Origin of the sequence: Pseudomonas sp. OTU5201 (assembly GCF_038440135.1) — a bacterium.
In the GTDB taxonomy this organism is placed as follows: domain Bacteria; phylum Pseudomonadota; class Gammaproteobacteria; order Pseudomonadales; family Pseudomonadaceae; genus Metapseudomonas; species Metapseudomonas resinovorans.
The window spans coordinates 1-57,671 of record NZ_JASATC010000013.1 but is presented as its reverse complement, the minus strand read 5'-3'; the positions used below and the strand labels follow the sequence as shown (position 1 = coordinate 57,671).

Below are 57,671 nucleotides of genomic sequence, written 5' to 3'. Positions count from 1 at the left end.
GCCGCGCCCTTTCTGCTTTCGCTGCTGTTGCAGTCGGGCCTCGGGGTCTCGCCATCGACTACCGGCGTACTCATCGTCATGATCGCCATCGGTTCGTTGCTCACCAAACCCTTCACCTATCGCTGGGTCGATCTCTATGGCGGCCGCTGCGTGATGGCACTCGGAACTGTTGGTGCCGTTCTATCGTTCATCTGTTGCGCCTACCTCTCCCCCACCTCCTCGCCACTGCTGATCGGCGCGTTACTGCTCGCGTTCGGTTTCTTCCGCTCCCTGGTGGCGAGTACCACCGCAGTAATGATCTTCCATGGGATCGCGCCCGAGGACACCGGAGCCGCCACGACGCTCGCGGCGATCGGACAGCAGAGCTTCCAGGTCCTTGGCCTGACGGGGGTGACCGTGATGATGCAGCTCAGCGGTGGAGACCACCCGGACACAGCTTCGATTTCCCAGGCGATAGTCGCGAGTGGTGTGATCACGCTCTCGTCGCTGTATTTCATTTACAGGATAGGGCCAGTAAAGGCCCGACCATGACCCGCTCCAGGATGAGCTTTACCAGCAGAAGGGAACAACAATGACGACCCGCACACGATTTCCTGTATGGCTGATCATGGTGGCCCTGGCCATCGCCGAGATCACCAGCACCTTTGAAGTCAGCATGGCATTCGTGGCACTGCCGACCCTCAATCGCGTCTTCGGTGACCCGGCGGCTGTCAGTTGGGTGCTCTCCAGTTTCTTCATCGTCGCAGCGGGAAGCGTCGCCCTGTTCGCGCGACTGGGCGACATCTACGGCCGACGCAGAATGCTGATGATCGTGCTGGCCATCGCGACATGCGGCTCGCTGATCAGTGCGGTCTCGACCGATCTGTATGGCGTCATTCTCGGCCGTACCCTCCAAGGCGTGACAGGCGCCGTCCTGCCCCTGTGCCTGGGCCTCATGCGAGAAAACATGGAGCCCAGGGCCCTGTCATTCAACATCGGTGTCATGGGCGGGGTCATGGGCGTCAGCTCCGGCCTGGCGTTCCTGGTGGCCGGAGCCATCATCGACCAATTCGATTGGCATGCCATGTTCTACTTCAGCGCCCTGCTGGCCGCTATCGGCTTCTTGGCAGTGTGGACCTACGTGCCGGCGTCCGTAGCGCAGACCGAGAAGGAGCCGCTGGACGTGTTGGGTGGAGTCCTCTTCGTGCCCGCCATCTCCGGGTTGATGCTGTCGTTGACCCTGGCCAAGTCCGGATGGCTACAGCTGAAAAGTGGCGGGCTGCTGCTCGCCAGCCTGGTCCTACTGGCCCTGTGGATTCGCCATGAGCTGCGTCACTCCCACCCATTGATCAATGTGCGCCTCTTTACCGAGCGAAGGATTCTGCTGGCCAACCTGGTGTTCGCTGCGATCGGGCTTGGTCCAATGATCGGAGCCTCGGTGATCCTTGGCCTCGCTCAGCAACCCGAATGGACCGGTGCCGGACTTGGCCTGAGCGCTACGGCGGCCTCGTTGCTCAAGCAGCCCGCCACCTTCATGGGCTTTTTTGCTGGGCCCGTCGCCGGGCTGCTCGCCGCCAGATATGGCGCGCGTACCGCGATGCTTGTCGGCAGCGCCATGGTTCTGCTGGCCTGGCTGCCCCCCCTGGTGACCTTGAATTCGATGTCCGTGCTGTTGGCCACCGTCATCGTTTTCAGCTTCGGTATCACCGTACTGTTCAGCGCGGCAAGCAACCAGGTCGTCATTGCCACGCCGGCGAACCGCACCAGCGAGGCCATGGGCCTGGCCCAAGTCTGCCGGAGCACGACCGCAGCACTGGGCAGCCAGATACTGGCCATGCTCCTGGCCAGTTCCATGGTGAGCCCGCCGGGCGAAGGAGTACCGCTGCCGAGTGCCGATGCCTACCGCCTGGCGTTCCTGTTTCTGGTGGGATGTAGCTTGATAGCCCTGGTCGCTGCCTTGCTGTTGCCCCGCCCCGCCAAGACGCCGGAAAACCACGTGGCAGAGCTCCAAGCAGGTCAGCACTGAGTCAGAGATCGGCCAACAGACGGTCGATCCGCGCCCGTACGCGCGCTTCCGAGCCGGGGTTGGTGAAGAGATAGAGCTGACGCTTCTGAATGGCGTCCATCACCTGCTCTGCCACCTCCTCCGGCTCGAGGTGCCCAGCTCCACTGGCTCGCTCTGCAGCCTCAGGCACCTGGACCGGCTTACCCGTCTGCTCCGGGCGATTACGCGCAGCCTCCCGAATGCGCGTGCGCACCAGGCCGCAGCACAGGGCTGTCACGCCCACCTGGCTACCGGCCGCTCGCAAATCTGCATCCAGTGTTTCCGTCAGCGAAATTGCTGCGTGCTTGGTCGCGTTGTAAGCAGCATTGCCCGCAATCGTCGAAACCCCGGCCATCGAAGCGGTCGTCACGACGTACCCGCTGTCCTGCGCAACCAGCAGAGGCGTGAAGACGCTCAAGCCATTGAATACGCCTCGCAGGTTCACGCCGAGGATCCACTCCCAGTCAGCCACATCGATCTCCCATAGAGGGCCGAAAGGCACTACGACGCCCGCATTGTTGCAGAGGATATCGACCCGGCCGAACCGTTCCAGCACCCTTTCTCGCGCCTTCTCCAGCGCGTCGCGGTCGCTCACGTCGCACACCAGCGGCAGCGTTTCCGCTTCCAGACCCAGCGTCTCCGCAGCTCGTTGCAGAGCCTCCCGCTCGACATCCAGCATTGCAACGCGCACCCCGCGCCGCGCAAAGGCCTCCGACAATGCCAAGCCGATCCCGGAAGCCGCTCCGGTCACCACCGCCACCTGTCCCGCTTTTATCTCCATACAGCCCTCTTGGCTTGTCGGCCATTGATCAGCACACAACATGTATAATATAGATTACCTAGATATCTATGTCTAAAGAGAGGAATTGGCCATGTCTCTACTAATCGATCAGGTCGTGCTGCTCTCCGGCGTGGGTGAAGGCCTGGGGCGTGACGCCGCCTTGCTGTTCGCCGAGCACGGCGCTGATCTCGTCATCACGGCGCGCCGATCGGAGCACGTCGAACGCATCGCGGAGGAGGTCCGAGCCAAGGGTCGCCAGTGCTTACCGCTGGTGTGCGACATCGCTTTGCTCGAGGATTGCGAACGCACGGTTGCCGCGGCCATCGGGCATTTCGGCCGAATCGACACCCTGATCAACATCGCCTACCGAGGCGACTGGCCCCAGCGAGTCACCTTGCTGGATTCGCAGCCCGACTTGTCCAACTATCGCGACTGCTTCGAGATCAATGTCTTCGCCACCCTGCAGATGACCCGGTCGGTGGCGCGCCATATGGTGGAGCGGCGCAGTGGCCGGGTCGTGATGATCAATACCATGACGGCGGAGAGAGTCCTGCCGGGCAGCGAGGCCTATGCCGGCTCGAAAATCGCGCTCCAGCGCATGACCCGCGCCATTGCCATGGAGCTCGGTGAGTACGGCATCCGGGTCAACTCGATGCACCCGGGATTCATGTGGGGGCCGCAGGTCAAGAAGGTCATGGAGACCCGCGCCGAGCAGAACGGCACCACTCCAGAACATGAATTGCGCCTGGTCAGCGAGCAGGCGGCGCTTCGCTACATCCCGTCCACGGAAGAATACGCCCGTACCCTCCTGTTCTTCGCCTCCCCACTGTCCGACGCGGTGACGGGCCAGTCATTGCACGTAAATGGCGGGCTTTACATGCACTAGCCCTCCTGGTCCTTCACACAGCCGTTCACCGCTCAGGCTCGCACCGCCGTCTACCGACACGCACAAGAACAACAAGAGAACGCCATGGAAACGCTGATAAATCCCGCCATTCGCCTGATGAACCGCTTGAGTTTCGGTATGAAGTTCAGCCTGATCAGTGCGTTGTTCACCACTGCCCTGCTCGCGACCAGCGGTTCTCTGGTGCTCACGGCATACGAACAATTCACCGCGACCCGAACGGAACGCAACAGCCTAGCTCTGCTCAAGGACAGCCTGCAGATTCGCAGGTCCCTGATGGACCTGGAGAGCTTGATGGCGATCAGAGCCAAGGCTCCGCTGACCATGCAGAACAGCGATATCAACCAGCGGATCACGGATCTCGAGGGTCGAATCGTCAGCGCGCTGCAGGCCCTGACCGGAGCAGGGTACGTAGCACTGGAGGGGTTCGGCCTGGCGGACCTGCACAAGGGAATCCTTACCTCACTCGAATCTCTAAAAGCCGATGGCCTGCACGCGGCCGAGCGTGACACGGTGCAGAAGCAGCTGGCCAACATGCAACTGCTGATCGAATCAATCGCGGCCAGCAGCAACCTGAGTATCGATGAGCAATCAATGGTTCGGGACCTCACCGGGATCATGACGGTGATGGGTGGCGAAATTGACGCATCGCTGAGCCTGGTTCGTGCCCAGGCTTCGTCCGCGCTGGCCGTAGGCATGCTGAGTTCCGCCGACAGCGACCTCGTTCAGGGGCAATTGAGCCAACTGGACAAACTGGAAGGTAACTTCTCGACGAAACTGGCCCGGCTGCTCGAAGAACACGAGGACGCCCGATCCTCGCTCGAGGGACCCATGGCTGATACCCGGTCTTCGATCAGCGGCGTGATCGCCTTGGTAGAGAACAAGGTGCTGTTTGCGGGTGACTTCGCAACGAGCTGGCAGGACCTGTTCCAATCGATCGGGGAAGAGATGGACAAGGGGCAGCGATTCAATCTGGCCTCCTTCGGCTACCTGGAAGAGCGGCTAGATGCACGCCTGGCAAAGGATCGCCAGAAGATGGTCATGCTGCTGAGCGCGCTGGTGATCACCTTGCTGATCATCATTTACCTCTCGAGCGGATTCTATGCCTCCATTCGCAGGACCTTACGCGGCCTGAGCGATGTAATGGACGACGTCGCCGCAGGTGACATGACCGTCAGCGTACCCACCGTCAGCCGGGACGAGCTGGGTGATTTGAGCCGGGTGTTCAACGTATCTATCGCCAAGGTGCATGACCTGATCGAGCGCGTCGGCCAGACCATCGTGGCGGTTGAGCACCAGGCCGGTCAGGTCGCCAATGTTTCCAGCCATAGCAACCAGGAGGTGTCGGCGCAGCGTGACCAGATCGAGCAGGTTGCCACGGCCATGAACCAAATGGCCGCCACTGTGCAGGAGGTCGCTCGCAGCGCCGCGGCAGCCGTAAGTAACGCGCAAGATGTGAATCGAGAAACCGTGGGTGGGAAAGAACTGCTCAATGTACAGGTGGACAGCATCCGGGCCCTGGCCACCGAAATCGACCACTCGGTACGCGTGATCAATCAGTTGGCCAGCGACAGCCAGGCAATCAGCCAGGTCCTGGAAGTCATTCGTGGAATCGCCGAGCAGACCAACTTGCTGGCGCTCAATGCGGCGATCGAGGCTGCCCGGGCCGGAGAGCAAGGCCGCGGGTTCGCGGTGGTCGCCGATGAAGTGCGGAGCCTGGCCAAGCGCACCCGGCAATCCACCGAAGAGATCGAGCAGATGATCGCCAAGGTCCAGGGTGGCGTAGGCGAAGCGGTCAGCGCCATGAACAGCAGTAACACCATGGCGGAAACGACGGTGACCCATTCGGACCAGATGCAGCATGCCCTGGCCCACATCCTCGATCTGGTGAACAACATCGTCGATCAGAACCAGCAGATCTCCGCGGCGGCAGAACAGCAAACCGCTGTCGCACACGAAATCGATCGCAGCATCGTGCAAATCAATGCCTCGGGTGAGCGTACGGCGGAAGGGGCCAATCGAACGGAACAGGCGAGCCAGCAACTCAATCTGCAAGTGTCGCAACTCAAGTCACTCATTGGCGAGTTCCAGGTCTGAGCCTTGTGCACAAAAAAAGCCCCGGGAGCATAGGCTCCCGGGGCTTTTTCACATCTCGAGTTCAGCGCATCAGGATGTGTCGATGCTGGAAGAGCCAGCTACCGTCGACGTTGACCAAGCGATCCTCGTAGCGCGAGGTCATCCTGATTTTCCATTCGTCACCAACCTGCTTCAGCAGCAGGAGATCGAGGCTGCAGCGCGCAGAATCGGCAGACTCGATGACGATATGGATGTTGGTCATCAGGTGGCGCAGCGCGCCCTGCGTCAAGGTAGTGGGCAGCCATTCCTGGATCGCCTGACGGCCAACAAGTTGGTGTCCACCAATTTCCAGCGTGCCGTCAGGGCTGAATAGCAGGGCAAAACCTACCGCATCCCCGTCATCCGCCTTGTGCGCGTACTCGGCAATCAGGTTGCGAATCTCGCTTTCTGCGGCCAGCTTGAGCAAAGTATCCATTGAGTCGTTTCCTATCGATTAGTCCTTTGGCCCGCCCCTCAGCACGCCAGTCCATCAGGCATGTCGAACCGACAGGGCATGCTCGCGATGACGCTTCCAGGTCCGACGCTGATCCCCTTGGCATTCTCCGACCAGATTCTGATCTCGATCAGCCCACGACCACCTTCGCGCCATGTCCGAATGACCTCGCCCTTCACCGTGACGGTATCGCCGACCAGGTTGAAGCTGCTCATACGAAAGCCTTTCATGCCGAGCAACTGTCCGTTCAGACCAATGAAATCGCGTACTGCGCGCTCCCACATACCCTGCAGGAACAGGGTATTGGCATACATTTCTGGAGCGCCTGTGGCCTTGGCGTACTCGCTATTGTGGTGGATGGCGTTGAAATCACGATTCGCTCCGGCCGCCACTACCAGCCGAGCGACCGAAAGCGGAAAAGCGAGAGGCGTCAGAGCATCACCCTGAGCGACGTCTTCCCAAAATTGAGGACTCATTGGCTCACTCTGAATTGGCGGTTGAGGGGTTGTAGAAGAACAACGACGTACGCATACGTGCGACGGGTTCCAACTGGCGATTGACCAATTCAGATTCGAAGGTCACGAAGGCCCCTCGTCCGACCCGGGTTTCTTTCAGCTTGCACCCCACCAGCTTGCGCCCCCGTTTACCCAGGTGCTCACCCACCATAACCGGCCGCAGGTAGTCCATCTCGATGTCCGTTGCAAAGTAGCCGGAACAGGCCGGGGCCTGTTCCGGTAGGGGCGGGCGAATGGCGGGACCTACCGGCTGCGCATCTCTTTCCTGGCTGACGAACACCGCCTGGCCAGGAGACCAGAGCGGGGGCATGGCAAAGGACAGCAGGCTGGAGTATGGCGCAACCAAATTGTCATACCCCAGCGTTTCAGCGACCTCTGGGTCTGAATGCAATGGGCAATCGAACTCCAGGGGTTCGAGAAAGCGGCGTACAGCACCGGCCTCGATGGGGTCCGCCCCCCATTCCACTTCGTTGCCACCGAAGGACTCACCCACCATAGCCACCAGCGGCAACCACTCCTCTTTCCAACTCTCGCTCATAGGTGGCCTCCTAGATGAACACGCCTATTTCATCCAGAGCGTCGATACGCTCGCTCGAGTACCCAAGCAAGTGTTCGAGCACCTGGCGATTGTCGCGGCGGTAATGTGGTGCGGCGGTCTCGAACACCGCGGGAGTCATCGACAGCTCATAGCAGGCGTTCTCGATGATCGTGGTGCCCATTAGCTCGTGAGGCAGTTCGATGAAATGCCGGCGATGCTGGAGCTGCGGGTCTTCGAGCAGGTCCGCGGAAGAAGCCACATTATGGGCGGCAATACGAAGGCCTTGAAGTATTGCCTCGACCTCGAACGCCTCACGGGTCGAGGTCCATTGGGCAACCAAGTGCTCCAACTCGTCCTCGTGTTGCTGGCGTGCCTGCAGCGTCGTGAATCGCCCATCCTCACAAAGCGACGCGCCTCCCATGCACTCGGCCAACCTTAGCCATTGATCGTCATCCGTAACGGCAATCGCCACCCAGGATTCGGCGTCATCCTCCGCGTTCCTGCAGGGGAACACACCGTGCGGGGACGAACGCTGGTCCCGGTTCCCTTTGAGCTCTACGACCCTGCCGGTGGCAGCGCAATCCGCAATTTGCGGAGCTAGGAACTGAATGCCAGCTTCGCACTGGGAAACGTCCAGGTGACACCCCTCTCCTGTACGACGGCGATGATCCAGGGCCGCGAGGAGCGTGAGCAACGCAAAACGTGGGGCCACGAAATCGGTGTAGGGGCCGTAGGGACCGGCAGGCAGGGCTTCAGGCCAACCCACGATTGCCTGATAGCCCGAGATCGCCGCGCCCACATTGCCGAATCCGGCGAAGCTCGACCACGGACCCGATTGCCCCATCAGCGACGTGCTGAGCATGATTAGATCAGGCTTGATCGCGCGAAGCTCGTCGAACCCCAGGCCCCAGCTGTTCATCTGCCCGGGCGAGAATGACTCTACGACTACGTCCGCCCAGGCCACCAGGTCCCGTATCACTTCACGGGCCTCTTCCCTGGACATGTCCAACGTCAGGCCAAGCTTGCCGACGTTGCAATTCTCGAAAAGTGCCGAACGTTCCGGATTAGCTACGCCATCCGGGAACGGCCCCATCATCCTTGCGGTATCCACACGCTTGGAGGACTCGACGCGCACGACCGTTGCGCCGCCACTTGCCAGTGCACGCCCAATCAGAGGGCCGGCCACAACCCAGGCCAGGTCCAGCACGCGAAGTTCGTCGAAGGTAGCGAGTGTCATGCAATGACTCCTTGCGAGCGAAGCTGATTGATGGCCTCGCCCTCAAGCCCCAGCCACTCGGTCAGGATCTCATCGGTGTGTTCTCCGATGGAGGGAGCGGGTCGGATCGGCGCAAATCCACCGTCCGCTCCGTGGGCAAACTTGCCCGGCAGCTTGCGCTCATGGCCGGAACGCTCGACCACGGTAGAGAAGAAATTGCGGGACTCGAGCTGGCGGCTGTCCAGAAGATCCTGGGTATTGGCGATAGGTGCGCAGAGGAAGCGATGCTGGAGTGCCTTCTCGAGCATTTCCTCCTTGCTGAAACGCTTGAAGAACTGGGCCACGCAGGTACGGGCATGCTCCAGATCGTCATCGGTTACTTTGTCATCAATGATCCGCTGCGGCAGCTTCACCCAATCCCATTCGCCCATTTCAACAGTGCAGGCGCCCTCTTCCAGCATCCACTTGAACAGGTTATTGGTGAAGCGACCGCTCCCGGGTCCAATGCCCAGATGCATTTCGACCAGCCCGTCACGTACCTGCCACTTCGAGCGACGAGTACGGGCACCGCTTCCGCTCAGATCCAGCTGCTTCTTGTTCGACTTGACGCCACTCGCGGCGCCGAGGGTGAAGCCCTCGTGCCGATAGGCAGCTGACAACGAAGCGGCCAATGTGCACAGTGTCGCGCTCTGCTGGGCGGAAACGTCTACATGCTGTCCGAGTCCGCTCTGAACTCGAGCGAAGTGGGCAATCAACGCGGCATTGGCGGCGTCCGCGGCTGCATTTAGGAAGGTCTGCGCCACGCTGAAGCGCATCGGCGGCCGGTCGCCGTCCCGGGTCAGCCGCATCGGCCCGCCCGCAGCCCACACAGTTAGGTCGGTCGCCGCATATCCGGCCTTGGGCCCTTCGGAACCAAAAGCAGTGATAGACACATGGATCAGTGCCGGGTTGATTGCGCGGACTTGCTCGACGCCCAACCCAAGCGTGCTCATCACGCCCGGATCGGCCGAGTCGATCAGGAAGTCAGCCTTGGACAGCAGCCGTCTCACCAGCGCCCTGCCCTCCTCACTCGCCAGGTCGCAGGCAAGCCCTTGCTTGCCGGCCGCGTAGGCCGACCAGAAGAAGGAATTATCAGGCGCCGTGACTCCCGGATCGAATGGACCCACTCGGCGAGCGGAAGAGCCCTTCAACGGTTCCAGCTGAACCACTTCGGCGCCTAGCCGGGCCAGCATGGCACCGGCCAGCAGGCCTCGCTCGTCGCTCAGGTCCAATACGCGATAGGGCACTAAAAAGCCCGGCATGGTTGATCCCCTTTTTCTTGTTGTGGGAAATTGGCACGTTGCCGGCTCTCCCGTGCCCTCTTCAGCGTGGCGATGGGCTCAGCAGCTGCGCAGGCTCTCGGTAGTCAGGGTCGGCGGATTCCTGCATGGCCGCCAACATGTCGTCGTAATCGGCGGCGATGAATGGGCGGTAGTCGACGTGCGGGAAAATGTAAAACTGCCTTTCGCGCAGGCCGGCGATGGCCGCCCGACCGACGTGCTCCGGGGCCATGCCAAACTGGGCGGACAGAGTGCTAGAAACCCCAGCCTCCTCCCGCAAGGCGTCCGGCCTCGCCTGGATGGCATTGGCACGGATCTGGGTGGCGACTATTCCCGGGCAAAGCACCGAGACGCCGATGGGGCTGCCCTCCAGCTCCAGCTCCAGAACCTTGGCGAAATTGAGTAACGCCGCCTTGCTACTGGTATAGGCACCCTGGGTAGCGAAAGGATGCAGGGCCGTAATGGACGCCACCAGCAGCACATGCCCTTCCTGGCCACGGGCTTTCATGCGTGGCAGGAAGGTCTGCACGGCACGCAGCGAAGCGAACAGGTTGACTTCGTATACCCAGCGCCAGGCTTCCGAACTTATCTCGTCGAGCGTGCCCGTGAAGGAGACCCCCGCATTGCTGCAGAGAATATCGCAGGGCCCGAGCGCCGCTTCTGCAGCGTCCCGGGCACTGGCCCAACTGTTCGAATCGGTCACATCCAGCTCGACCGCGATGACCTGGTCGGCACTTCCGAGCTCCGCGGCAACCTCTTTGGCCCTTTCCAGGTCGATATCGCCCAAGGCGACCAGAGCACCGGCCTGCAACAGTTCTCGGGCCATGGCGCTACCGATACCGCCTGCACCACCACTGATGAATGCCACTTTTCCCTTCAGATCCAACATTGCGAAACTCCTCATAGGCAGCGGATCGATCCGAACGAAGATGGTCAGGAAAGCTTCGCCAGCAGTTCCTTCACCGCCGGGCGACTGATCTTGTCCGAGACGGTGCGTGGAAGGCTCGGCACCACGTGGATGCGCACGGGCACTTCGTAGGGCGAGAGGTTGTCTTTCGCAAACAACTTGATCGCAGACACGTCGAGATCGGCCCCCGGATACGCCTCGACCACTGCCACCGGCACCTCACCCAGCCGCTCATCCGCAACGCCCAGGACAATGGCATCGAAGACTCCCGGATAGAGCTTGATTACATCGGCCACCTTGCCAGCCATGACCTTGAAGCCACCGCGAATGATGGCGTCGTCCGCGCGCCCGGCGATGTAGAGGAAGCCATCGGCATCCAGCCTCGCCAGATCAGTGGTGGGAATCCACTCCTTGCCGCCATCGATCCGGTCCAGCTTGGCCTCGAGAATGCCCTGCTCGCCCCGGGCTACTTCTTCGCGAGTGGCGGGATCGACTATGCGCAATTGCACGCCTTTGGAAACCCGCCCTACGCTGCCGCGCTTGCTATGGGCAAAGTTCTGGTGGTCTTCCAGCGTCCAGCTGGTCACCACCCCCATGAACTCAGTCGCGCCGTACGTGGTCAGCACGGGCACACCGAACTTCTCCTCGAATGCCTGCTGCAACTCCACAGACAACGGAGCCGTGCCTGCACGAACGGCGCGCACGCTGGCGAAGTCTTCTCGGGTGGCATCGCTGTCCACCATCATCTTGATGGCGGTGGGCGGCAGAGGCGCGAACTTCGGACGGTACTTCACCAGCGCCTGGCGGTAGCGTTCGGCATCAAACTTCTCGAACAGCACGATCGGCCGGACCTCGAACACCGACATCAGGGTGTTGAAGGTGCCGCTGGTATGCACCAGGGGGCTGAACATCAGGGTCGGCGAGGATTGCGGCTTCAGCTCGAAGTTCTCCACCGTGCCCTTGGCGCTGCGCACGCCATCGCGCAGCGAGGCACTGATGGTCCGCTCGGACACAGGGATACGCTTGGGAGCACCGGTGGTGCCGCTGGTCTGTATCTCGATGAGGGTGTTGGCTTCGCGCAGGCGGAAGGTGCTGGCGCGCAGCGGCATCAGTTGCTCGAAGACAACACGGCCAGCGCGGACCTCTACCGCCAGTACCAGAGTGCCGGAGGCCTGACCGGCGGACACCACGTGTTCGGCCAGGTCTGCCCGACTGCCGATCAGGCAGCCAAGTCCCAGGCCCGCCACTTCTTCCGCCACCATATGGGCGGGACGAATGGCGTTGATCAGCAACAAGCCGCGATCCGACCCCAGAATTGAGATGAAGCTAACCAGCTGCTCCGGCCTATTGCGGCCCAATAGGCCGATCACGGCATCCTTTCCGATGCCCGCCTCTGCGAGGAGTACATCCAGTTCAGCAATGGCATCGGCCAGGGCCCGCCAGCTGATGGACTGCCCCTCGAAATCGATGGCGACCAGCGAGCCGCCGGCTTCGGTGGCGCGAATGATGTGTTCGGCGATTCCAGACATTCAGCGAACCTCGTAACCTTTGCGCTTGCCGCTCTGCAGCATGTTTTCCACCTGCGGAATGCCCAGAGGATTGCCCAACTGCGTGTAGCTCAAGCCGCGTGCCATGGCTTGAGTGCGGCCCGCATCCAGGGATTCCCAGATGGCCCGGACGGTGCCCTGGGTGGAAACCGAAGGCTTGGAGGCGATGATCGCCGCCACCTTGTGGGCACGGGCCCACAACTCTTCGTGAGGCACTAGTTCGCTGACCAGGCCTATCTGATGGGCGCGCTGCGCGCTCATGCGCTCCTCCACGCCCATGAGCGAGACCCGCAGGATCTCGCCCAGCGGCATGCGGCGAGCCATGCTGATGGGCTCCAGCGCAGCTACCAGGCCGAAGTCCACGTGGGGGTCGAAGAAGGTTGCATCCTCGGAGGCGATCACCACATCCGAGCCGCCGACGATGTAGAACGCACCACCGGCGCACATGCCGCTGACCGCGCAGATCACCGGCTTCCAGACCTTGTGATGCTTGGGATCGAGGCTCTCACCCGGGTCCGGTTTGTTCCAGATGTTGTCCGGATACTGGAAGCCCTGGACACGGTCCAGGCCGGTGGAGAAGGCGCGATTGCCCTCGGCACGAAACACCACGGCGTGAATATGATCCTCGTCGCGCACCAGGTTCCACAGACGCTTGATCTCAACCATCATGTCGGCGTTGATGGCATTCATCTTGTCCGCGCGATTGAGGGTGATGGTGGCGACGTGATCGTCACCCACTTCGAATTGAACGAGCTCGGTCATGGTCAAGTCCTCAACGTTGGGGCGGCGTGATGAAATCACCGCTGGCGTCACCCAGCTTCATGCCGCCGTCGCAATCCAGAATGGTCCCGGTGATGTAGCTGCCGTTGTTGGACGACAAGAAGATCGCCGCCTGGGCGATGTCACTCGGCGTACCGAAGCGGCGCAGCGCGGTGTGAGCGCTCCACTTTGTCTTGTCTTCCTCGGTCGGAGCCATGCGTTCGACCCCCTCGGTACCGCGAATGGGGCCGGGGGAAATGGCATTGACGCGAATGCCAGCCTGGCCCCACTCCATCGCCAGTACCTTGACCACCATGTTCACCCCCGCCTTGGCGGCACAGACGTGAACCTGCTGAGGGAGCGGTTGCACCGCCTGCGGAGCGGTGATGGCGATCAGCGACGCGCCAGGTTTGACGACGAAGTCGTAGGCCGCGCGGAAGACGTTGTAAGTGCCCAGCAGGTCGATATCGACCACCGTCTTGAAGCCATTCGCGGAGATGCCCACGGCAGGCGACATGAAGTTACCGGCCGCGCCGGCAATGACCACAGTGGGGGCGCCCAGGGCTTCAGTGGCCTGCTCGAACAGCGAGCGGATGGCCGCCATGTCCCGCACATCGGCGCTACCGGCCATGGCAACGCCACCGGTTTCCTCGTGGATCTCCCTCGCGGCGGCTTCCGCCTTGGCTGGATCGCGGCCGAATACCAGCACCTTGTCGCCCTGTGCGGCAAAGCCCTTGGCGATGCCCAGGTTGATGCCACTGGTACCGCCGGAAATGAATACGGTCTTGCCTGTCATGTGAAACCCCTTTTACCAACCGGACATGGTGGCGATACGCGCACGATGTGACTGGGGCATGCCCAGATAGGCCTGATCGAACAGGGCGCGCTTGAGCCAGACGTGCGCGCCGTACTCCCAGGTGTAACCAATGCCACCATGGGCCTCGATCATGCGGCGGGTGATCTTCGGGTACACCTCGGTGAGATGGGCCTTCGCCAGCGCCGCCGCTTCATGAGCTGAAACGGGTGCGGTGTCGAACATATGGGCGGCGTACCAGTAGAGACCAATGCAGGGCTCCACCATCAGGGCCATGTCAGCCAATTGATGCTTGACCGCCTGGAAGGCGCCGATTGCCTGACCAAACTGCTCGCGCTCCTTGGAATACTCCACGGCCAGGTGCACGGAATGGGAAGCACCACCGAAGGCATCGGCAGCCAGCAGAATCAGGCCGGCATCTACTACGCTCTCGCCGGCGGCCAGTGCCAGGCGCTCGAACTTCACCTGACTGAATGTCACGTGCGCCAAGGTGCGTCCGGCGTCGGTGGAGGGGACAGGGATGAGTTCGATACCGGCAGCATCCCCCTCCACGACCCCCAGGGCTCCGCCCTTCAGGCCGACCAGGATCAGGTCGGCACCTTCGGCATGCAGCACGTACTGCTTGCGTCCGGACAGTTCACCGTCGCCATCGAGGCTCCATGAATCGGCGGTCCATTCTCCCTTCGCTTCAGCAAAAGCCACCGTGGCGCGCAGCTCGCCAGTGACCAGCGCAGGCAGCCATCTGGCCTTCTGCTCATCGGTACCCGCGATGGTGATTGCCAGGGTTGCGAGGGCGTGTTCGAAGAACGGGCCAGGCATCGCGTAGCGACCGACCGGCTCGGCCACTACGGCCAGATCCAGCAAGCCCAATCCGAGACCGCCGTACTCTTCCGGCACCACCATTCCACCGATGCCCAAGTCCATCAGACCGCGCCAGAGCGCGAAATCAGCCTTGCCACTCTCGTGCGGCTCCAAAGCCCGGTTCATCGGGCACTCGGCACGCAGATAGTCCACTACCGCGTCCTGGAAGGCCCGCTGCTGTTCGTCTAGATCGAACCTCATTCTTGACTGCTCTCCCGCGGCAAGCCGAGGCCACGCTCGGCGATGATGTTGCGCTGGATATTCGAAGTGCCGCCGGCAATCGCCGCCGCCAGGGAGTTCATGTACTGATTCACCCAGCGTTCGTTGCCCGGACGGCGGTTGTCGATGGGGGAAATCAGTCCCTCGTCCTCGATAATGGCATTCGCCACCTCGGCTACAGCCGCGGCGTAGTTGGACTGGGCAAGCTTGTTCATCATCTGCAGAAGGCCACCGCCCTCCCCGGCCAGCTCACGACTCATCTGGATGTAACTGGAGCAACGCTGTACCTCCAGCTCAGCCTTGAGGGCGGCGAGACGATCACGGACCCAGGGGTCCTTGATTGCCGGTGCACCGCTCTTCACCGTCCGCTTCGCCAGGCCAAGCAGACTGTCGAACAGCGACTCGGAGCGATCGATCCCACCAAGCATGTTGCGCTCGTGCTTGAGCAGGGATTTGGAAACGCTCCAGCCTTCGCCGCGCTCGCCGACGATCCAGTCCTCCGGGGTCACGGCATCGGTGAAGAAGACTTCGTTGAAGTCGTTGCCCCCGTTGATCTGTTTCATCGGCCGGATGTCGATACCCGGCTGGTCGAGGTCGAGCAGCAGATAGGAAATTCCCTTGTGCTTGCTCGCCTCCGGTTCGGTGCGAATCAACGCGAACATGTACTGGCAGTCCTTGGCATAGGACGTCCAGACCTTCTGCCCGTTGATCACCCACTGTCCATCCCGCAGCTCGCCACGAGTGCGAAGGCTGGCCAGGTCGCTACCAGAGCCCGGCTCGCTGAAGCCCTGCGCCCAACGGTATTCACCGGTCAGGGTCTTGGCGATGAAGCGCTCCTTCTGCCATTCGGCGCCGCGCTCCAGCAGGGTGGGCACCAGCATCTGCACACCGTTGCCCTTGATCTCGCCAGGCGCCTTGGCCGTCGCGAATTCCTCGGCGATGATCCGTGCGCGAATCACATCCGAGGGCTGCTCTGAGCCGCCGAAACGCTTGGGAATGCCCCGGTACAGGTACCCTGCATCGATGGCCTTCTGACGAAACTCGGCGACATTGGCGCCCTCCTTCCACTCACTGCGGAGGAAGTCGCGAACCTGCTCGCGGTACTCGTCGTGTTCTGGTCCGTAGTTCAGTTCCATGGTGTCGATCCGCCTCAGTCGAAGCCCAGGTCATCCCAGACCTTGTTGAGGTTCTGCATCGCCTGGCGTCCACCCACTCGGTCGCGTTCTTTAAGGAAGTTGATCTCGTCCTCGCGCCACACCACGTTGGAGAACAGCGGGTGACCCACGGTCGCGAAATTGAGGAAGGCGCCAACACCCAGGCCATGGAAGTACTGCTGCAGGGCGCGCTTGCCGAGCATCAGGTTGTCGGTACTGTGAGCAGCCACGGCGCGGGCGTAGCGGAGGGCTTCATCCTCGAGCTTCTCGCGGGGCACCACCGAGTTGGCCACGCCCCATTCCTTCAGTTCCTGTGCACTCATCTTGCGGCCGGTCAGAAGGATTTCCATGCCGCGGTTCAGACCGAGGCGGAGCATGGTCATCGGCAATTGGGTCTCGAATCCGGCAAATCCGATGCGACTCTGGCGACGCGCCACATAGGCGTCTTCGGAGAGGATCAGGATGTCAGCGGTCATGGCAAAGGAGAAACCCTGGCCAAGCACGGCACCCTGGGCGGCCAGAATCACCACCTTGTCGCCCCAGACGGTGCCGGTCAGGGTGCTGTCGAGCAGCTTGCGAATTCCGCGCATGCGTTTGGACTGACCCAGGCGCCCACCCTTCTTCAGGCCGAAGGCTTCCACCGGCATCTTCTTGGTGTCTTCGCCCGAGCAGAAATCGCTGCCGTTACCCGCGAGGATGATGACCTTGATTTCGTCATCGTCCTGAGCCCTGGTAAAGGCCTCCGAAAGCATGTCGTTCATGTCCGGCGTCAGGATGGCGTTCTTGCGGTGTGGTCGGTTCAGCGTGATACGGGCGATGTGACCATCGATGACCTCATACAGGATGCTCTGGGAGAGATCTTCCTCGGTGTTATCTGTCATGGTGTTCATGGCGTTCTACTTCTCTTGAGCATTGATGAAGTCGTCGATGCGACGGTGGTAATGGCGTATGCGGGCTTCCTGGTACTTGGCCAGCACCAGGCCTTTCTTCACGGTCGACTGCAGTCCGACCCAGACCCCTTCGATGTTCTCGTAGTCCTGGTCGAAGATCGGTGCCAGACGCCCCAGGGCCGGGCAATCAACGAAGGGTTTGTCTTCTGGCAGCCACATCACTTCCGGTGTCTTCGGCATAGGCTCCGACAAGGAGCGCGGAGTCATCACGTAGACTTCCATGATGCAGCTGTCGTGGCGGTCGCGATTGGGCCGGAAGCGATAGACGATCGGCAGGCCCATGCCGTACCACGGCATGAAGTTCGGGAAGAGGAAGTACTCAATAGCGTCGAGCAACTCGACATCGTTCAGGTGGTCCAGAGACTTGCCCATAGCCGCCGCGGCGGCTTGGCGGCGCTGGTCGGCCAGCGCGCTGCGATAGGTCATTCCCTCTGGTACCTGGATCGGCTCCCGACCAGTGCCCTTGGCTGCGTAGTCGGCGAACTCCTGCTGCGACATCTTCCTGGTGATGCCCGAAGCTTGCGCAACCGAAACGGTCGCCAGGCGACTGACGTTGCGGTCGAAGATGTCGTATTGGGTCTCGGCGTATTCGGAAACCGGCACCGACTGGGGATGGGTCGGCATCACGTGGTAGGACTCGATGAAGGCCTCCATTGCCACTTTCCAGTTGCCGGGCACGACGCGCGCCACGTGCACCGCCACCCGGAAGTCTTCCAGCGGCAGCCTGCTGAAGTGATCCGGCAGCACGCCGATCCAGTCTTCGAACGGCTCCGCGTTCTCCGCATCCGGGTTGATGAAGACGAAGCCACCCCAGGTTCCGACCTTGGCTTCCGGCAGGTTCATGTTGCGTTCGCAGGTCTGCGGAAAGTCCCAGTCCTCGGTGATCCGACGATTACAGCCGTCCAACTCCCAGGACCAGCCATGGAACGGACAGGTGAAGGCCCCCGCCTTGCCTTGCCCTTTGACCAGGCGCATGGCGCGGTGCAGGCAGGCATTGGGATAGGACTTGATCTCGTCGGCAGCGGTGCGAACCACGATGAACGAGCGATTGCCGATCTCGTAGGTGATGTAGTCACCCACTTCCGGGATGTCGCCTTCATGGCAGGCCATCTGCCAGACCCGGGACCAAAGCCCCTGCATCTCGCGCTCATGGAATTGGCGCGAGGTATAGCGCTCCACCGGCAGGTCATCGGTGCCCATGTCAAATATGGAGCGGGTGGCGAACGCTCCATCAACTGGGCGCCCCGAATCTTCCGCCATGCGCATGCCGAGCGTGGGTTCTTTTGCTTGTTCTTTGCTGGACATTTCCCCTCCTGATTTTCGCATCGCTCACCAGGGTCGATCGCGATCTGAACGCCTCAGTGACGCACATCGCCAATATAGTTAACTAGGTTAGTCAGCACAAGCCATTTGATCCTCGCCTCTGACACCCAATGGAAAAGTGCAGGCGAAGCGAAGCACGCCCGGAATCCAAGATAGATAAATTAGGTATACAAGTTAAATCGGTGAGGGTATTTTACTCGCCAGAGGGTTCGGACCTGCCCTAGTGCAGGCACTCGAGAAACGAACCAAAACGAGCCGCCACCGACAGGAGAAGAACGCGTGTCGACGCCAATCAATAAAGAAAAATCCCCTCTCGCGGCAGCCGAGATGAAGGCTGTCTACCGACGTGTCGCTCTGATTCGTGCCGCCGAACAGGCCATCGCCAAACAGCTGCGCGCAGGCAAGATCTCCTTCAGCTTCTATCCGGTAACCGGCCAGGAACTGGCACCTTCGGTTCTGGCGCAGTGCCTGGGTAGCGAAGACCAGATGGTCACTATCTATCGGGGCCTGGCGGATACCCTCGCGCGCGGCCTGCCGCTGCGCGAGCTGCTTGCCGAATGCATTGGCCACTCCGCCGGGGTCTGCGGCGGCAAGGGTGGTGGCATGGGCGTGGCCCGCGAGGATCTCGGTTTGATGATGACCACCGGCATCGTGGGTTCCAGTGCGCCGGTCGGCGTCGGTCTCGCCCTGGCCTCCCAGCTGCAGAAGACCGGAAAAGTGGTCACCGTCAGCTTTGGCGACGGCGCCACTAGCATTGGTGCAGTTCACGAAGCGATGCTGTTCGCCTCCCTCTGGAAGCTGCCGATCATCTTCGTCTGCCATAACAACGGGTGGGCCGAGTCCACTCCGCTGTCCGAGTATTCGGTGCTTGAGAAGCTGGCGGAGCGGGCGAACGGCTACCGTATGCCGGGAGTGACCGTAAGCGGTCGCGATCCGCAAGCCCTGGCGAACGTATTCAACGACGCGATCGAACGGGCTCGCAGTGGCAACGGCCCGACCTTTGTTGAATCCGTCACCTACCGCCTGAGCGGCCACTACTTCGCCGACGCCGGCGCCTACATGAACCAGGAAGAGCTGGCGGCCGAGAAGGCCCGCGATCCGATCCTGGCGCTGCGCGCCCAGTTGATTGCCGAGGGCCATGCCAGCGAGGCCGAAGTACAAGCCCTGGAAGCAGGCGTGGCTGAAGAAGTCGCGCGGGATATTTCAACCGTCCTGGAAACCCCGGTTGCCCCGTTCGGCGAAGCTGATGTGGTCAGCGACGTCTACCAGGACCCGACCTTCCAACCCATCAGCCGTGTTCGCCCGCACGCGGCCCCCGTACCCACTGGCCCGATGCGCAAGGCCACCATGCGCGACGCCTTCAATGAAGCACTCGCGATCGCCATGGAGCAGGACAAGCAGGTGATCATGCTGGGCGAGGACATCGCGGATCCTGCCAGCGGCGTCGTCGGCATCAGTCGCGGCCTGTCGACTCGTTTCGGTGATCGAGTCCGTTCTACTCCGATTGCTGAGCAAGGCATTTTCGGCGCCTGCGTCGGTGCCGGCCTCGCCGGTATGAAGCCTGTTGGCGAACTGCTGATGATGGACTTCCTGCCGGTTGCCATGGACCAGATGGTCAACCATGCCGCCAAGGCTCGTTACATGACGGGCGGACAGATGTCCGTGCCGATGACGATGATGACCCTGGTTGGCGCAGGTAACGGCGCCCAGCACTCGCAATCTACTGAAGCCTGGCTGATGCATACGCCCGGCCTCAAGGTTTGCTACCCGAACAACCCGACCGACGCCAAGGGCCTGCTCCTGTCGGCGATCTTCGATCCGGACCCGGTGGTACTGATCCATTCCATGCTGAACCTGTTCGGCACCTCGGAAATGCCCGAAGGCGAATATCGCATTCCCCTTGGCCTGGCGGCCGTTCGCCGGGTAGGTAGCGACGTCTCGATCATCTCCTACGGCCCGGCCGTGGGTGACGCCCTCAAGGCCGCCGACGCGCTGGCCAGCCAAGGCATCAACGCCGAGGTCATCGACCTGCGCAGTCTCGTGCCGCTGGATGGACAAACCATTCTCGAGTCGGTTGCCAAGACCGGTCGTGCCGTCATCGCGCATCGCGCCACCGACTTTATGGGGCCGGCCGCCGAGATCTCCGCCCTGCTCCACCAGGAGCTTTTCGGGAAGCTCAAGGCTCCGGTGCAACGGATCGCCGGCGCATACGCTCCGGTTCCGAAGCATGTAGGCCTGCTTGGACTCCACTACAAAGGCGCTGACGCCATCGTAAAAGCCACTCAGGAAATCATGAAATGACTGAACTCAGAATCCCCGCCGCTGGCGATGCCGTATCCGAAGTGCAACTGGTCGAGTGGATCGCCGAGAACGGTGCAGTCGTCGCCGAAGGTGAGGTCATCTACTCGATCGAAAGCGACAAATCCGTTCTGGATGTGGAGTCCCCGGCCAGCGGTACCCTGACCATTCTGGTTTCGGCAGGTGAGATCTTCCCCATCGGCCATCTGGTCGGCCGTATCGACTGATAACGCTGTCCATCAGCCGCCACCCGGCTTTGCACAAGCCGGGAGCGGCCCATAGAACAAGAACTCCGTAGGCAGTCAGGAATTGACTGGAGGCAACATGAGCGAAGAAGCAGGTATCGTCATTCTCGGCGCCGGACAGGCCGGCGGCGAGGTGGCGAGCGAACTACGCAAACTCGGCTATACCGGCCGCGTGACCATGATCGGCGACGAGCCCCACGTACCTTATCGACGCCCTCCTCTGTCCAAGGCTTACTTCGCCGGAACCGTCAGTGCCGAAGAGCTCTATGTGGTGCCTGCCGCCAGCCTCGAGAAAGCGGAAATCGAGTTCATCGGCGGCGTCCGCGCCACCGGAATCGACCGCGAGCACAAGCGCGTCAGCCTTGAGGATGGCCGGACCCTCCCCTATCACAAGCTGGTTATCGCCACCGGCGGCAGAGCGCGTCCGCTGCCTCTGCAAGGCGCTGACCGCCCCAACGTGTTCCTGCTGCGCACCATCGACGACATCGAACGAATCCGCGAACGCGCCAACCCAGGTGCACGCATGGTTATCATCGGCGGCGGCTTCATCGGTCTGGAAACCGCCGCGGTTGCGCTGAAGCTCGGCCTGCAGGTGACGGTTCTCGAAGGCCTCCCGCGCGTGCTGGCCCGGGTAACCATTCCTGAAGTGTCGGCGTTCTTCGAGCGCGTTCACCGTGATGCCGGCGTAGACCTGCGAACCGGCGCCCAGGTGGCGGCCCTCGAAGGCGACGAACAGATCACCCATGTGCACCTGACTGACGGCAGCCGAATCGAAGCGGACCTGGTGGTGGTCGGCATCGGTCTCATCGCCAACACCGAGCTTGCGGAATCCGCCGGGCTCGTGGTGGACAACGGCGTGATCGTAGACGAGTACGCCTGCACCTCCGACCCTGACATCGTTGCCGCCGGCGACTGCACCAACCATCCAAGCGAATACCTGGGCCGCCGCGTTCGCCTCGAATCCGTACCCAACGCGATGGAGCAAGGCAAGGTCGCGGCCAACACCCTTCTCGGCAACAAGACGCCATACCGCTCGGTGCCCTGGTTCTGGTCCGACCAATACGACCTGAAGCTTCAGATGGTAGGCATCTCCGCCGGCTTCGACGAGTTCGTCGTGCGCGGTGACCTGGACAATCCGGCCACCCGTTCCTTCGCGGTCTTCTACTTCAAGGATGGGCACCTGCTTTCGGTCGACGCGGTCAACAAGCCGCAGGAATTCATGCTGTCCAAGAAACTGGTCGCTGAACGCGCGCGCTTGAATCCGGCCGCGCTGGCCGACGAGTCGGTTCCCTTCAAGACCCTCATTGCCGAGGCGAAAGCCTGACCCGCCTCGGCGGGTCGTTCCAGTTTCATGTACGACGCAGTTGCTGTCAGGAGAGAAGCATGCCTCACGCATTGGCCCCATTGAGCACTGAGGTTGCCGCAGAATCAGCGCCCCAAAAGCGCGACTCACGTTACAACCTGACCCGCAGCATCGCCCTCGAACTATTCGCCAGCCACGGGTTCGCCAATGTCAGCATGCGCGACCTGGCTACAAGCCTGGGAATCAGTCCCGGTTCCATTTACAACCACGTCGAGGGCAAGGAGCAACTGCTCTTCGAGCTGATCGAGTCGATCTATCTGGATCTGCTGGACTTGGTGGTGCCGTTTCGAATCAACGGCGATAACCCGGAAACAGCCATGGTCCAACTCATGCAAGCCCATCTCGAACTGCATGAAGACAGGAGCCAGCACTTCCGGCTCGCCGAGCACGAGTTCCGCAGCCTCAGCGAAGAGCACCAGTGCGAAATCCTCCTGCTTCGCCGCCAGTACGAAGAGCACCTCTCGACCCTGCTGGGACATCTGCTGAGCGCAGAAAGTGTGGCTCTGCAAGCCGCCGTCCCGCCCGTGCTGATCGCCATACTCAACAATCTACCGGCGTGGCTGGAACAGAGCACCGCGTCCGGCCCTAGTCGCAGCACGCTGCTGATCGATATGGCCTTGGGCGCGCTCTACGGCGCACTGCAGTCCAAGGCAGAGATCAGCCCGGCTCCACGCCCCGACAGGAAAGCCGTGGTACTGCCACTCGCGTCGACCTCCTTGAATCCCGCTACTTGAACAGGAAGAACAATCCATGGGAGCAGAAATCCGCAGCGTTTTACTGGAAATCGACGGAGCCATTGCCCGAGTCAGCCTGAATCGGCCCGACACGCTCAATGCTCTGACCGTCGAGCTCGCCCAAGGCTTTCTGCAGGCCATGTTGGAAATCGAAGGCACTGAAGGTGTACGAGTCGTCGTGATCAACGGCCTTGGTCGGGCCTTCTGCGCAGGCGGAGATTTGAGCTACCTGGACGGTGCCACCCCCGAGAAAGCCCGCCGTCTGATCGATCCCCTCCACGAAGCCATCGAGCTCATGACCCAGCTTCCCGTGCCCGTCATCGCCGCTGTACACGGCGTGGTCGCCGGTGCAGGCGTAAGCCTTGCCCTGGCCTGCGACTTCGTCCTCGCTGCCGAGGGCACACGTTTCAACCTGGCTTACACCGGGATCGGAACCAGCCCGGACGCATCGGCATCCTGGCACCTGCCTAGGTTGATTGGCCTGAACAAGAGCCTCGAACTGCTGTTGCTCAGCGAGCCCTTCGACGCTGCCGAGGCTCTTCAGCTGCGCTTGATCAATCAAGTGCACCCCGTTGAACAGCTCAGCAAGGCGTGTGAATCCATGGTTCAGAAGCTTGCCAAGGCTCCTACCTTCGCCCTTGGACAGACCAAGCGCCTGGTTCGGGATTCCCTCCAGCAAAACCTCAAACAACATCTGGATGCCGAGCGCGACAGCTTTTGTGCCTGCGCTCAATCCAGCGACTTCACGGCGGGCATCAACGCTTTCCTGAACAAGCAAAAGCCGTCGTTCAGTGGCCGATAGCACGGCGCTCACGACACTCACTCGAAGTAGCTGAAAGGCATGCAGATGAATACATCCGAAGTCACCGGCAAGCCGACCAAGGTGGAAACCGGCGTGAAACTGCGCGGCGCCGAAAAGGTGGCCCGCATTCCTGTGAAGATTCTCCCAACCGAAGAGCTGCCGAAGAAGCCGGATTGGATCCGCGTGCGCATTTCGGCCTCTCCTGAAGTGGAGCGGATCAAGCAATTGCTGCGCAAGCACAAGCTGCACAGCGTCTGCGAGGAAGCCTCCTGCCCGAACCTGGGCGAATGCTTCTCCGGCGGTACCGCCACCTTCATGATAATGGGCGACATCTGCACCCGTCGTTGCCCCTTCTGCGACGTCGGCCACGGCCGCCCGAAGCCGCTGGATCCGGAGGAACCCAAGAACCTGGCTATCGCCATCGCCGACCTGCGCCTGAAGTACGTGGTGATCACTTCGGTGGACCGCGACGATCTGCGCGACGGCGGCGCCCAGCACTTCGTGGACTGCCTGCGCGAGATTCGCAAGCTGTCGCCCGGCGTCCAGCTGGAAACCCTGGTGCCGGACTATCGCGGCCGCATGGAGGTAGCGCTCGCCATCACTGAGCAGGAGCCGCCGGATGTGTTCAACCACAACCTGGAAACCGTGCCGCGACTGTACAAGGCTGCACGTCCGGGTTCGGACTTCGAGTGGTCTCTGGACCTGCTGGAGAACTTCAAGCAGCGTGTGCCGCACGTGCCGACCAAGTCCGGCCTGATGCTGGGCCTGGGTGAGACGGACGACGAAGTGGTCGAAGTGATGCAACGCATGCGCGAGCACAACATCGACATGCTGACCCTCGGCCAGTACTTACAGCCCTCGCGCAGCCACCTGCCGGTGCAGCGCTTCGTCCACCCCGACACCTTCGCCTGGTTCGCCGATCAGGGCGCCGCGATGGGCTTTTCGAACGTCGCTGCCGGCCCCCTGGTGCGTTCCTCTTACCACGCCGATCAGCAGGCCCATGGACAGTCGGTCCGCTGACTGTTCGGTCCATCTCGGAGCTATCAGCGGCAGAACAAGCTCCGCGCAGTCTGCCTCGCGGCTAAGAGCGCCCTCTATTTTGGCGATTCTTCCGATCGGAAGCATTTACATCGGGGCGTTTTTGGTAAAGTATGTAACTTAGTTATCCATGTTAAAACAAGAAGAATCGCCATGATCTCAGCCTTGGTAACTCGACCTGTTCTCCTTGCCGCTTTGCTGGTGAGCGTGCCCCTCAGCGCAGCTGCAGCTGATTACCGGGACCCGCTAGACAGCCCTGCAGCCATGTCCCCCATGGCTGCCAGCACCCAACTCCAGGACATAACACAAGCTGGAGAGCGACTGGTTGCTGTTGGCTGGCGCGGCCACATTCTCTTCTCGGACGACAAGGGCATTTCCTGGAAGCAAGCCAGCACGCCGGTGGATATCGACCTTACCGCAGTGAGTTTTCCGAGCGCCCAGAAAGGTTGGGCAGTCGGGCACGGCGGCGTAATCCTGAACACCGTAGACGGCGGCGAAACCTGGACCAAGCAACTGGATGGACGGGACGCCGGACCGCTAATGCTCGCTTACTACGAAAACCGCCTTCAGAACGGCGATGAGTCGGCGCAGAAGTACATCGAGGATGTGAAGCTCAACACCGAAGGTGGCCCTGAGCAGCCTTGGATGGACGTCTCATTCGAAGACGACATGCACGGCTATGTGGTGGGGACCTTCAACCAGATCATGCACACCAGTGATGGCGGCAAGACCTGGGTCCCGCAGATGGAGCTCGTCGACAATCCGGAGTCCCTCCACCTCAACGCGATCACTCGCGATGGTGGCAATTTCTACATTGCATCCGAGCGTGGGACAGTCTTCGCGAAATCCAAAGACAGCGAACGATTCAGTGCACTTTCAACCGGCTACAACGGCAGTTTCTTTGGCGTGCTGGCAAAGAACGATGCCGTGTTCGCCTACGGCCTGAAGGGAACCCTCTACCGTAGCGAAGACAACGGCGCAACCTGGGCCGCAGTCGAATCAGGCGTCGATACCGCGCTGACTGGCGGCACCATTCTCGACAACGGGCAAATCCTTCTGGTTAGTCAGGGTGGGCAGTTGCTCAGTGCCAAAGAACCGATGTCCCCCATCCAGGTGCTGAGTGTCGAACGACCAGCGATGTTCACAGGTATTACTCAGGTGCAGACGGACAGGGTCGTGATCGTGGGAATGGCGGGCGCGAATCAGGAGACGCTCAGCCGCACCCCCTGACCCACCAAGAACCACCGACGCAATTCCAATTACAAGAATGAGGTATTCCCGTGGCCATTGACGCTCATAAAAACGCGTTACCGGTAATTCGCGACCCGAAGGACTTCGACAGGAACTCGGGTGACCGTTTGGAGCGCATGGTTTTCAACAACCGAATCTGGGTTCTGCTTTTCTGCGCGATGATCACGATTTTCTTCGGTTACCGCGCCACGCAGCTGACGATCAATGCCAGCTTCGATGAGATGGTTCCGCAGAAGCACCCCTTCATCCAGAACTACTTCGAAAACAAGGACTCGCTCAAAGGTCTTGGCAACTCGATTCGGGTCGTCGTGGAAACCAGAAGCGGAGACATCTTTGACCCCGAGTACCTGGAGGTCGTCAAGCGCGTCAATGACAAGATCTTCCTGACCCCGGGCGTGGATCGCGCCTTGATGCGCTCGGTCTGGACCCCCATCGTGCGCTGGACGGAGATCACCGAGGAAGGCTACAAGGGCGGCCCGGTGATGCCCTTCGACTACGATGGCAGCGCTGACTCCATCAAGAAGTTCAAGCTGAACGCAATTCGCGCAAACCTTCGCGGCAACCTGATCGGCACGGACTACAAATCGAGCATGATCATGGTCCCGCTGCTGGACAAGGTGGCGGAGACCGGTGAAGACCTCGATTACAAGACGCTGTCCGACGCCCTGGAACGAGAGATCCGCGGGCCCATCGAAAATCCCGTGGCCGGCTCGGAAAACGCCCAACTCAAGGGCGTCTACAAAATCCACATCATCGGTTTTGCCAAGCTGACCGGCGACCTGATCGATGGCCTCACTCAAGTCTTGCTGTTCTTCGGTCTTTCCGCGCTCATCGCTACAGCGATCATATTTCTCTACACCCGTGACCTGCGCAGCACCCTTCTCCTGGTCCTGACCGCACTGTGCGGGGTGATCTGGCTGCTCGGCCTGATGCAATTGCTCGGCTACGACCTGAACCCCTACTCCATCCTCGTGCCGTTCCTGATCTTCGCCATCGGTATCTCCCATGGCGCGCAGAAAATGAACGGAGTCATGCAGGACATCGGTCGTGGAACCCACAAGTATGTCGCTGCCCGGTATACCTTCCGCCGACTTTTCATGGCGGGTCTGACTGCCTTACTCACGAACGTGGTGGGTTTCGCCGTTCTCATGATCATCGATATTCCGGTGATCCAGACACTCGCCCTCACCACCAGCCTCGGCGTGCTAATCCTGATCTTCACCAAGCTGTTCTTCATACCCGTTGCGCTGTCCTACATCGGTGTCAGTGAGAAAGCTGCCCTGCGGAGTATCCAGGCGGCAGAGAAGGCCCACGAGAAACGCCTGAACCTGTGGTCGCTGCTGGTACGTTGCACCGAAAGGCGGATCGCCCTGCCCCTGGTAGTGGTGTCTCTGGCCGTGGGCGCTGCTGCGGTCACGATCAGCCTGAAGTATCTCAAGATGGGTGACCTGGACAAAGGCGCCCCCGAACTGCGAGCGGACTCCCGCTACAACCAGGACAGCGCCTACATCAACGAGCACTTCGGACTCTCCGGCGACCAGTTTGCCGTAATCGTGAAGTCCAATACGCCGGACGGGGTATCCAGCTTCGATTCCCTGGTCGAACAGGACCGTCTGGCCTGGCTCCTGAAGCAGCAACCCGAAGTGCTGGCAACCAGCTCGCTGCCAGATAGTATTCGGCAGACTGCCTATGGCCAGTTCGAGGGGAACCCCAAATGGCGGACCATTCCGCGCAATGCCAGCGCCGTCGGCCAGGCGGTCGCTCAAGCTATCGTTGATAGCCCCGGAACCATCAATGGCAATGGTACGGTCACCCCGATGATTGCCTACCTCAAGGACCACAAGGCCGATACGCTGACCGCGGTAGCCAAAACAGTCGAGCGCTTCGCTGCGGAGCATAGCGGCACCGACACGCAGTTCCTCCTGGCGGCGGGATCGGCAGGCATCGAGGCAGCCACCAACATCGTCGTCAAAGAAGCCAACTATCGGATCCTGGCCCTGCTCTATGCCGCGGTGATTCTCCTTTGCTTCATCACATTCAGAAGCTGGCGCGCGGTAGTAGTGGCCATGGTTCCCCTGCTAATCACGTCCTTCCTTTGCGAAGCATTGATGGTGTTCCTGGGCATCGGCATCAAGGTGGCCACCCTCCCCGTTATCGCCCTGGGCGTCGGAGTGGGTGTGGACTATGCCCTCTACCTGCTGAGCGTTCAGATCCGCGCTCAGCGCCTCGGTGCTACGCTGGCGGAGTCCTATGAACTGGCCCTTGGGTTCACCGGTAAAGTCGTTGCCCTGATCGGGATCACCATGGCTGCCGGCGTTGTGACCTGGGCCTGGTCGCCGATCAAGTTCCAAGCGGACATGGGTATCCTGCTGACCTTCATGTTCCTCTGGAACATGATTGGCGCCCTGGTCCTTATTCCGGCGCTATCGAACTTCCTGCTGAATGATCGAAAGGCGCAGATCCAGGACGTTGATCTCGACCAGGTTTCGCCTCACCCAACCGTGGAACTCCACTCCGTAAAACCCGGCAATCAGCAGCACTGCGTGGCCCGACCAGAGCCTAGTTGAGGGATCAGCTGATAGAACCAGGGCGGGTGCAGCGATGCTGTCCCGCCCTTTTTGTTTCCAGCACTCAGATGCCTACCCCGTATACCTATGAATGCCGGCGATCTCTAGTTTCTTTGGGCCACTTTCTACTATCTTGAGGCCGAAGCCATATGACTAGTTGATACCAGCCTTGACGCCGAAAGCTTTCCTGCCTCGCACCCTTTGGTATGTGGACCGAGGCGAAACGGTCGAACTGCAGCAGGATGCCCTGCTTCAGCTCACGCCCCCCCTTGTGATCCTGGGTGAAGCCGGCATCGGCAAGTCTCGCTTGCTCACCTGGCTCGCGACAAAGCCTGATTACGCTTTCTGCACCGCCAGAAAGCTAATCAATCGTCCCAATCCACGCTCACTACTCGGCGAAGCTAAAGTCTTGGTCATTGACGCGCTTGACGAGGTTAGCGCTGTCAGGGATGGCGATGCGGTCAATCAGGTGCTCCGACAGCTCGGTGAGCTTGATTACCCTCGGTTTGTACTGGCCTGCAGGTCCGTGGACTGGCGCAGCGCAACGGGTACTGAAGCGATTCGCGAACAGTACGAAAAAACTCCGCTTGAACTGACTCTGAATCCATTTAGCGGCGATGAAGTCTCTGCATTTCTGGAGCAGATGCTTGGGCCTGAACAAAGTTCGCGCATCGTTGCGCATTTCGATGAGCTGGGCTTAGGAGGAATGCTTGGCAATCCACAAACGCTCGAGCTGATCATCCCTGCCATCACGGGAGGAGAGCTGCCACAAACTCGAAGCGAACTGTTCGAGCTTGCCGTCAGACAGATGGCGCACGAGCACAACGTCGGCAAACTTGCTCCTCATTTACCTGAAGAAACCGCTCTGAATAGCGCGGGAGCGGCCTTTGCGGCTCTTCTGCTCAGCGGCAGCGAAGTGATCACACGACGCCCTGCGCTCATCAGAAATGACGATGAATTACCGCTGCCTGAAATCGGCCTACTAGCTGGCGGTGAGCATGTTGCATCAGTGCTCGGATCTCGACTCTTCCGTACTGTAGGACCTGACCGATTTGGCTATTGGCACCGCCGTATAGCCGAATATCTAGGCGCCCGCTATCTGGCTCAGCAAGCTGATACGCCTCGCAAGCGACGCCGCATGCTGGCGATATTCCAAAGCCACGGGCTCGTCCCGGCAAGCCTGCGTGGGTTGCACGCTTGGCTGGCTGATGATCCCGCCTTGGCGCAAGACGTAATTTCCGCTGATCCCATGGGGTTAATCGAATACGGAGATCCCGATAACCTCGCGCCAGCTCAAGCCCGACTGTTGCTGAATAGCCTGAAGCGACTGGCCGTCAGCAATCCGGAATTCAGGCCCTGGAGGACCTACGTCGTCCGAGGTCTTGCGCAGGCGCACCTTGTCGATGATTTGAGGAATCTGATTACTTCGAAAGAGGCCCCCTTTGGACTTCGACTGCTGGTTCTAGAGTCGATGCCAAATACACCAACGGCTCCAATGCTGCAGCCAGAGTTGCAATTCTTGGTTGAGGATCCAGGCGACATTTTTGCCTTGCGTCGTGCGGCCATAGAGGCACTGCTTGGTCATATTTCAGACGAGGCTTGGGCACGGATGGTGGGACGGTTACGCGACTGTGACGATGAACTCACGATTAGGCTAGCTCTGGAGCTGATCGGTCTCGTGGGTTATGCGCCGTTCAACGATGAACTGATCGCCACATTGATACTGAAGTACGCGGTCAAAAAACAGGGAACAGCTCACCCTTTCTACAGCGTGGAGAAGGGGTTTCCAGCCCATCGATTAGATGCATTCCTCGACCACTTTGCTACCTGCCTTACCACCGATGCGGTTTGGCCGGAGGATATGGAATATGACGGAGAGGCCGAGCTGACAGATTTCACCTATCGATTGATAGCGCGTCGTCTTGAAATTACGCCTGTTGAGCCGGAATCCTTATGGAGATGGTTGCGGCCTCTGGATTGCGGGAAAGGCTTCGACAAGGAGCCACGGCAACAACTCCACAACTACTTGCAACGTCACGACCAGATCCGCCAAGCCATTCAGCGCATGGTGATGCTGGACGCTAGCGAGGAGCGCTCGGCGTGGCAGAAGTACTGGAAGCTCCATCGGACATCCACTGGTTTCTACTGTACAGAAGCTGATGCGATCGTCTTGCTCGCAGCGCTCAACCCAACAAGCAGTCAGCAGGACGAAACCTGGAAGGAAATAGTTCAACTGGTCTCTCACGACGAAGAACGTGGAGCGGAGGTCCGCAATGCCGCGCTGCCGTTCGCGAGAGGTCGGGCCGCCTCGCTTGAATGGATCAGTAGGATGACCTCACCACCTCCTCTCTCATGGAAGATAGAGCAGGACGAAAGAAGGCAAATAGAACAGGAAGAGCGAGAAAAGCGAAACGCAGAAAATAGGAAGCTATTTACCGAGAAAAGAGACCAGGTGCGTCACGGTGAATACGGGGCGATTCTCGGCCCTGCCCAAGCCTACCTGAAGTTCTTTCGCGATATTGGTGATGGTGTCCCCGCGCATGAGCGCGTGGCTCAGTGGTTGGGAGCCGAACTGGCGGAAGCTGCACATGCTGGATTTGAAGCCTACTTGAAGCGGGTCCCAGCCATTCCTACTGCAGACGATATTGCCCAGAGCCATGCCGAGGGCATGGAATACAAGGCCGCTTACATTGTTGTAGCAGCATTGGCCGAACGCGTGCGCAACGGAGTAGGTCTCGACGACCTGAGTGATGAGCGCGTAATGGCAGGCTTGTTCGTCGTGAAGTCCACCAAGATAGATCAACATGCAGGCATTGTGGAGCTAGAGCCGCTATTGGAGGCCGCACTGCGGGCGCGCGGTTGCTGGTCAGCAGCTATGCGCAAATTGATCGAGCCACAATTGCAGGCAGCTCGTGACCACGTGAGCGGTCTCCATGAACTAGTACAAGACAACTCCCAAGAGCATCTGGTTATCGAACTAGTAATCGACTGGCTACGGCGCTTTACCGCCCTACCTGACCAGGTTGAATGTTTGCTGATCGACAAGCTGCTTGCCGCGGGGAAGAATGCCGAACTTCGACGCCTTTGTAACGAGCGCAACTGCGTGCGCGAAAGCCAAAAAAGAAACTGGGCAGCTGTTGGATTCATCGTTGATTTCGAGCGCACCGCTGCAGCGTTTTCTGCATCCGAGATACCACCGGAGCTTCTTTGGGCCATCCGTGATCGAGGTGCCGAGCGGCACCATATGCCAGGAAAACCTTCTACATCATTTTCGTCCGAACAATTGGAGTGGCTGATTTCCACATTCCGCAAGCTCTGGGTCCATACGGCCTCTCCGATGAGGGGATGGTGTGGCGACATCAATCCGTGGGATGCAAGCGAGTTTCTGCGAGCGCTTATAAGGCGTCTCGGCAATGACTCCAGCTCGGAAGCAACCAAAGCGCTGGCACGCTTGCGTGATGCTCCATTCGACGGTTACACCGATACCCTCCGTGCGGTAAGTGCGGAACATGCCCGCTCGCGCGTTGAGGCCGACTACCTGCCTCCAACGATGGCGGCCATAGTTGCCTTCACACATGATCGTCCTCCAATCATTCCCCAAGATCTCCAGACCTGGCTGCTGGAAGAACTGAGCTCTGTCCAAGCCAAAGTTCTTAGCGACGACGCCGAGTCCTGGCGAGGTTTCTACGACGATGCAAGCCAACCGCATCCAGAAGAACGTTGTCGCGACCACCTACTTGGCCTGCTGCGTCAAGGCACCACCGGCGTATCCTACGAACCGGAAACACATGTCGCCGGCGACAAGGAGGTTGATATCGCTTGTTCAGCCGGAGCACTGCGCTTGCCTATCGAGGTCAAGGGCCAATGGCATCGGCAGCTTTGGGACGGCGCGGATCGTCAGCTTGATCGCCTCTACACGCCAGACTGGCGCGCCGGCGGCCATGGCATCTATCTGGTTCTCTGGTTCGGCGAAAATGTTCCCGCCAGCAAGCGCCTTGTGACATCCCGCAACTGGGGCACCCCACCGTCTTCGCCTGAGGATCTGCAGCAGAGGCTTGTAAGTTTCAGTTACGCGGCACAGGAGGGACGAGTAGCCATCGTGGTGCTCGACTTGAGCCGGCCATGACAACGTTTCAAGGCCGCCCCGCCACCGGCAGGCTGCGGCCTTGCAGATTGGTTAGCGTTTTCCGAGCGCACTGCGCTCCAAACGCACTACTTCCTCGGTGGGTGCCGCCACTTCACCCTCCATCCAATACAACTCCTCGAAGTAGTCCTGCTTCAACTCGTCTCGCATCACGTCGGCACGCTTCCTGACCTTCACGACGTACATAGACTGCACATTCTGATGGTCCAATGCTCGCCAGACCTGCTGGTCCTTGAGCAACTGGTAGCGATGCCCTTCCAGAGCCTTTATCACCGAGGGTGCACTGGTGGAGTTGGCCCTGGACACTGCATCGGCCCACTCCCGAACGATTCCATAGGCTGAGGCAACCGCGCTGGATGGGTATTCACCGTACTGTCTGACAAAGGCGTCCACGAACGCTTGACCACGCTTGTTGTTTTCTCGTTGGGGAGTTCGCCACGTCCAGGAGTCGCTTCCGATTACATCCTCCATCAGGCTCGGACCAGCCTGCAGAACAGCCTCATGACTCAGGCTGGGCACTACAATCATCATTCGTTTCTTGAGCTGTAGGCGATCCACGATGCGCATTGCATCGGTGACGTTTTCGCCATACAGCATCAACACCAGTACCTGGGCATCGCTTTCGGCTGCCGCCTTCAACGCCGCCCGGTAGTGCTTCGGGTCTGACACATCCCCGGATTGAGAGGCGGCGACCAGCGAATCCACCCCGCCACTGGGGATCACATCGTCGCCAGTGATTATGAAGAAGCGTTTGTTGGGCATCTGAGTACTGAGGTATTCCATCAGCACATTGTTCGCCATCGCTGCGCTTGGCCCCTCGCGGAATAGGTAGTCATGCCCGTCGCGTGAGGTGACTGCGTTGGCATAGGCGAGCGGCACAAAATACGGCAGTCCACGATCCTTGGCTCTCCTGCCTGCCGCAGTGGCCTCCTCACTGGTCGCGCTTCCCATGACCATCACCGCGCCACCGTCGGCAAATGCATCTACATTGCTGACGGCCTTGTCCGCCCTACCGGCACTGTCGCGCGTGAGCAGCTCAATCGGACGTCCTAAAACTCCGCCGGCAGCGTTTATTTCTTCCACTGCCATTATTGCGCCTCTCACCTGTGAGAGCCCCTCCCACTTGTGGACGCCAGTCTTCGGGTAGGAAAGTCCAATCGCCATCGGCTCGGCAGCCTGGCCACCTTGCACCAGGAAAATGAAGAGTGCTGCAATCAAGCGCGTATTCATGTTGAGCTCCTTAGGTGTGTCGTTCCCTTTTTGGACTGCAGCGCCTACCACCGCTTAGCCAATCGCAAGCAGAAGGATCCAGGACGTGGCCCGGAAAGGCGCACATAAAAAAACACCGGCCAGAAGGCCGGTGCGAAGCGGTAGTAGCAAAAAGGGAGCAATCGATGAATCTCTACCTGGTTCAGTCGTCCGACACGACTGAACCAGTGGGTTTAACGCACGCCCCGACCCGCCATGGCCTCCGGCGTGAAGACGTTCGCCGGGAGCTTGTCGATAGGCTTGTAGTAGGCCTTCGGGTCACCCTGGCTCGCCACTACGGTGTAACCACCACGCGCGAGGTCGTAGCCGGCGAGCGACGAAACGAAGTCGACACCGCCCATACCGGAAACGTAGTTGGCGCCGGTGTTCGCGAGCAGCACCCGGAAGACTTTGCCGGCCTGGTCGAAACCTTCGCTGGCGACGATGGACCAGCTGTCTTCCTCGACGTAGTAGTTGCGCTTGGACGCGGCATGGCGCATGCCGCTCTTCAGCGTGGCCTCAACCACCCATACGCGACGAAGCTCCCAGCGCACCACGTCCGGATTGACATGCTTCTTGCCAATCATGGTGTCGATCGGAGCAGTCACGGCTGCGTAGGCGTTGTACGGGACATACATCTCCTTCTTCCCGACCAGTTTGAAATCGAACCGGTCCATCCGACCAGCAAACATGTTTGCTTCATCGAAGTAGAGCACGCCGCCCAGCGGAGTAATCGGGGTGTCGTAGGAAAACTCCGGAGCCAGACGCACGCGCCGCTGGCCGGTGGAATAGCTCCAGCTGCGTTGATCCTTCTCGTCGTAGCGCAGCGGATACCACAGCAGAATCTTGTTGCCCGAATCCCGAGCCGGAGCCAGGGTGTTGGTCATGCTGTGGAAGTAGTAGTCACCACCACCCGACCAGTACGGATAGTCGCTGTACAGACTGAAATGCTGCGGGTTGGCCAGGTTACCGGCGGCGTCCACCACCAGGTTGGTGCCGCGCCCCTCGAAACCACCGGGCATACGTTCCCGAAGCAGATGGTTCCACATCACTTCATAGCCATCTTTCGGGATAGGGAAAGGTATACCACCCACGCAACCGCTGAGACCGACACCGTTGGACACGGTCTTGCATTCCGGATTGGTTGCGTTCTTGAGTGTTGCAGCAGCTCGCTCAGCCGACATCTGCGGATACGTGCGATGGGTCGTATATACGTTGACCCGGTAGCTGTCAGGCCAACGCTTGATCAGCTCCTGAACACCGGGGGTAACCTTGTCCGCATATTGGGAGATGTTCTTGGAGTCGATTGTGAAGAGCGGCTTCTCATCGGCAAAGGGGTCGACCCATTTCCCGGATCCGGCCACATAGTTGGCGGGCGGCTTGGTCATGCCGCCGGTGTATTCAGGGATACTGCCATCGGCGTTGCCCTGCTTCTCGGAGCCCCAGGCGGTCAGAGAAGTGCCGAGCTTGGCAGCTTCTTCCGAACTGACAGCCGCGTAGCTCGAACCAATGGCCAGGGCAGACAGAATTGCAGCGGAAAGTGCAGCTTTGGTTTTCATGGGAACGCTACCTCTAGTTATTGTTAGAAGCTGGTCTTGACCGTCAGACCAATACGCCCGCGGTCAGTGGTCTGCCAGGGTCCATTACCGACATAGGATGCGCCATTGCGCATGATGTGGGCAGTCGAGTCCGCATAGGTCAGGCCCACCGTCCACTGGTTACGGATATTGAACTCAGCGCCAATCGAGTAGGTTGCAGCGCCCTGGTTCGTACCACCGAAGTCGGCGGTATTACCCTTCAGGCCGGCCTGGTAGGTAACCGGCACGGTAAGGTCCACGCCTGGGAAGACTTGCGACCATTGCGGTGCGAAGCGAACACCTAGACCGAGAGCATCGTCCGTGGCGCAGCCCGCCCATTTGCCACGAGGGCAGTTTGCGGTGTCCTCGCCGTTGAACAGGCGCTCGTTCTTGGTGACATCGATCAGGTGGTCATATGTCAATTCTGCCGTCAGGGTACCGGAATCCCAGATTGAGTTCTGAGTCAAACCGTAGATGGTGTTGAGGATCACGTGGTAGGTGTCACCACGCGCGCCCTCTTCCGACTGAGCGAAGCCCACGGTGTTGAGGCCGGCGTTCTTGCGATACGCGATCTCGCCGCCCACTGCGAACTTGCCGACAGTGGCATCTACGCTGAGGCCGTAGATCTTGGTCTTCTCGGGGAAGACAGCGCGGTACTCCAGAGGGTTCTGCGGATTACGCAACAGCCACAGGCCATTCTTTTCATCGAACTCACGGTAGTAGAGACCAACTGTAGTAGCGTTCCAATCCACGAAATTGTACTTGGCGTTGATACCCCAGTTGCCGCTCTTGTCATCCGGCTCTACAGCATCGCCACGGATGAACGGCAAGCCGGCACCGGTGCGATCCGGGCCATCCAGCGTGAAGTCCGACGGACCGAGGAAAGTACCGCCCTCGGGCGAACGCACATGTTCGTAGTCGAAGAAGTACTGCGCAGCCAGGGAGAGACTGTCGGTGACCTGAAGCGTGGCCGAGATCTGATTCAGCGGCAGGAACAACTCGCGGACTTCGGTGCCCGGAGTCGCAGCGCCCTTACGGCCGTCGACAGGAGATTGGCTGTACGCGATACCCGACTGCGTGAACACCGAGTTGCCCCAGAACACCACGTGTTGGCCGGCCTTTACGGACAACGGCATGGTGCCCAGGTCGAAGTTGCCGTACACGAATGCATCGAGGATCTCGCCGGACGGCCCGCGATAGTAGCGTTTGGTGGTCGTTGAGTACTTGTTGTCGAAGTAAGAGGACGGCAGCCCCCTGAGTGCCGGGTTCTGCTCCACATCGGTGTCGCTGTAGGCCTGGTCGGCCCAGCCCGACGCGGAAACACGGAAGCCGTGGGTGTTGCGCCAGCCCACTTCCAGTTCGCTCAGGATATCCAGGCGATTCGAGGTGATGTCACCCCGGTCGAATTTGTAGTCGCCATCATCGAAGGCAGGGTTCCCTGCGATCTTGTGGTCACGCCCTTCCACACGGGCCTGGAGGTTGTAGCGGAAGGTGTTGTCCCAACGGACAGCCCAATCTTCGCTACCGGTATCGATCTCGATCGCGAAGGCAGGACTGAGGGCCGTCATCGATGCGCAGATGGCTGCAAATTGCGTGGTGAGCTTGCGTTGGCTTGCGGTCATTTTCATGTCGTCTCGTTCTTGTTCTACAAGCATGGGGGGCGTCGCTACCTAGGTAACTACGTTAACATAGTTACATCAGAAAGCCGCGCCTGTAAAATCTTTTCTTCTCGTCCCCTCTTCCGGCGTCCGACCGCGATCTACCTAGCACGCGCGCTCGTTCGCACAGGCAGACGCATGCCGTCCGCCACGGCTCTGGTGCCACAAATCGCTGCACCGTTAGCACCTCCTCGGAGCGTTGCATCCGTCTCTTGAAAATGCAGAAGCTCTATCGTAACGTAGATAACTACGTTAACGTAGTAATTTCCAAATGTACCCGCCCCTGTCGACTCCATTTTTCGGGGAGCATGGCGCCCTATCTCATGCCACCCCGCAGCGAGCATGAAACACCTTGCCATCCAGCATGGTGCAATTGCTCGGCGTCGCCTTCCTCCACGACTAGGAGGGCGACGCCGATTTCCGGAGCTCAAGCGCTAACCGAATATCGCCGGCTAGAGATTGCGTCGTCGCCATCTCATCACTAAGGGACTCCAGCATGCGACAGGTCTCCTCCCCAACCCTGGACAGACGGCTCTTGCAGAACGCTAGAAGGAAATCTAAGCTACCTATATAACTACGTTACATCGTATATCGTTGATAACGTACCGCTACTCGCGGTGGTGAAGCCAGACAAGAACAAGAGAGGGCCACCTCATGCGCAAGCACATGCTGCTGCTCGCCTGCTTTTTCCTCCAGTTGGCTGGTTGCTCCGACCTGCCCGCTCCATCTGCGTACAAGCACGCCGCAGTGCACCACTACTGCGCTCAGCAAACAGACCCCAGCTGTGGCCCGCCAATGAGCGTTTCATTGGGTGAGATTTTCCGCTGACGCGCGCCACACCGCTTTCCCAAAGGACATTTATGTATCGACATTGCGCGCTTGGTCTTACCTGCTTCCTACTCATGTCCGGCCCCACCCTCGGAGCAAACGGCATCGCCCCCACCAATGGGTATGAGATGGAGGCAAACCAGGCGCGCGAGGTGCTCGCAAAGGCTGTTTCGGCATACAAGGAACAGGGTGACGCCGTATTGGCCCAGTTCAGCCGCCAAGGCATTTACACGACCGCGTATACCTATGTGTACGTCATCAACACCCAGGGCGTGATGCTGGCCAGTGGCGGCCCATCGGCTATTTATATTGGCCGGGATATCCGACCGATGCTGGGCGATGAGTTGAAGACTGCGCTCAACGAAGCCTTGTCCAGCGCCGATGACAATGCCCCACAGAGTCGCGAATACCACTGGATGAACTGGCGGGACGGCAAACGTGAACGCAAGCGCGTTTACTTCCAGCGTGTCGGCGACAAGGTGTTCGCTGCGGGTTATTACATGCCCCGCTCTACGCCCCAGGAAGCTCAGCAACTCCTTGATGATGCCGTCAGTGCCCTGAGCCAGGACACGCCGGCAACCCTCGAAAAAATCAATCGACTGGACGCCTTCTTCAATCGCGACGACCTCTATGTGTTCGTGATCGATGAGACGAACCAAACCTTCGCGGCACACGGAATGGACCATCGACTCGTCGGGGATGACGTCAGCATCCTGCGTGGTGCCAATGGCGAGCTGATAGGACCGCGCATCCTGAGCGCAATGAAAGGTCGGAACCAAGGTGAAACCAGCTATGAATGGCGCAACCCGGTGACCGGCGCCAAAGAACTGAAGCACACGCTAATGAAGCGCAATGGCCACTACATCATTGCGGTGGGCTACTACAGCGGCCATCCCTGATCCACCAACGAAACTACACACCTACCCCCCAAGCGCGGCTCACTAGTCCCACGCCACTATCGTCACAACCCTACGGCCGATTGAGTCTGGGAGGGCAGAATTACATGCAATTAGTACGCAGTGCTCATTATGAGGAATACACGCCATGAACCCCGATCTAAGCAGCCTGGGCTTCTTGATCGCTGACGTTGCCAAGTTGATACGGCGTTCTTTCGAACGCCATCTGCAAGGCAAAAGTCTGACCCTTAGCCAAGCACGGGCGCTTCTGTATGTGGCAAAACACCAGGGCTGTCGCCAAGTCGAGCTCGCGGACATGCTGGAAATCAAGCCGATCACGCTGGCCAGGCTCATCGATCAGTTGGAGCAATCTGACCTGGTTGAGCGGCGACGCGATCCATTCGACAGACGAGCCCATCAACTTTATCTGCGTCCCAATGCCAACACTGAGCTGGCGACCATCGCTCATGTGGCTGAACAAACACGGCAAGAAGCGCTTCGCAACCTCTCAGAGGACGAAGCCCGCGCGCTGACTTCTGCCTTACAACACATGCGTACCAATCTCACTTCTTGAGTCGGCCGATGACTAGCGAAATCCATACTTCTAACAGGCCAAAGCGAAGCGGCCGCTTCATGCTGATGGTCGTGGTTCCGTGCTGTGCAATCGCTGCTTCACTAGCCCTGTACCTGCATGGCGGTCGCTATGTAGAAACTGACAATGCTTACGTGAAGGCCGACAAAGTGCCCGTGAGTTCGGACGTTTCGGGCATCGTGCTTGAGGTTGCGGCGAAGGAAAACCAGGACGTGCAGGCGGGACAACTCCTGTTCCGCATCGATCCAGCCAGCTTCCGGATCGCGGTTGCCAAAGCCGACGCACGGCTGGCCCAGGTGCGTACCGACATCGCTTCGCTCAAGGCCAGCTACCACGAAAAGAAAGCAGAGCTGGATTTGGCGCGGACTCGCACCGAGTTTTCTGCCAAGGACTGGAAGCGCCAGGAGAACCTCGCAGCAAGAGGTTTTCTGTCAGTTGCCAAACTCGATGAGGCCAGACAGCTCAAGCAGATCGCTGAACAGGAACAAGCGGCAAAGGTGCATGACCTTACCCGCATTGCCGAGTCCTTGGGTGGCGACGTGAACAGCCCAACAGAAGACCATCCAAGCTACCTCGCCGCATTGGCCGAACTCGAGCAGGCTCGACTGGATCTGGCTCGCGTGGAGGTTCGTGCCCTCCTCCCTGGCCGCGTCAGCAACCTGCCCAAACCCGGGCAGTACGTCATGGCTGGCAGCACCGCAATGACGCTGGTTGCCGATAGCGATCTGTGGATCGAGGCCAATTTCCCCGAGAAAGATCTCACCCACGTTCGCCCTGGCCAAAGAGTTGGCGTGCGCTTCGACATTTACCCGAACGAGAATTGGTCCGGGATCGTGGAAAGCCTCAGCCCGGCAACAGGATCGGAGTTCTCTGTCCTACCGGCACAGAACGCAACGGGTAATTGGGTCAAGGTGAGCCAGAGAGTCCCCGTCCGCATTCGCTTGGAGTCGCGTGAAAGCGTTCCCCAACTGAGAGCTGGACTCAGCGCGATCGTCGAGATCGACACGGCACACCGCCGCAGCCTGTCCAACCTGTTCTGATAAGCGGAATCTGCACGATGCATTCACGCAAGCTCCAGCAGAATGATGCGCGCCGTGGAGTGATCACCCTATCCGTGATGCTAGCCACCATCATGCAGGCGCTGGACACGACCATCGCCAACGTCGCCCTGCCGCATGTGCAAGGCAGCATGGGAACAACCCAGGAACAGATCAACTGGGTTCTGACGTCCTACGTGGTGGCTGCTGCCATATTCACGCCGCTTACCGGATTCCTGGCCTCCCGCTTCGGACGCAAGCGTGTTCTCAACTGGTCCATTGTCGGATTCACCCTGACATCGATGCTGTGTGGCGCGGCGCAAACTCTGGAGCAGATAGTCCTCTTTCGCGTCCTCCAGGGAATCTTCGGCGCCAGCCTGGTGCCGTTGTCTCAATCCTTGCTGCTGGATACGTACCCCAAGGAGAAACATGGTTCCGCGATGGCCATCTGGGGTATCGGCGTGATGGTCGGCCCTATCCTGGGACCTACGCTCGGCGGCTGGTTGACTGAGTACTACTCCTGGCGATGGGTCTTTTATATCAACCTACCCTTCGGCGTACTGGCTTGGCTGGGGCTGGCTGCCTCGGTGAAAGAAACAACGCCAGATCCAACCCGAAAATTCGACGTACTTGGCTTCTCGTTGCTCGCGATCGCCATCGGCGCCTTCCAGATCATGCTGGACAGAGGGGAGTCTCTCGACTGGTTCTCCAGCCCGGAAATTCTCATCGAAGCCTTCCTGGCCGCACTTTGCCTCTACCTGTTCGCTGTCCACACCTGGACGCACCATCAGCCTTTCATCAACCCGGCGATCTTCACGGATCGGAATTTCTGTGTGGGACTGCTGTTCATCTTCCTGGTAGGCATTGTCCTGCTCGCCACGATGGCTTTGCTACCACCTTTCATGCAGAACCTTATGGGCTATCCGGTCTTGGACGTCGGCTATGTCCTGGCCCCGCGGGGGCTGGGAACAATGGTGGCGATGATGCTGGTGGGTCGAATGATCAATAAGGTTGATCCGCGCCCCCTGATTGCCGCGGGCCTGCTGCTCACGAGCCTGTCACTCTGGGAAATGACACTGTTCACAACCGACTCATCCACCGGCGATATCATTCGCACCGGCATTACCCAGGGCTTTGGCCTGGGGCTCATATTCACGCCGTTGACCACCATCAGCTTCTCGACCCTCGCCCCACGGTTTCGCAATGACGGTACGGCGCTGTTCAGCCTGATGCGCAACGTGGGCAGCGGGATCGGCATTTCGATCGTCATTACCTACCTCGGGCATCGAACCCAGTTCAACCATGAGGTCTTCACCAGTTACCTGACGCCGTTCAACCAGTCACTGCAGCAAGCTGTTCAAGCGGGCGTCTACCACCTCGGTACGCCGGAAGGACTGATGAAACTCGACCGCGAGGTAACACGTCAGGCTTCAACCTTGGCGTACCTGCAGGACTTCCGCCTGATGATGTTCATCACTCTGATAGCGGTGCCGATGACGCTGCTGCTGCGTGCACCTGGCAGAAGCGCTCAGCCTGCGCCCGTGATGGATTGAGCGATCGGCGGTATCTGGGTGCCAAGACAAGAAAGGGAATTGGGCATTTACTAATGAATGGTGCTTCGCATCCGCATAAGCCGCCACGATCGGGCACTGATTCCCGTGTTGAGAGCCTCATCTAGTCGGAGGCAAACCATGAAACGCAAACAGCATCTTGCAGTCCTCACACTTGCTGCAGGCTTGGTCAGCTGTACATCAGTAGCAGACCGCCAAGTCGTCAACATCCCCCTTGTTGCTAGTCAGCACAATGCCGGCCAGATTGGCCAAGCCACCCTCGCCGCCGATGGAGAAGAGACTTCAATGTCAATCTTCATCAGTGGGGTACCCAGCGAAACGACGCGACCGGTCCACATCTATTCCTATATCTACGCGGGCACCTGTGCGACGAGGCAAAGTACAGATCCTGCCTTTGAGATGAATCAGCGGGTATTGACGGAAAAGGACAACAGCAAGCGTGGCTGGACGCTTTCGAGAAGGGCAAACGTCCCCCTTAGCACATTGCGCTCTGGGGATTACTCCATTGTGCTTCGTACCGGACCGGCGGATGGGAATCGAGAGATATTCTGCGGAGAAATTGGTTGAATCTCGCCCCCCATACATGCCGGCGTTTAGAGACGTACATTTACGGATTGCATTAGCCGACGTTGGTCGGCGCTGCATCTACTGGTAGAAATGTCCTTCCCTATCAGATGGTTAGCGCAATTTCTGTAATCTTTAGGAGCAGCATTGGGGAAAATCGGTGAATAACCTGATGGCCATTGCTGCGGGGAGAGTGAAGTTTTTCGACTCTACCATGCTTTGGCCGGCGTCCCTCTGGCCACACCGAAGCTGCCCGATTTGCTGCTGTAGGCTATGATCGCAAATGGACATCATTCACCTGTTTTCGTTGCCACCTTTGCTTCGCGTCTGCCTTGTGCCAGTGAAGTCATCGGATGCCCCATCAGCATTGCTCGGAGGGACCCATGAATATTTCTATGAAAGGATTTGTTCCGTTAATCATTCTGTTTCAGTTGTTGGTTTCCGGCTGTGAGAGCTTCCAGGGTGACACAAGTCCTCCTCCAGAACCGATGTCACCGCCGGACTCGGCCAAAGCCTTAGTTCGCGTGATGTTCGCTACAAACCGAAACCTCATTCAGGAACGCTTTACTTGCGCCGGCATGTTTGGGGCGGAGAGGGCGACGCTGTCATACGGGTATTGCGACGTCAGTATTCCCCCTGATCATAGAATTGGGGTGATTGAATCGCCGTCCTGGTTAAGTTTCGAGTTCAGGGAGGATGAAGAAAAGCATATTACCCTTAGAGATGGGCGGGCATTCACTAAGCAGCAATTTGACGATTACTTGTATAGTTATTTGCAAGAGGATGGCGCAACGTTCATCTATGTGCATGGTTACAACGTGGGTTTCGAGGATGCGGCGAAGCGCACTGCGCAGATGGCCTATGATCTGAAATTCAAGGGTGTGCCGGCGTTCTTCAGCTGGCCCTCAAAAGATGCGTTTGAGGCCTACCCAGCGGATGAAGCGACGGTCGAGTGGGCTGAGTTAGGGCTGTACCGGTTTTTGGTGGATTACCTGAAACGCCCTGACGTGAAGAAGATGTATCTCATCGCTCATAGCATGGGGAATCGAGCAGTGACCACCTCGATCGTCCGGCTGTACGAACAACATCCCGATTTGAAATCAAAGCTCAGAGAGATTGTTTTGGCGGCGCCGGACATCGATACCGGAGTTTTTACCGACAAGATCGCTCCAGCGATTGCCGCTGGACAACGGCCTGTCACTCTCTATGCATCCTCCAAGGATCGTGCGCTAATCGCGTCGAAGGAATTCCATGACTATTCCCGGATAGGTGACTCAACCGAAGTTTTAGTTTTGCCGGGAATTGAAACTATTGATGCCAGCTTGATAAAGACGGGTTTCCTGGGGCATTCATATTATGGCGACTCCGACTCTTTGATAGCCGATATGTACGTGCTCTTTGGGGACGGAAAAAGGGCGTCGGACAGGTTCAGACTGAAAAAATACTCAACCGACGCAGGCGATTACTGGAAGTTCCTTCCGTGATGATTGCTTCTACCGGCCTCTAAGCAGGTTGTTCCAAATGAAAATGATTGCATGAGGCCTCTCGTCATCCATCCATTTGGCATACACCTTCACCAGCACGGTGAAGTCCTTATGGCCAATCTGTATGGAGATGAATGCCAGGTGGTCTCGAGTGGTTAGGCACCAGCAGGCAAAAATGTAACGGGTCTGGTACGGCCGGCGTAGATGAATCTCGGCGCACTTATGGATCGCCACCTACTTGGTGTTCCAGGCCGTCGGGACAAACCACTGGTTGAATGTCGACTGGTGCTCCTGGAGCGCGACCGCCGCTCGGATGCCCAGGCCCGAACCGGAGAGCAACGCCGCCAGAGGGAGGTCGATGAGGTGGAGCAAGATGCGAAAGGGAAACTTCGTGCGCGATGGGGTAACAGTCTCAAATGAACTAGTCGCTTCAGCTGAAGCTAATAGTCGTGAGCGTTCAGCCCTGGAAAATTTCTCCCGTTGATAGGCGGCCCTGGGAAGGAACTATCCGCTCAGTGTTGAAGTGAATCTATCGCGCCAATGCCATTGAGCAGCATAATGGCTAGATGCATATTTCCCGCAGATCGCATGAGCACGTGACTGTGAACCTTCAGGACGCTACCCTCGCCCTCTTCCTCGCCGCGCGCATCCACGGCAGTAACTCCGCGATCAAGACCACGGCCAAGCGCTGCGCCAAATTGCTTCCGCGCAGCAAGCGAGACCTGATGTACGCCATCGTCGACAGCAGCGAGCCGCTCAGACTGGTCAATTACCTAACCGAGCACCTGGACTAGGCAGGCTCGGAATGTCTTCGGCCTGCAAACTCGGCGAAAGCGACCGTAACTGCCCAGGAAAAATCCCCGTACTGTCGACATAGCGCAACGCCGATTTGGCATCGCGCCAACCGACATAGTTCATCAGCGCCTTCTGGTCCCAACCACTGCGCGTGGCCCAGGTGGCAAAGCCACGGCGCAGGGAGTGGCTGCTATACAGCGTGGCGGGCAAGCCCGCTTCTTTCAGCACCGCGCGCAGCAGCGGGATCACACTGTGCGGATGCAGGCCCTGCTCGCTCAGGTGACCCCAGCGGTCAATGCCGCGGAATACTGGCCCACGGGCGATGCCGGCGACACTGATCCAGTCGCTGTAAGCCTGCACCGGACAGAGTCGGGTTAGGGCCGGCGCCGGGTAGGTCTGACCCTGGTTGTCGCGGTCACCCTTGCTCCACGGGAGGAACAGCTGCATGCCCTCCCCCGATCGCACCTGGATGTGCTCCACCTGCAGGCGGCACAGTTCATCGCTGCGAAAGGCGCGCCAGAAGCCGATCAGCAGCAGCGCGCGATCCCGCCAGCAACGCAGCAGCTTCGGTAAGTCGCCCTCCGCCCGCGCCACCGCCCCGGTGCACTCCAGCCAGACCACGCACTGCTCCAACTCGCGCAACTGCAACGGCTCGGCCTGCTTCTCCGGTTTCGGGTGCAGGGTGCGGATGCCCTTCAGCACCTGGCGCACCAGCGGCGTCTTGGTCGGGTCGGGAAAGCCCTGGCTGACGTGCCACTGCGCCAAAGCAGCCAAACGTAGCTTCAGCGTACTTCTCGCCAGGGTGCCGGCGTGGTCGACCAGGTAGCGCACGATGGCATCGCTGGTGGCCGGCAAGAAGCCGCCCCAGCTCACCTCGAAGTGCTCGATCGCCTGCTGGTAGCTGCGCCGGGTATTGGCCCGGGTGCCCGCCTGCAGGTAGCGCTCGATGTCGTGCTGCATCGCTCCCCCCATTGTACCGCCTTTTGCGCAAGAACCGGCCAAAAAGCGCTCTCACCTTGGATAATTCGTGATTATCCAATCTTACGCTAGATGTCATCTAGCGAGAAACATGTACAGAAAATAGAATGTAAATACATGGTATGTATATCGGTACGAAATCGTAGGAGATCGACATGGCGCGTGGTGGTATTAACAAGGCGGTGGTGCAAAAAGCCCGCACTGCCCTCCTCGCCCGTGGCGAACACCCGAGCATCGATGCGGTGCGGATTGAGCTGGGGAATACCGGTTCGAAGACCACCATTCACCGTTATCTGAAGGAACTGGAGGCTGCTGATCAGGGACGCAGCCCTACCCCCATACCGCTCAGTGGTCAGTTGGCCAATTTGGTGGCGCATCTGGCAGAGCAGTTGCAGGAAGAAGCACAGGCGGCGATGGCCGTCGAACGCGAACAGTTGGCCAGCGAGCGTCGTGGATACCAAGATCGTCTCAGCCAAACAGAGGAGCGTTGCCACCAGTCCGAAGCCCAATGCGCAGGCCTCACCGAGCAGTTGCAGGTTGCGCAGCAGGCACTTCAGCAGGAGCGACAGGTCCGCCAGCAGGCCGAGGTCGAGAACGCTCGCTTTCTCCAGGCCAACCGCGACCTGGAAACACGACTACAGGATCGTGACGGACAAATTCGTTCGCTGGAGGAGAAGCATCAGCATGCGCGCGATGCTTTGGAGCACTACCGTCAAGCCGCTAAAGAGCAGCGTGAGCAAGACCAGCGCCGTCACGAGACACAGGTGCAGCAGCTGCAATTGGAACTGCGTCAGCTGCAACAAACGCTGATGATCAAGCAGGACGAACTAACCCAGCTGAACCGCGACAACGCCCGCCTGCTGGCGGAAGGTCGTCAGCAACAGAAAGACCTGCACTCGTTGCAGCGGCAACTGGAGCAGCGCCAACAGACTCTGGCCAGTGAGATGCAGTCCCGCACACAGGTCGAGCAGGAGAACGGTGCTTTGCGGGAGCGCTGCGATACGCTGCAAGGTGAAGTCGCTCGCCTGAGGGAAGCCAAGGACGCTCACGACCAGCAGGTACAGAGCCTCCAAGAACGCCTGGTCGAAGCCCTCACGCAGCTGAAGATCTTAGGTCATCCTCCAGAGAATGCTGCTCCCCGCTGAGCTAAACTCGGCTCTGTACAGAGGTGCTGATGACACGCCAACTCAACCTTCCCGCCCTACTCCGCCAGGCTATGAGCCAGGTACTTCTGGCGGGGCAACTCTTGGTCGAAGAATGGCTCCGCCCTCACGGTCCGCGCGGTCAGGATGACAAGGCTGCTGTAGACATGGAGATTGAGCAGCGCCTGCGCAAGGCACTGCTGGATTTGCTGGATTGCGACTACTGGGGCGAAGAAACCGGGCATACCCTCACTGGACACCGGTGGTGCTGGGTGGTCGATCCCAACGACGGGACCAGCGATTTCCTGAAAGGCCGGAAAGGCTCGGCAATCTCGGTTGGCCTGTTGCGCGATGCACTTCCAGTGCTCGGTATCGTATATGCGCCAGTCACCGAGGACCGTGGCGCCGATTGCATCGCCTGGACTGAAGGGATGGGGTACCTCTTGCGGAACGGCGATCCCGTCTCGGTCGATTTGCGTCAGCAACGCCTGGACACGCAGACAACCGTCATGGTCAGTGCTGCTGCAGCGACCAAGCCGCAGTTGAATGCCGAACTCTGCGCACCCGCTCGATTTCATGGCATGCCAAGCATCGCATATCGCCTAGCACGGGTCGCTGCCGGCGATGCGGTATGCGCGGTGTCGTTGTACCCGGTGTCAGCCCATGACGTGGCGGCCGGCCACGCGCTATTGCGGGCCAGTGGGGGCGTGCTGCTGGGCGAGCATGGGCAACCAATCAGTTACCAAACCGACACCGCTATGGCCATGGTGTCGAAGCACTGCTTTGGCGGGGCGGAGCAGGCCTGCCGGGACCTTAGCGTCCGCAATTGGGAGCGTGTACTGGGCGCACCAGAAAGTCTGGCAGAAGGGAGCAATCTGAGCCCCCCGTAAACAACAAACCCCCTGGTGCGCAGTTCGGGGTGAATCCCGTCCGAGGCGTGGGGTTATGGTCTTGAACTTAGGGTATTGGACGGTAGCTGCACCGTCAATCCGCGCGCATGTCACATGCGCATACGTCGCGGTAAACAAGGGCAGGCATGCTAACGGCAATGTGCTCATCCTCCTGCGTTGGAAATTATGAATTTTCGCATAATTACCCATAATTCATGCAGCTCAAAATAATCAGCCAATATCCAGTTGCTGTACGATATTTTATTGCGCGATCATTGATCGTAGTGACATTAATTTCCGAGAAGGGAACTGCACCAAGAGGGAGTGTAGGCACCATTCAGGCGAGGCGTGGGACCAACATGGGCCGGCATTCGCCTTCGCGTGGCGCGACGCAGAGTCTTAGCGCGTGCCCGCTCTGCCCTCCGCCATCCGATGTTTATTCGAATCCCAACCCTATGCGCTTAGCCCCAGATCGCCCATGAAAAGCCGTCGTCACCTCAGAGACTTGTTGACCAGCTCTACTGGTGCTCAATTACCTGCTGTTTTTCGGGTGACTCTGGCCTCCGGGATCTGATCCCACCTCCCCTCCACCCCCGCCGCTACTACTCGAATCATCTGGGCGGGCTGACGCGGTAAGCCGCGGCATGCGAACGCGCCTGGGCGAAGCCTGGTGCTCCCAGAACCAGCAGGTACAGAGCCCCCAGGAACGATTGGTTGAGGCCCTCACGCAACTGAAACTTCTTGGTCGCTCTCGTATGGATGCCAATAAAGCAAATCAGACAGTACCCGGAGCAGGTGGGGCGGATTACTGCAGTGGTAAAAACACCACATCCCTTATCGCCATCGATCGACAGCACTCGTTCCCAGCACAACTCACTGGGAAAGTTTAAAGCGCAGCGTCGTCAAGAGACTGTATGTTCCACTCCAATACTTCCTTGGTCTGGCGCGGTAAGAACCGTTCAACTCAGGACTGCCACCGCCCTGCTGTTCTTGAGGCCTTCAATAAACTCCCCCAAACACACCTTCAAGCCCTCTGGCAACCCATTGAGAAACTCCATTATCATTATATGCTCTGTCACTGATGACAGCCTCATGCCGTTCCGGCCTATATCGTAAGCCTCGCCACTACAAACATCGGCAGTCAGGCCAAGAGAATTTCTAACATCATTGAATCGCGCAGCGGGAAATAGCTTAAATACACAACCCACCAGAATAAGCGCCGTCATACGCGAATACACATGGCCGTCAGAACAGCCTAGCTGCCTAGCCTGCTCTATAGACGCTATGCCGCTAGTCCGCGGAAATCCCGTTTGCATTGCTCTAGCTACACCATTACCGAGTGAGCGACGTAGGCGCGGAAATAAAAAACTTTCAAGCAGCAGACGAGTTACTGCCAAGACGGCTTCCCCGCTAACCGCAACATCAATGCCTGGTAATCGGACGAAATTCGATATATGCGCCCTAGTCAGAAACTCCTGAACCCTTAAGGCCAACATTGTTACTCCATCGGGGGCTGATGGCTGCTTCCACGGAACTCTGCACTTAGTACTTCGATTGTACCGCCCATTGCACTCCTCAATAAAAACTACCCAGGATTTCTGTAAACCGATACTAAGAGGGTCAGCGACCACCAATAGCTGCCGATGCTTTACACAGACTGGACAATGCAGATAGCACCAAGTTTTTCTCCAATAAGGAGAGCCACCAGCGGAAATATCCTCTTGGAGACACAGCAAACAGTATGCAGCGCGATTTTCCCAAGGGAGCAACCAAGTTGTCCGCGCCCCAAAGCAGCCTCTGGCAATTTCCTCCCCCACTCCAAGTCCAGATAGAAAGCCAACCACATTTTTATTCGTGAGATCAAAATCAGGATCTTCCAGAGAATTAGCATATTCCAACACGCTCTCTTCGCCAATCGAACTGGCGGAGCGAACCAACCACGACATTAAACACTCATCATATCTAATTGTAGGCAAACCGGATATTTTCATGAAACCCTCGCGGCGCTTAATACCCCCAAGGACTTGAGTAAGCTTTGCGCAGCAAATTTATCGAAATTTTTTCCTCTCCACTCTTTATCGCGTAACAAGCTGCGGCACGAATCATTCCAATAATGGAATCCATCCTGCCTCCAGTTCTTTCCAGCAAAAAACCTGTGATTTCCTCTGAGTCTAAGAAAGAAGGTTTTCTCAGCGGAATGTGTCCTTCGATACCAAGAAGAAAAGATCGAAAATCATCGCTATCCGACCAATCACAAAGTTCAATCATATTAAATCGTCGGTATAATTGGTTGTCGCTCTTGAGCGAAGCGTGGGCCGATGCTACCCCAAAGCCAAGCACAGAAAGACCGTACGGCGCATTCGAGAGCCCCTTAGTCAGCGACAGATTTCGATGCTGCTCATTGCGAGGAACTAAAAATGCGTCATGCAATTCATCAAGCACTATGCCTTTAATCTTTCTAAGCTTTATTATATTTAGCAATTCAGCAGGCAAACCATCGGGCTGCGCGCGAGAATATTTTATGAGCCCACTCGGCACGCCTAGTGCGCGAGCAATCAATTCGGGAAATTTGAGGCCATCCGGCTTTACCGTCAAATCAACAAATACCAACTTGTCGCTGAACCGCTTAAAGGACTGTAGCTTTCTAACAATGCTTGATTTTCCAGTGCCGCCCTCCCCATACACCAATAGACAAGGAGCCTGATTTCTATCGGGCACAGCCAATATATTATCTACCATCCTAAAAACTTCTTCGGACCGCGGGTAATCAATCCAGGCTTTATCGTTCTGAATCTCACTTATGCGACGATCATCACTGAAACTCAGAAGCATTCTGCGACTAGAATTTAAATGCTGACCATCAATCATAGCTCTTACCCTTGAATGGCGTCGCCCTTTGCGAATAGTTAGGCCGCTCTTCCCTATCTGCCTCATCACTACGCACGCTAGGTCCGCTCGACTCTTCACGCTGAGATGAGAGATATTCAGAGCGCGCGGCTTCAGCTTTTCGAGCCCTTCTTGTCTCGCGCTGACTACTCTTTACAAGTTGCTTATTATCCTCCACAAAATCAGCCAAGGAATGATCCTCCAGCCCTCCAGGTGGTGTCTTTGCCGCACTTCGGCTCTGTTTCTTTCGTGCGCGATACTCTTCAAGACTAAAGTCTGCCTTTGTTGCATCAGAGAAATTGACAGGGAGATATTCCCCGTCGAGGTACGCCCATATTGTCTTCAGAGAGAAGGGGTCATATTTAATCATGATTCCGGTCTTCCCTACGTGCGCCCTCAAGGCCGAATCCCAGTAAAAGCACTTATTGAACTCTATTCCCTCACGCCTAATTCGCCTGTTCAGCTCAGGCATAAAATCAAGCTTAAACTTGAATGGATTTGCAACTATGGGTGGATGGACTGGAACTCCGTCCCCCATGTTAAAGTACTCACCCCACTTGGTGGCCGGCGAACAACCAAGTCCCGAATGCTTTCGACCATGATAAATGCAGACCTCTTTAACAAACCACTTTGTAAACTCTTTAAATGTCAAGGCCGAAGTTTTATCGCTATCATGACCCCGACGCTTTACAACGTTTGAGTATGTTGTCCCTGGCAAGAAATGCACTTTATCGGTCATAAATGTGCCAATAAGGCTCTCCACGTGCCCGCCATAATGTTTCCTTCCACGGGGCCTCCACTCCGGCTTTATCTTATTCCGACTACATGCGCTTTCGAATTTTACACTCCTAAACTCCTTTGCGTTATCCATGTGGATTACTTTAGGCACCCCATAAAACGGGTACCTTTCAGGATCAACACCCAATTGATTCAGGAATGAAAACTTAGGGAGTGCAGCATGAGAAATAGCGCACGCAACAGAAACTGTGGATGGTGCATGCAAACTAAGATAGTAGCCAAGAATAACCCGAGTATATAGATCGATGAGCACTGTTAGCCATGGCCTCCCTAATGGTCTCCTTCGATCGTTATCAACCAGGATAATATCCACGAGCGTGTGATCCATCTGCACCCATTCGAACGGCCGAGAAACTATTTTCTTCCCTGGTCTAGCGTCATGCTTTTGGCTTGCTGCATCAGCACCGTGCTTCTTCTTATACAACTCCCTCTCGTCCCGCATTTTGATTCTTTTCCTAACCGCAGTTATAGAGGGGATAGGAAGGCCGCCCCTTATACACTTCGACTCAACGGATCTCCAAACAACAGAAATTGAGGCCGCATTCCCCTTATATTCCTCATTAATACTTTGCTCAATATACTTTTCAACCACCTCGACCAGTTTCAACGTGTTCTTTGAAGCCCCTCTCGGATATCTTAAGAGCGAGTAGATTCCGACCTCCTCGCTGTAGCGCCCCTTCATTCTGTAGAAGTTTGATTTAGACATCTCCAGACTAGTGAGCGCCTCATCTAGCCCCATATCTCCAGACAAGTATCGTCCAATGACATTGAAACGTTTCTCTGCCAAAGCGATTTCTTCGTCGGACACACTACTAACCAGCTCATCAAGCTCCGGAGATATCAATGCAATTCCGTCATCACTGACAGCGGGCAAAAACTCTATCTCGTCAAGGGAAACGATAAATCTCTTATTTTCTTTCTGACTTACGACTGAAATCTTCTCTCCAGAGATAATTTTCGCAATCTTACAGACTGCCCCTTTTGCCACCACCACAAGCCCTTTTTTTATCTCCACGCTACTCATGACATGAAGCCCATCCAAGTAAATACAGTCAAACACACTGCTGCGCCAGAAGAGCGACGCGTTGTGCACAACACAATCAGCGATTAACTCAGGATCCCCCGCATACTTTAGAGCCCATATTTTGCAGACAGTCAAGGTCGATGCATCTTGCACATAAAGCCATGGGTATTTGACCGCATAAGACGGCTGCTCATTAGCGTAAGAAGAGAGTATTTCTTTAGGTAGAATGCTAAGTACCTATCTCTCTTTGCGAGAAAAAGGATCAACCGCGAGGGCTGTAATCAGACCAATGCAATGAGTAGAAGTAGCGTGGAATTTAAGGCGCGATTTAGGCGATGGTTAATCTGCCTATCACTAATAAGAATATTGGGACTAGCAGTCCCAGACTGGAACTGGCTCTGCAGAGTAGTCCCAGTCTGGGACTGCTAGGAGCAACGTTTCGTTTTTCAAAAGCGGGAATATCTCTGATCCATCGCTGATAGATTCCCGCTTTCAAAAATTTTTTCTTTTATTTTCATAAACTTAGAGAAGTCCATCTTTTAGAAAACCGTGTCAATTTTCCAGGCATCCACTACGCACAATCCAAGATTCTGTTCAATTCATGGTCTCCAGGCGTCTTCAAGGAATGCTGCTGCATGCTCCAGCGCGCGTCGCCCCTCGGGCAAAATCGCGGCGAATAAGTGCCAGACATGGAACATGCGTGGCCAGACCTCCAGGGTCACGCGCACACGATTCTCGGCCAGGTGCGTGGCAAGCCGCATCGCATCACTGAGCATCACCTCGCTTTCGCCGATATGAATCGCGATCGGGGGCAACCCCCGAACATCCGCAAATATCGGAGATGCGCCAGGGTCATTGCGCAAGGCGCCCTGCAAGAACGTACTGGCCATCAGGTTCAGACCCACCAGGTTAACGGTAGGATCGATGCCATCGCGGGTCATCATTGACGAACCCGCGTGCTCAAGGTTGGCCCAAGGCGAAAGCGCCACGCCGGCAGCAGGAAGCGGCAGGCCTGCAGCTCGCGCGGCGACCATCACCGTCACCACCATAGAACCGCCGGCGGAATCGCCCGAGAACACTATCGAGCGAGCGGGAATGCCTTGATCCAGAAGCCATTGGTATGAGGCCAGCGTGTCATCGATGGCTGCCGGGAAAGGATGCTCCGGTGCCAGGCGATAGTCAGGCATGTAGACCCTCGCCTTTAGCAGCTTTGCGTAGTTCCCCGCGATTCCGTGATAGCCCGCAGGGCTTCCTGCCACATACCCGCCACCGTGAATGTAGAGCATTACCCTGCCGTCCTCGATGTTCTCGGGAGTAACCAGGGTGGCCGGCACGCGTCCCATCTGAATCTCGTCCACGGTCACCCCGTCGGGCGTGGGATGGACGGTAAGCGCCGTCAGATATTGCGCCCGGGCGTTGGCCCAGGATCCGGGTTCCCCGCGCATGAGGGGGCCAAAATCGATAGTCGCGGCATTCCAGGCGTCGATCCGCTCCTGGACCATAGGGGGGATGGGCATGTCAGGACCTCCGAAGTAGTGTTCAGATCGCCGATTGGCTGCTGCAAATGGGTGAGGACCCGCTGCGTAGGCCAGCTCTGGCACAGAGCCGGCCAGTGTTGGCAAGGCCCAGGAAGTCGAGCCGCTATTGGGCCAAGTAGCCGCCATCGATGACCAGCTCCGTCCCCGTGACGTAGCTCGATTCATCGGATGCCAGGAACAGACAGCCGTAGGCGACCTCGATCGGTTGTCCCCCTCGCTTCATTGGCGTGGATGCGATCACCACCTCATTGAGCTCAGGCGCCTGTGCGTCGGTGAGTGCTGTGTGGATGAAGCCTGGATGCACCGAGTTGACGCGGATTCCGTCGGCGACGTACGTCATTGCCGCGTTCTTCGACATATTGCGAACGGCGCCCTTGGCCGCATGATACGAGTGCGCGCCAGCAACCGCGGCGCTGCCCCAGATGGATGAAATGTTGATTATCGATCCCCTCCTCTGCTTGCGCATCACCGGAATGACCTCCCGCATGCCGAGGAAGACGCCCGTCTGATCGACGGCAATCATCTGCAGCCATTCCTTCATTTGCAGTTCGTGCAAGGGCTCGTAGGCAATGATGCCTGCGTTATTGACCAGCACGTCGATGCGGTCGTGCTTCTTGACGATCTCGCTGACGACGCTCTTCCATTCGCTCTCGCTGGTCACGTCGAGGTGCATGGATTCGATGCCTGCCGGGTACGGTGATGGGGGTGTCGCAATGTCGGTCGCCACCACGATGGCCCCCTCCCTGGCAAACAGCTCCGACACCGAAGACCCGATGCCTCCGGACGCGCCAGTGACCAGAACGACTTTGTCTTTCAGTCTCATGTCATTCACCTCTCGTCTTGCGTTTGTGGTTCTCCGATGCGTGCTCAACCGGTGGCAAACACCTGCCGGATAGGTGCACGCGGGGTATCCAGCATCGGGAAGTAACGAAAGAACTGTCTGCCTTCGTGATTCGACTCTATGGCTCGAGGTCGGAACGCCGCGAGTAAATCGTTGTGAAGCCTCGTAAAGCCGGTGCCCGGGGCTACTGGCTTGCGCTTCACAACGCGGGCAGGACCTGCAGCTTGAAAGACGATCTGACTGACGCTTTTGCGCAGCAGGCCCTGTTGCGGGTGGATTACGACTGATTGAACACGGCTTCGCGTGCGACCTCACCAACGAGGTCACGCAGCCACTGATGCGCGGGGTCATGGCGGTAGCGAACGTGCCACGCCATCTCCACCGGAAATGTGCCCAGGTCGACAGGCGCAGCCAGCACTTTCAACCGTGGGTCGCGGGCCAAATGCTGGCAGATCAGCTTGGGCAGGGTCGCGCAATAATCCGTCGCGGCTATGAGTTCCGGGATGGCCAGGAAGTGCGTAACCGAGACAGCCACCTCTCGCTGCAGTCCCTGCCGCTGGAGCGTCTGAAACAGGCCTGCTCGCAAGCGCCCCGGAGGAAGTACGGTGACGTGCCGAAGCTGTTCGTACTGCTGTCTGGATATCCGTTTGCTGATACGTGGATGGTCGGCGCGAACCACGCAGGCCAGGCCGTCTTCCATCAGGGGTTGCACGACCAGATTGTCGGGCGGGTCAGTGATGCGCCCCAACACCATCGCCGTTGTTCCGGAGATGACCCCGGTCTCTGCCAGGTCGGCGCCATACGGCACCATCCGCAGCCGGATGCCTGGCGCCCGTTCGCGCAGACGCGCGACGATGCCCGGCAATAGCACGAACTCGACGTAGCTGTTGGGTGCCAAGGTGAACAGACGCTTCGCCTTGGTAGGGTCGAAACCCTGCTGGCCAAGCACCAGTTCGTCCAGGCTCGAAACGGCAGCGGCGATACCGGGAGCCAGCGCTTCGGCCTTCTCGGTGGGCTGCATCCCGTATCGCTCACGAATGAACAGCGGGTCCTGAAGCATGTCCCGAAGTCGCGCCAAGGCGTTGGACAGCGCTGGCTGCGTCATTCCCAGGCGTTCGGCCGCCCGCGTGACATTGCGCTCTTCCATCAGCGTCAGGAAAACGGGTAGCAGGTTCATGTCGTAGCGCATCCAGTCATATTGCTTATGGCATAACTGGAATTCAACAGATAAATTGGCTGAATGACTTCATGGCGCGCAATCTGAGCCTCGTTGACGAGTTGCTGGTCCTTCCCGACCGGCACCCCGTGTTCCTTATCCCTGCATTCGAACTGGAGCCGCCATGTCTTCCGAATCGCTCTTCTCCCCTACCCGCCTCGGTGCCATCGAAGTCCGTAACAAGATAGCCATGGCGCCGCTGACCCGCTCCCGCGCTGACATGAACGGCGTTCAGACGCCCCTGGCGATCGATTACTACGGACAACGTGCCTCGGCAGGCCTGATCATCACCGAGGCCACCAACATCTCCCGCCAGGGCCGAGGCTATGCATACACCCCCGGGATCTACACCGACGCGCACGTGGCCGCCTGGGCACCCGTGACAGAGGCCGTCCACGCCGCCGGCGGCCGTATCGTGGTCCAACTCTGGCACGTTGGTCGTATGTCCCACATCAGCCTGCAGGAGGGAGGCGCTGCACCTGTGGCACCGTCCGCAATCCAAGCCGGTGGCAACGTCTTCACCGAAGCCGGCCACCTGCCCCCGTCGATGCCGCGCGCGCTGGCGACCGAAGAGATCGCCGGCATCCTGGAGGACTATCGTCACGCCGCGCGCCTCGCCAAGGAGGCGGGATTCGATGGTGTGGAAGTGCATGCGGCCAATGGTTATCTGCTGGAGCAATTCCTGCGCGACAGCACCAACCACCGCGATGACCGCTACGGTGGCTCCCTGGAGAACCGTGCCCGTTTCCCATTGGAAGTCGTAGAAGCTGTTGCCGATATCTGGGGTGCCGACCGCGTGGGGCTGCGCCTATCGCCCCTCTCCACAGCAATCGGCGACACGCCGCTGGACAGCGCGCCGATGGAGACCCATAGCTACCTGGCTCGTCGCCTTGGTGAAATGGGGCTCGCCTATCTGCATGTCGTCGAAGGCCAGCTACACGGCGGCAATGGCGCCGACTTGTTTGATGTGCAGGCCCTTCGTGCGGCCTTCGGTGGCGCCTACATCGCCAACAACGGGTACGACCGACAGCGAGCCATTGATGCCACCGCTTCCGGTCACGCGGACATGATCGCCTTTGGCAAACCCTTCATTGGCAACCCTGACCTCGTCGAGCGGTTTCAAGCGCAGGCGCCCCTGTACGAAGCACCGATGGAAACGTACTTTGGTGGCGGTGCAGAAGGCTACACCGAGTTTACCCGCGTATAAGTGGCGCGGAGCCCGGGGGGGGGGGGGGGGGGGGGGGGGGGGGGGGGGGGGGGGGGGGGG

The 57,671-nt window shown here is 58.8% G+C and carries 47 protein-coding genes and 1 pseudogene (1 of these 48 running past the window's edge); 24 read left to right on the top strand and 24 right to left on the bottom strand.

Going from position 1 to position 57,671, the window contains the following annotated elements:
* Together AAHM40_RS10520 and AAHM40_RS10515 are read left to right on the top strand one after the other, a co-directional pair.
* On the top strand, nucleotides 1–531 hold the 3' end of the coding sequence (locus AAHM40_RS10520) for an MFS transporter (protein ID WP_342244582.1). Its footprint begins 819 nt before the window's first position; 531 of the gene's 1,350 nt are visible here — the last part of the coding sequence; its start codon lies off the left edge, out of view; it ends in the stop codon at nucleotides 529–531.
* 40 nt (nucleotides 532–571) lie between these two features.
* A complete protein-coding gene (locus tag AAHM40_RS10515; RefSeq protein ID WP_342244581.1) occupies nucleotides 572–2,005 on the top strand; it encodes an MFS transporter in 1,434 nt (477 codons plus the stop codon).
* Nucleotide 2,006: 1 nt separating this feature from the next.
* Here AAHM40_RS10515 and AAHM40_RS10510 read toward each other — a convergent pair whose 3' ends face one another.
* On the bottom strand, nucleotides 2,007–2,804 hold the full coding sequence (locus AAHM40_RS10510) for an SDR family NAD(P)-dependent oxidoreductase (RefSeq protein ID WP_342244580.1): 798 nt from the start codon (nucleotides 2,802–2,804) through the stop codon (nucleotides 2,007–2,009).
* 91 nt (nucleotides 2,805–2,895) lie between these two features.
* Between AAHM40_RS10510 and AAHM40_RS10505 the strand changes: the two genes are divergently transcribed.
* From AAHM40_RS10505 to AAHM40_RS27250, 3 genes and pseudogenes are all read left to right on the top strand, one after another.
* Nucleotides 2,896–3,690 (top strand): SDR family oxidoreductase, encoded by a 795-nt coding sequence (locus AAHM40_RS10505; protein WP_342244579.1) that lies wholly within the window; start codon nucleotides 2,896–2,898, stop codon nucleotides 3,688–3,690.
* A gap of 84 nt (nucleotides 3,691–3,774) precedes the next feature.
* Nucleotides 3,775–4,938: pseudogene (locus AAHM40_RS27255) on the top strand (HAMP domain-containing protein); the annotation flags it as partial.
* Between the two features lie 153 nt (nucleotides 4,939–5,091).
* Nucleotides 5,092–5,805 carry a methyl-accepting chemotaxis protein gene (locus AAHM40_RS27250; RefSeq protein WP_446731559.1) on the top strand — a complete coding sequence of 238 codons (714 nt, stop codon included), beginning with the start codon at nucleotides 5,092–5,094 and terminating at the stop codon, nucleotides 5,803–5,805.
* Between the two features lie 61 nt (nucleotides 5,806–5,866).
* On the opposite strand, the gene AAHM40_RS10495 is transcribed toward AAHM40_RS27250, so the two are convergent.
* The 13 genes from AAHM40_RS10495 to AAHM40_RS10435 all read right to left on the bottom strand — a co-directional run bounded on the left by AAHM40_RS10495 (nucleotide 5,867) and on the right by AAHM40_RS10435 (nucleotide 18,381).
* Nucleotides 5,867–6,259 (bottom strand): nuclear transport factor 2 family protein, encoded by a 393-nt coding sequence (locus tag AAHM40_RS10495; protein ID WP_342244577.1) that lies wholly within the window; start codon nucleotides 6,257–6,259, stop codon nucleotides 5,867–5,869.
* A 38-nt stretch (nucleotides 6,260–6,297) separates the two neighbouring features.
* On the bottom strand, nucleotides 6,298–6,753 hold the full coding sequence (locus AAHM40_RS10490) for an acyl dehydratase (protein WP_342244576.1): 456 nt from the start codon (nucleotides 6,751–6,753) through the stop codon (nucleotides 6,298–6,300).
* Nucleotides 6,754–6,757: 4 nt separating this feature from the next.
* Nucleotides 6,758–7,330 (bottom strand): FAS1-like dehydratase domain-containing protein, encoded by a 573-nt coding sequence (locus AAHM40_RS10485; protein ID WP_342244575.1) that lies wholly within the window; start codon nucleotides 7,328–7,330, stop codon nucleotides 6,758–6,760.
* A gap of 10 nt (nucleotides 7,331–7,340) precedes the next feature.
* Nucleotides 7,341–8,567, bottom strand: a complete 1,227-nt coding sequence (locus AAHM40_RS10480; RefSeq protein WP_342244574.1) for a CaiB/BaiF CoA transferase family protein — start codon at nucleotides 8,565–8,567, stop codon at nucleotides 7,341–7,343.
* Nucleotides 8,564–9,847, bottom strand: a complete 1,284-nt coding sequence (locus tag AAHM40_RS10475; protein WP_342244573.1) for a CoA transferase — start codon at nucleotides 9,845–9,847, stop codon at nucleotides 8,564–8,566. Before AAHM40_RS10475 ends, AAHM40_RS10480 begins: the two co-directional genes overlap by 4 nt.
* A gap of 61 nt (nucleotides 9,848–9,908) precedes the next feature.
* Entirely contained in the window at nucleotides 9,909–10,754 is an 846-nt protein-coding gene (locus tag AAHM40_RS10470) for an SDR family NAD(P)-dependent oxidoreductase (protein ID WP_342244572.1), read from the bottom strand.
* Nucleotides 10,755–10,798: 44 nt separating this feature from the next.
* Nucleotides 10,799–12,301 (bottom strand): class I adenylate-forming enzyme family protein, encoded by a 1,503-nt coding sequence (locus AAHM40_RS10465; RefSeq protein ID WP_342244571.1) that lies wholly within the window; start codon nucleotides 12,299–12,301, stop codon nucleotides 10,799–10,801.
* Nucleotides 12,302–13,081 carry an enoyl-CoA hydratase/isomerase family protein gene (locus AAHM40_RS10460; RefSeq protein WP_342244570.1) on the bottom strand — a complete coding sequence of 260 codons (780 nt, stop codon included), beginning with the start codon at nucleotides 13,079–13,081 and terminating at the stop codon, nucleotides 12,302–12,304.
* A 10-nt stretch (nucleotides 13,082–13,091) separates the two neighbouring features.
* Entirely contained in the window at nucleotides 13,092–13,874 is a 783-nt protein-coding gene (locus tag AAHM40_RS10455; protein ID WP_342244569.1) for an SDR family oxidoreductase, read from the bottom strand.
* Between the two features lie 12 nt (nucleotides 13,875–13,886).
* Nucleotides 13,887–14,954, bottom strand: a complete 1,068-nt coding sequence (locus AAHM40_RS10450; protein WP_342244568.1) for an acyl-CoA dehydrogenase family protein — start codon at nucleotides 14,952–14,954, stop codon at nucleotides 13,887–13,889.
* Nucleotides 14,951–16,108 (bottom strand): acyl-CoA dehydrogenase family protein, encoded by a 1,158-nt coding sequence (locus AAHM40_RS10445; RefSeq protein WP_342244567.1) that lies wholly within the window; start codon nucleotides 16,106–16,108, stop codon nucleotides 14,951–14,953. Before AAHM40_RS10445 ends, AAHM40_RS10450 begins: the two co-directional genes overlap by 4 nt.
* A 14-nt stretch (nucleotides 16,109–16,122) precedes the next feature.
* Nucleotides 16,123–17,016 (bottom strand): enoyl-CoA hydratase/isomerase family protein, encoded by an 894-nt coding sequence (locus AAHM40_RS10440; RefSeq protein WP_342244566.1) that lies wholly within the window; start codon nucleotides 17,014–17,016, stop codon nucleotides 16,123–16,125.
* Between the two features lie 6 nt (nucleotides 17,017–17,022).
* Nucleotides 17,023–18,381, bottom strand: a complete 1,359-nt coding sequence (locus AAHM40_RS10435) for an aromatic ring-hydroxylating oxygenase subunit alpha (protein WP_342244565.1) — start codon at nucleotides 18,379–18,381, stop codon at nucleotides 17,023–17,025.
* Between the two features lie 297 nt (nucleotides 18,382–18,678).
* Here AAHM40_RS10435 and AAHM40_RS10430 point away from each other — a divergent pair, with 297 nt between their 5' ends.
* The 9 genes from AAHM40_RS10430 (at nucleotide 18,679) to AAHM40_RS10390 (ending at nucleotide 32,823) form a co-directional block, all read left to right on the top strand.
* Nucleotides 18,679–20,700 carry an alpha-ketoacid dehydrogenase subunit alpha/beta gene (locus AAHM40_RS10430; protein ID WP_342244564.1) on the top strand — a complete coding sequence of 674 codons (2,022 nt, stop codon included), beginning with the start codon at nucleotides 18,679–18,681 and terminating at the stop codon, nucleotides 20,698–20,700.
* Nucleotides 20,697–20,924: a lipoyl domain-containing protein gene (locus AAHM40_RS10425; protein ID WP_342244563.1), complete on the top strand. Its 228-nt coding sequence runs from the start codon at nucleotides 20,697–20,699 to the stop codon at nucleotides 20,922–20,924. Before AAHM40_RS10430 ends, AAHM40_RS10425 begins: the two co-directional genes overlap by 4 nt.
* Before the next feature lie 97 nt (nucleotides 20,925–21,021).
* On the top strand, nucleotides 21,022–22,266 hold the full coding sequence (locus tag AAHM40_RS10420; RefSeq protein ID WP_342244562.1) for an NAD(P)/FAD-dependent oxidoreductase: 1,245 nt from the start codon (nucleotides 21,022–21,024) through the stop codon (nucleotides 22,264–22,266).
* 59 nt (nucleotides 22,267–22,325) lie between these two features.
* On the top strand, nucleotides 22,326–23,039 hold the full coding sequence (locus AAHM40_RS10415; protein WP_342244561.1) for a TetR/AcrR family transcriptional regulator: 714 nt from the start codon (nucleotides 22,326–22,328) through the stop codon (nucleotides 23,037–23,039).
* A 16-nt stretch (nucleotides 23,040–23,055) separates the two neighbouring features.
* The gene (locus AAHM40_RS10410; RefSeq protein WP_342244560.1) at nucleotides 23,056–23,841 is read left to right on the top strand and encodes an enoyl-CoA hydratase/isomerase family protein; all 786 of its coding nucleotides are present in this window, start codon (nucleotides 23,056–23,058) and stop codon (nucleotides 23,839–23,841) included.
* A 45-nt stretch (nucleotides 23,842–23,886) separates the two neighbouring features.
* The gene (gene lipA / locus AAHM40_RS10405) at nucleotides 23,887–24,861 is read left to right on the top strand and encodes a lipoyl synthase (RefSeq protein ID WP_342244559.1); all 975 of its coding nucleotides are present in this window, start codon (nucleotides 23,887–23,889) and stop codon (nucleotides 24,859–24,861) included.
* A gap of 171 nt (nucleotides 24,862–25,032) precedes the next feature.
* Complete coding sequence (locus tag AAHM40_RS10400) at nucleotides 25,033–26,109, top strand: YCF48-related protein (RefSeq protein WP_342244558.1); 1,077 nt, start codon at nucleotides 25,033–25,035, stop codon at nucleotides 26,107–26,109.
* 50 nt (nucleotides 26,110–26,159) lie between these two features.
* Nucleotides 26,160–28,697, top strand: coding sequence for an efflux RND transporter permease subunit (locus AAHM40_RS10395; RefSeq protein WP_446731557.1), 2,538 nt, complete (start codon nucleotides 26,160–26,162; stop codon nucleotides 28,695–28,697).
* 169 nt (nucleotides 28,698–28,866) lie between these two features.
* Nucleotides 28,867–32,823: an NACHT domain-containing protein gene (locus AAHM40_RS10390; protein WP_342244557.1), complete on the top strand. Its 3,957-nt coding sequence runs from the start codon at nucleotides 28,867–28,869 to the stop codon at nucleotides 32,821–32,823.
* Between the two features lie 51 nt (nucleotides 32,824–32,874).
* Here the strand turns inward: AAHM40_RS10390 and AAHM40_RS10385 are convergent, their stop codons facing one another.
* From AAHM40_RS10385 to AAHM40_RS10375, 3 genes are all read right to left on the bottom strand, one after another.
* Nucleotides 32,875–34,071, bottom strand: a complete 1,197-nt coding sequence (locus tag AAHM40_RS10385; RefSeq protein ID WP_342244556.1) for an ABC transporter substrate-binding protein — start codon at nucleotides 34,069–34,071, stop codon at nucleotides 32,875–32,877.
* A 212-nt stretch (nucleotides 34,072–34,283) separates the two neighbouring features.
* Nucleotides 34,284–35,648, bottom strand: a complete 1,365-nt coding sequence (locus AAHM40_RS10380) for a DUF1329 domain-containing protein (protein WP_342244555.1) — start codon at nucleotides 35,646–35,648, stop codon at nucleotides 34,284–34,286.
* A 23-nt stretch (nucleotides 35,649–35,671) separates the two neighbouring features.
* Entirely contained in the window at nucleotides 35,672–37,294 is a 1,623-nt protein-coding gene (locus tag AAHM40_RS10375) for a DUF1302 domain-containing protein (protein ID WP_342244554.1), read from the bottom strand.
* A gap of 932 nt (nucleotides 37,295–38,226) precedes the next feature.
* On the opposite strand from AAHM40_RS10375, the gene AAHM40_RS10370 reads away from it, so the two are divergent.
* From AAHM40_RS10370 to AAHM40_RS10340, 7 genes are all read left to right on the top strand, one after another.
* A complete protein-coding gene (locus AAHM40_RS10370; protein WP_342244553.1) occupies nucleotides 38,227–39,051 on the top strand; it encodes a cache domain-containing protein in 825 nt (274 codons plus the stop codon).
* 145 nt (nucleotides 39,052–39,196) lie between these two features.
* Nucleotides 39,197–39,622, top strand: coding sequence for a MarR family winged helix-turn-helix transcriptional regulator (locus AAHM40_RS10365; RefSeq protein ID WP_342244552.1), 426 nt, complete (start codon nucleotides 39,197–39,199; stop codon nucleotides 39,620–39,622).
* A gap of 59 nt (nucleotides 39,623–39,681) precedes the next feature.
* Nucleotides 39,682–40,680 (top strand): HlyD family secretion protein, encoded by a 999-nt coding sequence (locus AAHM40_RS10360; protein ID WP_342244551.1) that lies wholly within the window; start codon nucleotides 39,682–39,684, stop codon nucleotides 40,678–40,680.
* Nucleotides 40,681–40,697: 17 nt separating this feature from the next.
* Nucleotides 40,698–42,230, top strand: a complete 1,533-nt coding sequence (locus tag AAHM40_RS10355; protein WP_342244550.1) for a DHA2 family efflux MFS transporter permease subunit — start codon at nucleotides 40,698–40,700, stop codon at nucleotides 42,228–42,230.
* 138 nt (nucleotides 42,231–42,368) lie between these two features.
* Nucleotides 42,369–42,815 (top strand): hypothetical protein, encoded by a 447-nt coding sequence (locus tag AAHM40_RS10350; RefSeq protein ID WP_342244549.1) that lies wholly within the window; start codon nucleotides 42,369–42,371, stop codon nucleotides 42,813–42,815.
* Between the two features lie 380 nt (nucleotides 42,816–43,195).
* On the top strand, nucleotides 43,196–44,296 hold the full coding sequence (locus AAHM40_RS10345; protein ID WP_342244548.1) for an alpha/beta hydrolase: 1,101 nt from the start codon (nucleotides 43,196–43,198) through the stop codon (nucleotides 44,294–44,296).
* Between the two features lie 602 nt (nucleotides 44,297–44,898).
* Nucleotides 44,899–45,090, top strand: a complete 192-nt coding sequence (locus AAHM40_RS10340) for a DUF7740 domain-containing protein (RefSeq protein WP_342244641.1) — start codon at nucleotides 44,899–44,901, stop codon at nucleotides 45,088–45,090.
* On the opposite strand, the gene AAHM40_RS10335 is transcribed toward AAHM40_RS10340, so the two are convergent.
* Complete coding sequence (locus AAHM40_RS10335; RefSeq protein WP_342244547.1) at nucleotides 45,062–46,051, bottom strand: site-specific integrase; 990 nt, start codon at nucleotides 46,049–46,051, stop codon at nucleotides 45,062–45,064. The two genes, AAHM40_RS10340 and AAHM40_RS10335, sit on opposite strands and share 29 nt — an antisense overlap.
* Before the next feature lie 173 nt (nucleotides 46,052–46,224).
* Here AAHM40_RS10335 and AAHM40_RS10330 point away from each other — a divergent pair, with 173 nt between their 5' ends.
* Together AAHM40_RS10330 and AAHM40_RS10325 are read left to right on the top strand one after the other, a co-directional pair.
* A complete protein-coding gene (locus AAHM40_RS10330) occupies nucleotides 46,225–47,214 on the top strand; it encodes a DNA-binding protein (protein WP_342244546.1) in 990 nt (329 codons plus the stop codon).
* A 29-nt stretch (nucleotides 47,215–47,243) separates the two neighbouring features.
* Complete coding sequence (locus tag AAHM40_RS10325; RefSeq protein ID WP_342244545.1) at nucleotides 47,244–48,101, top strand: inositol monophosphatase family protein; 858 nt, start codon at nucleotides 47,244–47,246, stop codon at nucleotides 48,099–48,101.
* Between the two features lie 959 nt (nucleotides 48,102–49,060).
* Here the strand turns inward: AAHM40_RS10325 and AAHM40_RS10320 are convergent.
* The 6 genes from AAHM40_RS10320 to AAHM40_RS10295 all read right to left on the bottom strand — a co-directional run bounded on the left by AAHM40_RS10320 (nucleotide 49,061) and on the right by AAHM40_RS10295 (nucleotide 56,365).
* On the bottom strand, nucleotides 49,061–50,092 hold the full coding sequence (locus AAHM40_RS10320; RefSeq protein WP_342244544.1) for a hypothetical protein: 1,032 nt from the start codon (nucleotides 50,090–50,092) through the stop codon (nucleotides 49,061–49,063).
* Between the two features lie 16 nt (nucleotides 50,093–50,108).
* A complete protein-coding gene (locus tag AAHM40_RS10315) occupies nucleotides 50,109–50,969 on the bottom strand; it encodes a TniB family NTP-binding protein (protein WP_342244543.1) in 861 nt (286 codons plus the stop codon).
* Nucleotides 50,962–52,809 carry a transposase family protein gene (locus AAHM40_RS10310; protein ID WP_342244542.1) on the bottom strand — a complete coding sequence of 616 codons (1,848 nt, stop codon included), beginning with the start codon at nucleotides 52,807–52,809 and terminating at the stop codon, nucleotides 50,962–50,964. Before AAHM40_RS10310 ends, AAHM40_RS10315 begins: the two co-directional genes overlap by 8 nt.
* Nucleotides 52,810–53,408: 599 nt before the next feature.
* The gene (locus AAHM40_RS10305) at nucleotides 53,409–54,326 is read right to left on the bottom strand and encodes an alpha/beta hydrolase (protein WP_342244541.1); all 918 of its coding nucleotides are present in this window, start codon (nucleotides 54,324–54,326) and stop codon (nucleotides 53,409–53,411) included.
* 124 nt (nucleotides 54,327–54,450) lie between these two features.
* Nucleotides 54,451–55,170, bottom strand: coding sequence for an SDR family NAD(P)-dependent oxidoreductase (locus AAHM40_RS10300; RefSeq protein ID WP_342244540.1), 720 nt, complete (start codon nucleotides 55,168–55,170; stop codon nucleotides 54,451–54,453).
* A 295-nt stretch (nucleotides 55,171–55,465) separates the two neighbouring features.
* Complete coding sequence (locus tag AAHM40_RS10295; RefSeq protein ID WP_342244539.1) at nucleotides 55,466–56,365, bottom strand: LysR substrate-binding domain-containing protein; 900 nt, start codon at nucleotides 56,363–56,365, stop codon at nucleotides 55,466–55,468.
* Nucleotides 56,366–56,528: 163 nt separating this feature from the next.
* Here AAHM40_RS10295 and AAHM40_RS10290 point away from each other — a divergent pair, with 163 nt between their 5' ends.
* Entirely contained in the window at nucleotides 56,529–57,611 is a 1,083-nt protein-coding gene (locus AAHM40_RS10290; RefSeq protein WP_342244538.1) for an alkene reductase, read from the top strand.
* Nucleotides 57,612–57,671: the final 60 nt, after the last annotated feature.

Bases quoted from the DNA above. Each gene is read 5' to 3' on its own strand.
- AAHM40_RS10515 (WP_342244581.1), top strand. From the start codon at position 572: ATGACGACCCGCACACGATTTCCTGTATGGCTGATCATGGTGGCCCTG.
- AAHM40_RS10510 (WP_342244580.1), bottom strand. From the start codon at position 2,804: ATGGAGATAAAAGCGGGACAGGTGGCGGTGGTGACCGGAGCGGCTTCC.
- AAHM40_RS10505 (WP_342244579.1), top strand. From the start codon at position 2,896: ATGTCTCTACTAATCGATCAGGTCGTGCTGCTCTCCGGCGTGGGTGAA.
- AAHM40_RS27250 (WP_446731559.1), top strand. From the start codon at position 5,092: ATGAACCAAATGGCCGCCACTGTGCAGGAGGTCGCTCGCAGCGCCGCG.
- AAHM40_RS10495 (WP_342244577.1), bottom strand. From the start codon at position 6,259: ATGGATACTTTGCTCAAGCTGGCCGCAGAAAGCGAGATTCGCAACCTG.
- AAHM40_RS10490 (WP_342244576.1), bottom strand. From the start codon at position 6,753: ATGAGTCCTCAATTTTGGGAAGACGTCGCTCAGGGTGATGCTCTGACG.
- AAHM40_RS10485 (WP_342244575.1), bottom strand. From the start codon at position 7,330: ATGAGCGAGAGTTGGAAAGAGGAGTGGTTGCCGCTGGTGGCTATGGTG.
- AAHM40_RS10480 (WP_342244574.1), bottom strand. From the start codon at position 8,567: ATGACACTCGCTACCTTCGACGAACTTCGCGTGCTGGACCTGGCCTGG.
- AAHM40_RS10475 (WP_342244573.1), bottom strand. From the start codon at position 9,847: ATGCCGGGCTTTTTAGTGCCCTATCGCGTATTGGACCTGAGCGACGAG.
- AAHM40_RS10470 (WP_342244572.1), bottom strand. From the start codon at position 10,754: ATGTTGGATCTGAAGGGAAAAGTGGCATTCATCAGTGGTGGTGCAGGC.
- AAHM40_RS10465 (WP_342244571.1), bottom strand. From the start codon at position 12,301: ATGTCTGGAATCGCCGAACACATCATTCGCGCCACCGAAGCCGGCGGC.
- AAHM40_RS10460 (WP_342244570.1), bottom strand. From the start codon at position 13,081: ATGACCGAGCTCGTTCAATTCGAAGTGGGTGACGATCACGTCGCCACC.
- AAHM40_RS10455 (WP_342244569.1), bottom strand. From the start codon at position 13,874: ATGACAGGCAAGACCGTATTCATTTCCGGCGGTACCAGTGGCATCAAC.
- AAHM40_RS10450 (WP_342244568.1), bottom strand. From the start codon at position 14,954: ATGAGGTTCGATCTAGACGAACAGCAGCGGGCCTTCCAGGACGCGGTA.
- AAHM40_RS10445 (WP_342244567.1), bottom strand. From the start codon at position 16,108: ATGGAACTGAACTACGGACCAGAACACGACGAGTACCGCGAGCAGGTT.
- AAHM40_RS10440 (WP_342244566.1), bottom strand. From the start codon at position 17,016: ATGAACACCATGACAGATAACACCGAGGAAGATCTCTCCCAGAGCATC.
- AAHM40_RS10435 (WP_342244565.1), bottom strand. From the start codon at position 18,381: ATGTCCAGCAAAGAACAAGCAAAAGAACCCACGCTCGGCATGCGCATG.
- AAHM40_RS10425 (WP_342244563.1), top strand. From the start codon at position 20,697: ATGACTGAACTCAGAATCCCCGCCGCTGGCGATGCCGTATCCGAAGTG.
- AAHM40_RS10420 (WP_342244562.1), top strand. From the start codon at position 21,022: ATGAGCGAAGAAGCAGGTATCGTCATTCTCGGCGCCGGACAGGCCGGC.
- AAHM40_RS10415 (WP_342244561.1), top strand. From the start codon at position 22,326: ATGCCTCACGCATTGGCCCCATTGAGCACTGAGGTTGCCGCAGAATCA.
- AAHM40_RS10410 (WP_342244560.1), top strand. From the start codon at position 23,056: ATGGGAGCAGAAATCCGCAGCGTTTTACTGGAAATCGACGGAGCCATT.
- lipA (WP_342244559.1), top strand. From the start codon at position 23,887: ATGAATACATCCGAAGTCACCGGCAAGCCGACCAAGGTGGAAACCGGC.
- AAHM40_RS10400 (WP_342244558.1), top strand. From the start codon at position 25,033: ATGATCTCAGCCTTGGTAACTCGACCTGTTCTCCTTGCCGCTTTGCTG.
- AAHM40_RS10385 (WP_342244556.1), bottom strand. From the start codon at position 34,071: ATGAATACGCGCTTGATTGCAGCACTCTTCATTTTCCTGGTGCAAGGT.
- AAHM40_RS10380 (WP_342244555.1), bottom strand. From the start codon at position 35,648: ATGAAAACCAAAGCTGCACTTTCCGCTGCAATTCTGTCTGCCCTGGCC.
- AAHM40_RS10375 (WP_342244554.1), bottom strand. From the start codon at position 37,294: ATGAAAATGACCGCAAGCCAACGCAAGCTCACCACGCAATTTGCAGCC.
- AAHM40_RS10370 (WP_342244553.1), top strand. From the start codon at position 38,227: ATGTCCGGCCCCACCCTCGGAGCAAACGGCATCGCCCCCACCAATGGG.
- AAHM40_RS10365 (WP_342244552.1), top strand. From the start codon at position 39,197: ATGAACCCCGATCTAAGCAGCCTGGGCTTCTTGATCGCTGACGTTGCC.
- AAHM40_RS10360 (WP_342244551.1), top strand. From the start codon at position 39,682: ATGCTGATGGTCGTGGTTCCGTGCTGTGCAATCGCTGCTTCACTAGCC.
- AAHM40_RS10355 (WP_342244550.1), top strand. From the start codon at position 40,698: ATGCATTCACGCAAGCTCCAGCAGAATGATGCGCGCCGTGGAGTGATC.
- AAHM40_RS10350 (WP_342244549.1), top strand. From the start codon at position 42,369: ATGAAACGCAAACAGCATCTTGCAGTCCTCACACTTGCTGCAGGCTTG.
- AAHM40_RS10345 (WP_342244548.1), top strand. From the start codon at position 43,196: ATGAATATTTCTATGAAAGGATTTGTTCCGTTAATCATTCTGTTTCAG.
- AAHM40_RS10335 (WP_342244547.1), bottom strand. From the start codon at position 46,051: ATGCAGCACGACATCGAGCGCTACCTGCAGGCGGGCACCCGGGCCAAT.
- AAHM40_RS10330 (WP_342244546.1), top strand. From the start codon at position 46,225: ATGGCGCGTGGTGGTATTAACAAGGCGGTGGTGCAAAAAGCCCGCACT.
- AAHM40_RS10325 (WP_342244545.1), top strand. From the start codon at position 47,244: ATGACACGCCAACTCAACCTTCCCGCCCTACTCCGCCAGGCTATGAGC.
- AAHM40_RS10320 (WP_342244544.1), bottom strand. From the start codon at position 50,092: ATGAAAATATCCGGTTTGCCTACAATTAGATATGATGAGTGTTTAATG.
- AAHM40_RS10315 (WP_342244543.1), bottom strand. From the start codon at position 50,969: ATGATTGATGGTCAGCATTTAAATTCTAGTCGCAGAATGCTTCTGAGT.
- AAHM40_RS10310 (WP_342244542.1), bottom strand. From the start codon at position 52,809: ATGAGTAGCGTGGAGATAAAAAAAGGGCTTGTGGTGGTGGCAAAAGGG.
- AAHM40_RS10305 (WP_342244541.1), bottom strand. From the start codon at position 54,326: ATGCCCATCCCCCCTATGGTCCAGGAGCGGATCGACGCCTGGAATGCC.
- AAHM40_RS10300 (WP_342244540.1), bottom strand. From the start codon at position 55,170: ATGAGACTGAAAGACAAAGTCGTTCTGGTCACTGGCGCGTCCGGAGGC.
- AAHM40_RS10295 (WP_342244539.1), bottom strand. From the start codon at position 56,365: ATGAACCTGCTACCCGTTTTCCTGACGCTGATGGAAGAGCGCAATGTC.
- AAHM40_RS10290 (WP_342244538.1), top strand. From the start codon at position 56,529: ATGTCTTCCGAATCGCTCTTCTCCCCTACCCGCCTCGGTGCCATCGAA.